This is a genomic window from Methylobacterium durans, assembly GCF_003173715.1.
Lineage (GTDB): Bacteria > Pseudomonadota > Alphaproteobacteria > Rhizobiales > Beijerinckiaceae > Methylobacterium > Methylobacterium durans.
Genome location: NZ_CP029550.1, coordinates 6718338 through 6775565, shown reverse-complemented (window position 1 = coordinate 6775565; position 57228 = coordinate 6718338). Strand labels below are relative to the sequence as shown.

Annotated in this window: 45 protein-coding genes and 5 pseudogenes (2 of these 50 running past the window's edge); 32 read left to right on the top strand and 18 right to left on the bottom strand. The window is 70.4% G+C overall.

What is annotated here, in order from left to right; translation table 11 throughout:
• Positions 1–716, top strand: a pseudogene (locus tag DK389_RS31820) (efflux RND transporter permease subunit) (it extends 2373 nt beyond the left edge of the window).
• Here the strand turns inward: DK389_RS31820 and DK389_RS31815 are convergent.
• Positions 685–1287, bottom strand: a complete 603-nt coding sequence (locus DK389_RS31815) for a MarR family winged helix-turn-helix transcriptional regulator (RefSeq protein ID WP_109886668.1) — start codon at positions 1285–1287, stop codon at positions 685–687. The pseudogene DK389_RS31820 and the gene DK389_RS31815 overlap by 32 nt on opposite strands.
• 179 nt (positions 1288–1466) lie before the next feature.
• On the opposite strand from DK389_RS31815, the pseudogene DK389_RS35845 reads away from it, so the two are divergent.
• A pseudogene (locus DK389_RS35845) lies at positions 1467–2232 on the top strand (IS1380 family transposase).
• A 184-nt stretch (positions 2233–2416) separates the two neighbouring features.
• A pseudogene (locus DK389_RS35840) lies at positions 2417–2760 on the top strand (transposase).
• Positions 2761–3059: 299 nt separating this feature from the next.
• On the opposite strand, the gene tsaA reads toward DK389_RS35840, so the two are convergent.
• The gene (gene tsaA, locus DK389_RS31805) at positions 3060–3572 is read right to left on the bottom strand and encodes a tRNA (N6-threonylcarbamoyladenosine(37)-N6)-methyltransferase TrmO (protein WP_109886666.1); all 513 of its coding nucleotides are present in this window, start codon (positions 3570–3572) and stop codon (positions 3060–3062) included.
• Positions 3573–3717: 145 nt separating this feature from the next.
• Here tsaA and DK389_RS31800 point away from each other — a divergent pair, with 145 nt between their 5' ends.
• Both DK389_RS31800 and DK389_RS31795 read left to right on the top strand, forming a co-directional pair.
• Positions 3718–5211: an AMP nucleosidase gene (locus DK389_RS31800; RefSeq protein WP_109895840.1), complete on the top strand. Its 1494-nt coding sequence runs from the start codon at positions 3718–3720 to the stop codon at positions 5209–5211.
• Between the two features lie 224 nt (positions 5212–5435).
• On the top strand, positions 5436–7124 hold the full coding sequence (locus DK389_RS31795) for a methyl-accepting chemotaxis protein (RefSeq protein ID WP_109897003.1): 1689 nt from the start codon (positions 5436–5438) through the stop codon (positions 7122–7124).
• Positions 7125–7133: 9 nt separating this feature from the next.
• Here the strand turns inward: DK389_RS31795 and DK389_RS31790 are convergent, their stop codons facing one another.
• Complete coding sequence (locus tag DK389_RS31790; protein ID WP_109895836.1) at positions 7134–9590, bottom strand: PBP1A family penicillin-binding protein; 2457 nt, start codon at positions 9588–9590, stop codon at positions 7134–7136.
• Positions 9591–9669: 79 nt separating this feature from the next.
• Positions 9670–10353, bottom strand: coding sequence for an HdeD family acid-resistance protein (locus DK389_RS31785; protein WP_109886664.1), 684 nt, complete (start codon positions 10351–10353; stop codon positions 9670–9672).
• A gap of 209 nt (positions 10354–10562) precedes the next feature.
• Between DK389_RS31785 and DK389_RS31780 the strand changes: the two genes are divergently transcribed.
• A complete protein-coding gene (locus DK389_RS31780; RefSeq protein WP_109886662.1) occupies positions 10563–11789 on the top strand; it encodes an HlyD family secretion protein in 1227 nt (408 codons plus the stop codon).
• Positions 11786–13417, top strand: a complete 1632-nt coding sequence (locus DK389_RS31775; RefSeq protein WP_109895834.1) for a DHA2 family efflux MFS transporter permease subunit — start codon at positions 11786–11788, stop codon at positions 13415–13417. The genes DK389_RS31780 and DK389_RS31775 overlap by 4 nt, the downstream gene beginning before the upstream one ends.
• A gap of 19 nt (positions 13418–13436) precedes the next feature.
• On the opposite strand, the gene DK389_RS31770 is transcribed toward DK389_RS31775, so the two are convergent.
• Positions 13437–14564 carry a transglycosylase SLT domain-containing protein gene (locus DK389_RS31770; RefSeq protein WP_194075268.1) on the bottom strand — a complete coding sequence of 376 codons (1128 nt, stop codon included), beginning with the start codon at positions 14562–14564 and terminating at the stop codon, positions 13437–13439.
• A gap of 314 nt (positions 14565–14878) precedes the next feature.
• Here DK389_RS31770 and DK389_RS31765 point away from each other — a divergent pair, with 314 nt between their 5' ends.
• From DK389_RS31765 to DK389_RS31700, 14 genes and pseudogenes are all read left to right on the top strand, one after another.
• The gene (locus tag DK389_RS31765) at positions 14879–16069 is read left to right on the top strand and encodes an inositol-3-phosphate synthase (RefSeq protein WP_109886658.1); all 1191 of its coding nucleotides are present in this window, start codon (positions 14879–14881) and stop codon (positions 16067–16069) included.
• Positions 16069–16986 (top strand): HD domain-containing protein, encoded by a 918-nt coding sequence (locus DK389_RS31760; RefSeq protein ID WP_109886656.1) that lies wholly within the window; start codon positions 16069–16071, stop codon positions 16984–16986. Before DK389_RS31765 ends, DK389_RS31760 begins: the two co-directional genes overlap by 1 nt.
• A gap of 32 nt (positions 16987–17018) precedes the next feature.
• A pseudogene (locus tag DK389_RS35375) lies at positions 17019–18214 on the top strand (class I SAM-dependent methyltransferase).
• Positions 18214–19245 (top strand): Gfo/Idh/MocA family protein, encoded by a 1032-nt coding sequence (locus tag DK389_RS31750; RefSeq protein ID WP_109886654.1) that lies wholly within the window; start codon positions 18214–18216, stop codon positions 19243–19245. The pseudogene DK389_RS35375 and the gene DK389_RS31750 overlap by 1 nt, the downstream one beginning before the upstream one ends.
• A 50-nt stretch (positions 19246–19295) precedes the next feature.
• A complete protein-coding gene (locus DK389_RS31745; RefSeq protein ID WP_109886652.1) occupies positions 19296–20885 on the top strand; it encodes a YcaO-like family protein in 1590 nt (529 codons plus the stop codon).
• On the top strand, positions 20882–21760 hold the full coding sequence (locus DK389_RS31740) for a sugar phosphate isomerase/epimerase family protein (RefSeq protein ID WP_109895830.1): 879 nt from the start codon (positions 20882–20884) through the stop codon (positions 21758–21760). Before DK389_RS31745 ends, DK389_RS31740 begins: the two co-directional genes overlap by 4 nt.
• On the top strand, positions 21757–22995 hold the full coding sequence (locus DK389_RS31735; RefSeq protein WP_109895828.1) for a glycosyltransferase family 4 protein: 1239 nt from the start codon (positions 21757–21759) through the stop codon (positions 22993–22995). The genes DK389_RS31740 and DK389_RS31735 overlap by 4 nt, the downstream gene beginning before the upstream one ends.
• Before the next feature lie 9 nt (positions 22996–23004).
• Positions 23005–23763, top strand: a complete 759-nt coding sequence (locus tag DK389_RS31730) for a PIG-L deacetylase family protein (RefSeq protein ID WP_109886651.1) — start codon at positions 23005–23007, stop codon at positions 23761–23763.
• The gene (locus DK389_RS31725) at positions 23753–24391 is read left to right on the top strand and encodes a uracil-DNA glycosylase (RefSeq protein WP_109895826.1); all 639 of its coding nucleotides are present in this window, start codon (positions 23753–23755) and stop codon (positions 24389–24391) included. Before DK389_RS31730 ends, DK389_RS31725 begins: the two co-directional genes overlap by 11 nt.
• A 191-nt stretch (positions 24392–24582) precedes the next feature.
• On the top strand, positions 24583–25650 hold the full coding sequence (locus DK389_RS31720; protein WP_109895824.1) for a lysylphosphatidylglycerol synthase domain-containing protein: 1068 nt from the start codon (positions 24583–24585) through the stop codon (positions 25648–25650).
• Between the two features lie 51 nt (positions 25651–25701).
• Positions 25702–26961, top strand: a complete 1260-nt coding sequence (locus tag DK389_RS31715; protein WP_109895822.1) for an ATP-binding protein — start codon at positions 25702–25704, stop codon at positions 26959–26961.
• A gap of 236 nt (positions 26962–27197) precedes the next feature.
• Positions 27198–29696, top strand: a complete 2499-nt coding sequence (locus DK389_RS31710; RefSeq protein ID WP_109895820.1) for a heavy metal translocating P-type ATPase — start codon at positions 27198–27200, stop codon at positions 29694–29696.
• Between the two features lie 2 nt (positions 29697–29698).
• Entirely contained in the window at positions 29699–30139 is a 441-nt protein-coding gene (gene cueR, locus DK389_RS31705) for a Cu(I)-responsive transcriptional regulator (protein WP_109897002.1), read from the top strand.
• A gap of 119 nt (positions 30140–30258) precedes the next feature.
• Positions 30259–31431 carry a M20 aminoacylase family protein gene (locus DK389_RS31700; RefSeq protein ID WP_109895818.1) on the top strand — a complete coding sequence of 391 codons (1173 nt, stop codon included), beginning with the start codon at positions 30259–30261 and terminating at the stop codon, positions 31429–31431.
• Positions 31432–31443: 12 nt separating this feature from the next.
• Here DK389_RS31700 and DK389_RS31695 read toward each other — a convergent pair whose 3' ends face one another.
• Positions 31444–32838 carry a leucyl aminopeptidase family protein gene (locus DK389_RS31695; protein ID WP_109895816.1) on the bottom strand — a complete coding sequence of 465 codons (1395 nt, stop codon included), beginning with the start codon at positions 32836–32838 and terminating at the stop codon, positions 31444–31446.
• Between the two features lie 105 nt (positions 32839–32943).
• On the opposite strand from DK389_RS31695, the gene DK389_RS31690 reads away from it, so the two are divergent.
• Positions 32944–33804 carry a tetratricopeptide repeat protein gene (locus tag DK389_RS31690; protein WP_418291988.1) on the top strand — a complete coding sequence of 287 codons (861 nt, stop codon included), beginning with the start codon at positions 32944–32946 and terminating at the stop codon, positions 33802–33804.
• Positions 33805–34046: 242 nt separating this feature from the next.
• Here DK389_RS31690 and DK389_RS31685 read toward each other — a convergent pair whose 3' ends face one another.
• The 9 genes and pseudogenes from DK389_RS31685 to DK389_RS31645 form a co-directional block, all read right to left on the bottom strand.
• Positions 34047–35009 (bottom strand): type II secretion system F family protein, encoded by a 963-nt coding sequence (locus DK389_RS31685; protein ID WP_109895814.1) that lies wholly within the window; start codon positions 35007–35009, stop codon positions 34047–34049.
• Between the two features lie 59 nt (positions 35010–35068).
• Positions 35069–36040 carry a type II secretion system F family protein gene (locus DK389_RS31680; RefSeq protein WP_109895812.1) on the bottom strand — a complete coding sequence of 324 codons (972 nt, stop codon included), beginning with the start codon at positions 36038–36040 and terminating at the stop codon, positions 35069–35071.
• The gene (locus DK389_RS31675) at positions 36040–37473 is read right to left on the bottom strand and encodes a CpaF family protein (RefSeq protein ID WP_109895810.1); all 1434 of its coding nucleotides are present in this window, start codon (positions 37471–37473) and stop codon (positions 36040–36042) included. Before DK389_RS31675 ends, DK389_RS31680 begins: the two co-directional genes overlap by 1 nt.
• Before the next feature lie 50 nt (positions 37474–37523).
• On the bottom strand, positions 37524–38780 hold the full coding sequence (locus DK389_RS31670) for a CpaE/TadZ family protein (RefSeq protein ID WP_109895808.1): 1257 nt from the start codon (positions 38778–38780) through the stop codon (positions 37524–37526).
• A gap of 157 nt (positions 38781–38937) precedes the next feature.
• A complete protein-coding gene (locus tag DK389_RS31665; RefSeq protein ID WP_109895806.1) occupies positions 38938–39675 on the bottom strand; it encodes a CpaD family pilus assembly protein in 738 nt (245 codons plus the stop codon).
• Positions 39676–39728: 53 nt separating this feature from the next.
• A pseudogene (locus DK389_RS31660) lies at positions 39729–41209 on the bottom strand (type II and III secretion system protein family protein).
• Between the two features lie 38 nt (positions 41210–41247).
• Positions 41248–42048 (bottom strand): Flp pilus assembly protein CpaB, encoded by an 801-nt coding sequence (gene cpaB, locus DK389_RS31655; protein WP_109895804.1) that lies wholly within the window; start codon positions 42046–42048, stop codon positions 41248–41250.
• 137 nt (positions 42049–42185) lie between these two features.
• Entirely contained in the window at positions 42186–42692 is a 507-nt protein-coding gene (locus DK389_RS31650; protein ID WP_109895802.1) for an A24 family peptidase, read from the bottom strand.
• Positions 42693–42839: 147 nt separating this feature from the next.
• Positions 42840–43004 (bottom strand): Flp family type IVb pilin, encoded by a 165-nt coding sequence (locus tag DK389_RS31645; RefSeq protein WP_109895800.1) that lies wholly within the window; start codon positions 43002–43004, stop codon positions 42840–42842.
• 417 nt (positions 43005–43421) lie between these two features.
• Here DK389_RS31645 and DK389_RS31640 point away from each other — a divergent pair, with 417 nt between their 5' ends.
• From DK389_RS31640 to DK389_RS31630, 3 genes are all read left to right on the top strand, one after another.
• Positions 43422–43910 (top strand): pilus assembly protein N-terminal domain-containing protein, encoded by a 489-nt coding sequence (locus DK389_RS31640; RefSeq protein ID WP_109895798.1) that lies wholly within the window; start codon positions 43422–43424, stop codon positions 43908–43910.
• Between the two features lie 162 nt (positions 43911–44072).
• Positions 44073–44714, top strand: a complete 642-nt coding sequence (locus DK389_RS31635; protein ID WP_109895796.1) for a TadE/TadG family type IV pilus assembly protein — start codon at positions 44073–44075, stop codon at positions 44712–44714.
• Positions 44708–45400: a TadE/TadG family type IV pilus assembly protein gene (locus DK389_RS31630; RefSeq protein ID WP_109895794.1), complete on the top strand. Its 693-nt coding sequence runs from the start codon at positions 44708–44710 to the stop codon at positions 45398–45400. Before DK389_RS31635 ends, DK389_RS31630 begins: the two co-directional genes overlap by 7 nt.
• A gap of 18 nt (positions 45401–45418) precedes the next feature.
• Here the strand turns inward: DK389_RS31630 and DK389_RS31625 are convergent, their stop codons facing one another.
• Both DK389_RS31625 and DK389_RS31620 read right to left on the bottom strand, forming a co-directional pair.
• Positions 45419–46921 carry a phosphomannomutase/phosphoglucomutase gene (locus DK389_RS31625; protein ID WP_109895792.1) on the bottom strand — a complete coding sequence of 501 codons (1503 nt, stop codon included), beginning with the start codon at positions 46919–46921 and terminating at the stop codon, positions 45419–45421.
• Between the two features lie 122 nt (positions 46922–47043).
• A complete protein-coding gene (locus DK389_RS31620; RefSeq protein ID WP_109895790.1) occupies positions 47044–49038 on the bottom strand; it encodes a methyl-accepting chemotaxis protein in 1995 nt (664 codons plus the stop codon).
• A gap of 369 nt (positions 49039–49407) precedes the next feature.
• On the opposite strand from DK389_RS31620, the gene DK389_RS31615 reads away from it, so the two are divergent.
• The 6 genes from DK389_RS31615 (at position 49408) to DK389_RS31590 (ending at position 53624) form a co-directional block, all read left to right on the top strand.
• Complete coding sequence (locus DK389_RS31615) at positions 49408–50097, top strand: 50S ribosomal protein L25/general stress protein Ctc (protein ID WP_109895788.1); 690 nt, start codon at positions 49408–49410, stop codon at positions 50095–50097.
• 102 nt (positions 50098–50199) lie between these two features.
• Positions 50200–50808 carry an aminoacyl-tRNA hydrolase gene (gene pth, locus DK389_RS31610; RefSeq protein WP_109895786.1) on the top strand — a complete coding sequence of 203 codons (609 nt, stop codon included), beginning with the start codon at positions 50200–50202 and terminating at the stop codon, positions 50806–50808.
• Between the two features lie 43 nt (positions 50809–50851).
• Complete coding sequence (locus DK389_RS31605; RefSeq protein WP_109895784.1) at positions 50852–51082, top strand: hypothetical protein; 231 nt, start codon at positions 50852–50854, stop codon at positions 51080–51082.
• Entirely contained in the window at positions 51072–51512 is a 441-nt protein-coding gene (locus DK389_RS31600) for a PIN domain-containing protein (RefSeq protein WP_109895782.1), read from the top strand. The genes DK389_RS31605 and DK389_RS31600 overlap by 11 nt, the downstream gene beginning before the upstream one ends.
• A gap of 17 nt (positions 51513–51529) precedes the next feature.
• Positions 51530–52627 carry a redox-regulated ATPase YchF gene (gene ychF / locus DK389_RS31595; RefSeq protein ID WP_109895780.1) on the top strand — a complete coding sequence of 366 codons (1098 nt, stop codon included), beginning with the start codon at positions 51530–51532 and terminating at the stop codon, positions 52625–52627.
• Positions 52628–52634: 7 nt separating this feature from the next.
• Positions 52635–53624, top strand: coding sequence for a MaoC family dehydratase (locus DK389_RS31590; RefSeq protein WP_109895778.1), 990 nt, complete (start codon positions 52635–52637; stop codon positions 53622–53624).
• A gap of 10 nt (positions 53625–53634) precedes the next feature.
• Here the strand turns inward: DK389_RS31590 and mtnA are convergent, their stop codons facing one another.
• Entirely contained in the window at positions 53635–54732 is a 1098-nt protein-coding gene (mtnA, locus tag DK389_RS31585) for an S-methyl-5-thioribose-1-phosphate isomerase (RefSeq protein WP_109895776.1), read from the bottom strand.
• A gap of 187 nt (positions 54733–54919) precedes the next feature.
• On the opposite strand from mtnA, the gene DK389_RS31580 reads away from it, so the two are divergent.
• Positions 54920–57228, top strand: the 5' portion of a protein-coding gene (locus tag DK389_RS31580; RefSeq protein WP_109895774.1) for a DNA translocase FtsK. The gene runs 355 nt beyond the window's last position; the window shows 2309 of its 2664 coding nt (coding positions 1–2309); the start codon lies at positions 54920–54922; the stop codon falls past the right edge of the window.

Sequence of the window (57228 nt, the reverse complement as noted above, 5' to 3'; positions counted from 1 at the left end):
TCGCCTTCGCGAAGATCGACTACGACCTCGAACAGCCGATCGTCTGGCGCCGCGACCGGGTGCCGACGCTCACCGTCAAGGCGCCGATCATCGACGCGACGCAGCCGCCGACCATCGTGGCGGATCTCCAGGCCGAGATCGATGCCTACGCGCGCGCGCTGCCCGAGGGCTACACGCTGGCGACCGGCGGCGCCGTCGAGGAGGCCGCCAAGGGCCAGGGGCCGATCGCGGCGGTGGTGCCGGTCATGCTGCTGACGATGGCGGTCTTCCTGATGATCCAGCTCCAGAGCGTGCAGAAGCTGTTCCTCGTCTCCAGCGTCGCGCCGCTGGGGATCATCGGCGTCGTCGCGGCGCTCCTCAGCTCGGGTAAGCCCATGGGATTCGTGGCGATTCTCGGGATTCTGGCCTTGATCGGGATCATCATCCGCAATGCCGTGATCCTGATCGCTCAGATCGAGGAATGCGAGGCGGAGGGGCTCGGGCCCTGGGACGCCGTGGTCGAGGCGACCCGCCACCGCATGAGGCCGATCCTGCTCACCGCGGCGGCCGCCAGCCTCGGCATGATCCCGATCGCCCGCGAGGTGTTCTGGGGCCCGATGGCCTACGCCATGATCGGCGGCATCATCGCCGCCACCTTCCTGACCCTGTTCTTCCTGCCGGCCCTCTATGTCGGCTGGTACCGGATCAAGGCGCCGCCGCGCGGGCGCGCGGCCTGACCGCGGCGGCGAGGACCTCGCCCGCCGCCTCGACCGTCGTAGCGGCGGGGACGTCCCGGGGCGGCGGGATCGCCACCGGCTTCTGGAAGGCCCGCAGGTTTCCGATCAGCTTGCGCAGGAGGTGGATGGCAGCGTCGGTCTCCTCGGTCGTCAGCGTCGCGAGGAAATTGCGCTCGCGCTCCAGCGCCACCACCGTGATCCGGTCGTGCAGGTCGTGGCCCGCGGGCGACAGGGCGACGAGGCGGCGGCGCGCGTCGGTCTCGTCGCCGCGCACCAGCACCAGCCCGCGCTTCTCCATCCAGGCGAGGCTCCGGCTCACCACGCCCTTGTCGAGCTGGGCCGCGTTGCAGATGTGGTGCGCCGTCACCCAGGGCTCGGAGGCGAGCCGGTACATGATCCGCCAGTCGGTGATGCCGACCCCGAAATGCCGCCGGTAGAAGGTCGAGGCGCTCCGCGTCAGGTTGTTCGAGAGGGTCGTCAGCAGGGCCGGCACGTAGATATCCGGATCGATCGTCTCGTGCCGGACCGCGGCGCTCCCGGCCTCGCGCAATGCCTTCGTCGTTCGACCCATCGATGCCCTCGCGGCCGCACGCCGCAGCGTCGGATTCATCCTGATCAGAACATATTAGCCCGTCTTATTCACGAGGACGGTGGATCTGGGGTGGCGAGCGTAGCATAAAGCATTGATGTAGCTTAGGGATTGGGTGCTGACGCCAAGCCTTCAGATCGCACCGAGCCTGCCACGCCGCCATGTCCGATCCTACGTGTCTCCCGTTCGCGTTTCCATCCGTTCGGGGCAAGAAGCTCACAGCCGCCTTCGATGGCGGACGCCTGACCTCGGATGGCGGCGTCCTGCTGCTCGCCCAGGCCGCCCGGCGGTTGGACATTGCCGACAAGCTCGCTGCTGTGATCCCGGACCGTCGTGACCCCAGCCGGGTTCTGCATCCGTTGCCCGAGATCCTGCTGGCGCGCATCCTGGCGATTGCCTGCGGGTATGAGGATCGGACGACCTCGACCACCTGCGCGCCGACCCCGCCTTCAAGCTCGCCTGCGGCCGCCTGCCCGAGAGCGGGCACGACCTGATGAGCCAGCCCACCGTCTCGCGGCTGGAGAACACGCCGGGTCTGCGCGACCTCATCCGGCTCGGGCGGGTGCTGTCGACCTCTACTGCGCCAGCTACCCCGTCCCGCCCGACGCCGTCACCCTGGACATCGACGACACGTGCGACGTGGTGCACGGCCAGCAGCAACTGTCGCTGTTCAACGCCCATCACGATGGCGCTGCTTTCTGCCGATCCACGTCTACGACACCGCACCAGCCGCCGGTCGCGATGATCCTGCGGCCGGGCAAGACGCCCTCGGGCCGCGAAGTGCGTGGACATCTGCGCCGCCTCGTCCGGGCGATCCGCCGCCACTGGCCCAACACCGCGATCACCATCCGGGGCGACGGCCACTACGGCCGGCCCGAGGCAATGGACTGGTGCGAGGACAACCGCGTCGCTTACGTCTTCGGTTGACCGGCACCAAAGCGCTGGCGGCCAAGGTGGAACAGACGGCCGATCACATCAGAGTTGTGCGAGCCATCGACAACGAGGATGCGGTGCGGGGCTTTGCGAGACCACGCACGCGGCAAATCCTGGCGGCAAGAGCGGCGCGTCGCCGCCCGTATCGAGGCGACCCGGCTCGGCCTCGACATCCGCTATGTCGTCACAACATCACGACCGGCACGCCGGAATGGCTCTATGCCGACCTGTACTGTGCCGCGGACAGGCCGAGAACCTGATCAAGCTTGCACAAGAGCCAGCTCGCCTCCGACCGTACCTCGTGCCGGCATCCGCCGCCAACCAGATGCGGCTCGTCCTGCACACGGCGGCCTACTGGCTGATGCTGAGCGTGCGTGAGGCCATCCGAAGGCGCACCGCCTCGCCACGGCCGAGTTCGCCACGCTCCGGCTGCGCCTCCTGAAGCTTGGCGCCCGCATCCGCGAGACCGCCAGCCGGGTTCGCCTCGCCTTCGCCGCCGCCTGTCCTGAGGCGACCTACTGAGCCATCTCGCGGACACGCTCGCCCAGCACCTGGCTAAACCAAGGGGCCGTGATGCCCACAAACCCGCTCCCGTCCCTCCAGTGCTGACAGAACGATCCAGGTCCACACGCGTCAGAACAGACGCCCGATCCCGCGCGCCATCAGCCCAAAACACGCCGCAAGCCACTGCCCGGTGAATAAGACGGGCTAGAGCACATTTTGTTCATAGCGCTGCGACATTCCGGGCACAGCGGGGGCATCCCGCAAAAAGTGTCAATTTGGGTGGCCTCGGCGGGCGGAGATTGCCGGGCCGGACGTGCTCAGCGTCCCGACCGCTCCACCGTGGCCTCGGGCCGCGAATCGGTGCTGGCGTAGTAGGGCTTGATGTCGAGGAGCGGCGTCCCGTCGAGACAGTCGAGGCCCTGCACCACAAGCGTATCCCCGTCGCGCCGGATGAGCTCGACGACAGAGAGGGCGACCGGGTTCGGCCGGGCGGGCGAGCGCAGCGAGAAAGTGCCCCGGCTTCCGTCGGCGTGGCGCGGCCGCTGCCGCACGAGGTTCCGCGCGGCCCTGTCCATCCAGTAGAGCAGGATCAGGTGGCTCGCGCCCTCGACGTTCTGGAGGGCCGGCACGAAGGCCGGGTCGACCCGCACGGTGCAGACTGCGTTCGTCTGGCGTCCGTTCTTCGGGCACTCGGAGCGGCGGGTCCAGGGCGTCGAGATCCGGCCGATGAAGTACAGGCCGGCATCGAACTCGGTCGGAAGCGCGGTCCACTCCTCGCCGGGCCGGCGCTCGAACCCGTCCTCCGCCGATGCGCCGTCCACCTCGCTCATGCCGACCGTCCCCGTTCGTGCCGATCCCCCGCTTTCGGGCAGCCCGACCTCCGGTGCAAGCGTCGACCACGGCGGGGCGTCGCGCCGGGACGCCCGGCGGTGTAGAGCCGGAGGCGGGATTCCCATCGTGTACGGAGGCCGCCGCGTGATCGACGACGAGTTGCGACCGATGGAATCGGTGCCCGACCCTTCTGCGGCGATCGACCGGCTCGTCGCGCTCCATGCCGGAGCGACCGGCGCCCTGCGGGCAGCGCTCGACCGCTTCCTCGACGGCGGAACGCCGCCGGATGCCGCCGAGCGGCTCCGCTTCCGCTACCCGGAACTGCGCGTCACCTACCGGCCGTCCGGGCCCGTGCCGCGGATCAGCCGGGCGACGGCGAAGCTCCAGGTGCCGGGTACCTACGCCACAACCGTGACCCAGCCCGACCACTTCCGCACTTACCTGATGGCGCAGCTCCAGCCGCTCGTCGAGGATTACGGCGTCAGCCTGGAGGTCGGGCTCAGCGGTCAGGAGATCCCGTACCCCTACGTCTTGGAGCCCGGAGCCGACCTGACGCGCGGCGGGATCGGGCCGGCCGAACTCGCGACCTACTTCCCCGTCCCGCTCCTCTCCGTCGTCGGCGACGAGATCGCGGACGGGACATGGCAGCAGCTCCCGGACGCGCCGCGCCCGCTCGCCCTCTTCGACGCGATCCGCGTCGACTACTCCCTGCGCCGGCTCGTGCACTACACGGGCTGCGACTGGCGCCACGTGCAGCCCTGGATCCTGCTGACAAACTACCACCGCTACGTCGACCGCTTCGTGCGCCACGGCCTGGACCGCTTGGCCGCGGGCGAGGACGGCTTGGAGCAGATGATCCTGCCGGGCGGCATCACGGTGAGCCGTGCCGAGGCGGCCGGCGCCGACCCGGCCGCGATCGTCGCCGCCTCACCCTGGCACCGCTTCCAGATGCCGGCCTACCACCTCGTCGCCCGGCGACCGGACGGGTCGATGGAGGGCACCACGCTCGTCAACATCGGGGTCGGCCCCTCGAACGCCAAGACGATCACCGACCATCTCGCGGTGCTGCGGCCCCATTGCTGGCTGATGGTTGGGCATTGCGGGGGACTGCGCCAGTCGCAACGCATCGGCGACTACGTCCTTGCCCACGGCTACCTGCGCCGCGACCGCATCCTCGATGAGCTGGTGCCCCCGGACGTGCCGGTTCCGGCGCTCGCCGAGGTGCAGCTGGCGCTTCAGGCCGCCGCCGGAAAGGTGACCGGCGAGCAGGCCGAGACGCTGAAGAGCCGCCTGCGCACCGGCACCGTCGTCACCTACGACGACCGCAATTGGGAGTTGCGCTTTTCGCAGGAGCGGCGGCGCATCAACCTGTCCCGCGCGATTGGCGTCGACATGGAGAGCGGCACCATAGCCGCCCAGGGATATCGCCTGCGCGTCCCCTACGGCACGCTGCTCTGCGTCTCCGACAAGCCGCTTCACGGCGAGATCAAGCTGCCGGGCGCCGCCAACGCCTTCTACGAGCGGGCAGTGGCCGAGCACCTGCTGATCGGCCTCGCCGCCCTCGACGCCCTCCGCGCCGACCGCGCGGGCCTGCACTCGCGAAAGCTGCGCAGCTTCGATGAGCCGCCCTTCCGCTGATCGGCTCGGGGGATTGCGCGGGACCTGGCAGGTGCTTTCCCGCGCTGTCGAGGTGTAGGTCGGCAGCAAAAATTGACCAAAACCAGCCATTTGAAAGTATAAAAGAACGAAATTTGCTCAAATATGGCGATTAAATCATCATTATTATTTTCACCTCAGTATCCCGAAGCTTTCACGCGGGGACGTTGACCAGCGACATCCCCGACAACTTTTGCGGGATCTCGATGTCGTCGCGCCTTGCCAACCTGTCCATCGCCGCCAAGATCGGAGCGACGCTTGCCGTCCTTCTCGTCGTGGGGCTGTGCATCTCCTTCGTGTCGCTGCGCAACCTCGGCACGATCGAGAACACCAACCATTGGACCGCCCACACCCATGCGGTGATCAGCCAGGTCGACGACGCGGTCGGCGCGATGATCAACCAGGAGACGGGCTTGCGCGGCTATCTCATCTCCGCCGACGAGACGTTCCTGGCTCCGTACCGCGAGGGCGTGAGCAGCTTCACGGAGGCCGCAGCGACGGCACGGCGGATGACGGCGGACAATCCCGCTCAGCAGAAGCGCCTCTCGAACCTCGAGGCTCAGGCGCAGCGCTGGCGGGAGGTCGCCGAGCGTGAGATCGCCCTGATGCGCAATTCCGAGACCCGGGACGAGGCGCGGCGGATCGAGGCGTCCGGCGCGGGCAAGTCCGCGATGGACGCTCTGCGCGCCATTGCGGGCGAGCTGATGGCGGCCGAGCGTTCCCTCCTCGGCGAGCGCAGCGCGGCGGCGCTGGCGGCCGCATCGTCCTCGCGCTTCGCGACCGGCTTCGGTCTGGCCGTGATGATCGCCGCCGCCCTGGGATCGCTCATTCTGCTGCACCTTGGGATCAGCCGGCCGATCCGCGGCATGAACGGGGCGATGGGCCGGCTCGCGGGCGGCGACCTCGCCGCCGCCGTGCCCGGCCTCGGGCGCAAGGACGAGATCGGCGCGATGGCCGACGCCGTGCAGGTGTTCAAGGACGGCCTCATCCGCGCCAGGGCCCTGGAGGATGAGGCCGCGCTCGCCCGCGCCGGTGCCGAGGCGCAGCGGCAGGCGGCGATGCGCGACCTCGCGGACGGGTTCGAGCGGGCGGTCGGCGGCATCGTGCAGGCGGTCTCGACGGCCGCGAACGATCTTCCGGGGACCGCCCACGCGATGAGCGCGAACGCGGCCTGCACCGCCGACCAGTCGACCGGTGCCGCCGCCGCCGCCGAGGAGGCCGCCGCCAACGTCTCGATGGTCGCCGCCGCGGCGGAGGAACTCGGCAGCTCCGTCCACGAGATCGGCCGTCAGGTCCAGGGCTCCGCGAGCCTGGCCGCTGCGGCCGCTGCGGAAGCGGGAACGACCGCCGGGCTGGTCGAGGCCCTGAGTGCGGGCGCAACCCGGATCGGCGACGTCGTCAACCTCATCTCCAGCATCGCGGGTCAGACCAACCTCCTGGCGCTGAACGCGACGATCGAGGCGGCTCGCGCCGGCGAGGCGGGGCGGGGCTTCGCCGTCGTGGCCGCCGAGGTGAAGGAACTTGCCTCGCAGACCGCGCGCGCCACCGACGAGATCTCGCGCCAGATCGGCGAGATCCAGGGCGCCACGGATCAGGCGGTGACGGCGATCCGCTCGATCGCCGGGCGGGTCGGCGAGATGAACGCCATGACCGGCGCCATCGCGGCGGCCGTGGAGGAGCAGAGCTCGGCGACGCAGGAGATCGTGCGCAATGTCGGGCAGGCGGCCGCCGGCACCGACGAGGTCACCCGCACCGTCACCCGCGTCGCGGGGGCGGCGGGCGAGACCGGCGAGGCGGCGGGCCGCGTGCTCGCCTCCGCCTCGGGCCTCACCGTGCAGGCCGACCATCTTGGCGCCGAGGTCCGGCGCTTCCTCAACGAGGTGCGGGCGGCCTGACCGGTTCGCTCAGCGCTCGCGCCGCCACAGGCCGACCCGCTCGGAGCGGGCCTGCTCCTCGGCGGAAAGGAGGTCGGAGGGCGCGTCGTCGCTGGCGCGAGCGCCCCCGGCCGCCAGGATCAGGGCGGCGAGGTCGTCTCCGTCGATCCGGCAGCGAAGCGCGGCGCTGCTTGGTTGTGCCTCGGCACCGGGTCCGCAGGTGACCTCGCGGCGGCGAAGATAACGGGCGAGCTGTCGGGCGAGCGCGCCGCCCTCGCCCTCGACGCCGAGAAGCCGTACCACCCGGCCCCGGAAGGCGAGGGTGCCGGTATCGATCACCTCGGGCACGCCGCGCAGCTCCGCCGCCGGAGATGCTGCGACCGGCGCCGCCGGGGCGGGCTCGGCCCGCGCCGCGGAGGGGCGCTTGGCGCGGCCCTTCGCCATCTGGGCGGCGGCGCGCTGAACGAAGTCCCGGAAGATCGCGGCCGGCATATCGCCGCCGCTGACCCGGTTCATGGCGCTGTTGTCGTCGTTGCCGACCCAGATTCCGACCACGAGATCGGGCGTCACCCCGACGAACCACGCGTCACGATATTCCTGCGTCGTGCCAGTCTTGCCGCCGACCGGGATTCCGGAGACCCGCGCCGCCTTGCCGGTGCCGCCGTCGACCACCGCCTGGAGCGAGTCGAGCATCATCGCCCGGGTGTCGCCGGGCAGCGCCGCTCCCGCCTTGGGGTCGGGATGGACGTAGAGCGGCTGGGGCGCTCCGCCCCGGATCGCGTGGACGCCGTAGGCCTCGAGCGGCATGCGGTTGGCGAGCACCCCCGCATAGGCGCGGGTCATCTCGAGGAGCGTCACCTCGGCCGAGCCGAGCGCCAGGCTCGGCACGTTCGGCAGCTCCGACGTGACCCCGAGGCTGCGGGCCGTCTCGATCACCGCCGGCACGCCGACCTCGTCGGCGAGTTGCGCCGCGATGGTGTTGATCGAGAGGGCGAAGGCCGTCGAAAGGGGCACCGCGCCGCGGAAGCGGTTGTTCGAGTTCTGCGGTTCCCAATCGCCGATCTGGACGGGGCGATCGACGAGAACGCTCTCCGGCGTGTAGCCCTTCTGGTAGGCCGTAAGGTAGACGAACAGCTTGAACAGCGAGCCCGCTTGGCGCTTGGCCTGCGTCGCGCGGTTGAACTGGCTGTCCTCGTAGTCGCGCCCGCCAACCAGAGCGAGGATCGCGCCGTCCTTCGAGAGCGCCACGAGAGCGGCCTGACCGGCCTTCTTCTTCGTGCCCTCCGCATCAAGGCGTCGGGCGACGACGCCCTCGGCGAGGCTCTGCAGGTCGAGGTTGAGCGTCGTGCGCACGGTCACGTCGCCTTGCGTGTCGGCGAGCCGCTTGGCGTCGCCCGCCACCATGTCGAGGAAGTAGTTGGTGCCGGGCGGTGTCTCGGGCGGCGTGCGAAGCGTGATCGTCTGGGCGCGGGCCTTGTCGGCGGCCTCCGCCGTGATCGCGCCGGTCTCGACCATCGTCTGCAGGACGACGTCCGCACGCTCCTTGGCGCCGCCGAAATTGCGGGTCGGGGCAAGCTGCGAGGGCGCGCGCACGAGGCCCGCCAGCATCGCCGCCTCGGGCAGCGTCAGGGCCTTGGCGGGCTTGCCGAAGTAGCGCCGGGCCGCCGCATCGACCCCATAGGCGCCGGCCCCGAAATAGGCGGTGTTGAGATAGCCGAGCAGGATCTGGTCCTTCGACATCTCGCTCTCGACGCGCAGAGCGAGGAACGCCTCCTGGACCTTGCGGCGCAGGGTCTTCTCCTGGGTCAGCGAGGTCAGTCGGACATATTGCTGGGTGATGGTCGAGCCGCCCTCGCGCACGCCGCCGCCGACGGCGTTGCGCCAGGCCGCGCGGAAGAGTCCGCGCAGGTCGACGCCCCAATGGCTGTAGAAGCGGCGGTCCTCGATGGCGATGATCGCCTGGGCGAGGTGCGGCGGCAGGTCGGGCGCGGTCAGGAGCTGCCCGCGGAAGGCGCCGCGGGTCGCGAAGACGCGCCCGTCGTCGGCCTCGACGGTGAGCGCCCGCTGCCCCGGGTCGAGGGCCGCGCCGCCGAGGGGCGGCAGGGTGAGAAAACTCGTGACGACGAGGCCCGTCAGGGCGAGGACCGGTGGCGCCACGAGAGCGAGGAGCGCCACCAGGAGGGGACTGCCGGCGATGCGCCCGCGCCAGCCGCGGCGTGGGACGCGCGTCGCCTCGCCCGCTTCGCTCGCGCCCGTCGCCAAGCGGCTGGGCCGGGGCCGGCGCAGGCGCTCCGACAGACCGCGCAGGAGCGGGCCGGTACCGGACGCGGCGGCGCGCGTCCGCGCCCCGGCGCCCCGGGCGGCGCCGGCCGCCAGGATGCCGAGTTGGCGGCCGAGGACGCGCGCCGCCGCCGCGGCCTCGCGGGCGGCGGCGCGGGTGTCCGGGGCGGGGCCGTCCTGCGGGCGGTCCGGTTCGTGAGGCGGCATCGGCTGATCGTTCACCCGGCGCGGGACGCCGGCCAGAATGTGCGGGGCCGCCCTTTTAGACCGGATGAGGCGGGCGGCGCTACGCGGCGGGGGCGGGCGGCGTCGCGCCCCCGGGCGCGCTCGGCATCGGCCGTCCGGCCTCCTCGTGCCGTCCGCGCAGGCGGAAGGCGAGGATCAGCAGCATGATGCCGAAGGCGACGGCGTAGCCGCCCATCCACCACGTCAGCACCACAGCCGACATGCCCGGATTGATGAGCAGCGCGATCCCGAACAGGATCGAGATCACGCCGCCGAGCGCCAGCCACCAGCGGCCGTAATTCAGGTGCAGCCGGAAGGAGGCGGCGAGCATCAGGCCGCCGGTGACGAGCGCCCACAGCGCCACGAGGTAGACGAAGGCCCAGACCGCGGCCGCCGGCATCAGGAAGGCGACGACGCCGACGACGATGTCGAGCAGGCCCTCGAACAGGAGCAGCCCCCAGCGTTCCTGGCGCTGCGCCGCCCGCACCGCGGCGACGATGCCGACCACGCCGTCGACCAGCATGTAGGCTGCGAAAAAGATCACGAGTGTGAGGATCGTGGCGAGCGGCGCCACGAGGCTGATCACACCGAACAGGATGGCGCAGAGTCCGCGAAGTGCCACCAGCCACCAGTTGCGCGCGAGCACCATGCTCATCGCGTCGAGGCGGGCGGCGCCGACGAGGGGCGGCACGGCCGGAGTCGCGCCCGCAATGTGGGGAGGGTTGATGGGGTTGCCGGTCGTCATGGCAGAAGCTCCTCCGAGGGGGCGGAAAGGGACCGCGAAGCCGGATCTCGGCCGCTGACCGCATCGCACGCGGCGGCGTTTCCAGCAGTCCAGCCCTGTCGAGGCCGAGCGGAACCTTGCGCGCCCGTCAGTCTTTGCAGGGACGAGGCGGGTTATCGAGGGTTTCGGGTCGTTCGCGCGGCTTCGGAACGTTTGCGGACGATGGACCGATGCTTGATGACCGGCAGGGCGCGCCGCAGGACGGCGCTCGACCCCACGATGCTGCGCGCGCAAGCGCCCGCGACGTCCTGAACCTCGACGGGGCCGGGGTGGCCCGCGAGGGATCCGACGGCGGGCAGGCCTCCGATTCCGAGGGCGACCAAGCCGGAAAACGTCACGACGATGACGAACGGGCGAAGGGGAAGCGCCCGAGCGTGATCCGCCGTCACCCGATCTGGTTCGGCCTCGGCGCGCTTGCCGTGATCGCCCTCGGCGTCGCGGGCTACCTCTACTGGCTCGTCTCCCTGCACCCCTACGAATCGACCGACGACGCCTTCGTGGATGCGCGCCAGTTCACGATCGCTCCGAAGGTCTCGGGGTACGTCGTCGACGTGCCGGTCACCGACAATCAGCACGTCGAGGCCGGCACCACGCTCTTCCAGATCGACCGGCGCGATTACGACGTGGCCGTCCGGCAGGCGCAGGCGCAGATCGCCTCGGCAGAGGCCTCGATCCAGAACGTGGACGCGCAGATCGAGGCGCAGAAGGCGCAGATCGACGTCGCGAGCGTGCAGGTGACCCAGACGCAGGCCGCCCTCGACTTCGCCAAGGCGGATGCCGCCCGCTACAAGGACCTCGCTACGCGCGGCGCCGGCACGGTTCAGCAATCGCAGCAATCGACCTCGAACTTGGAGCAGCAGGAAGCCTCGCTGCAGAGGGCGCGGGCGAGCGTCATCTCGGCGCAGAAGCAGATCGGTTCGCTGGAGGCGCAGCGGGCGAGCGCGGAGGCTAGCCTCGCCACCGCCCGCGCCCAGGCCGCACAGGCCGAACTCAACCTCGGCTACACGACGGTGATGGCCGCTCAGCCCGGCCGCATCGTCCAGCTCTCCGGCGCCAAGGGCCAGTTTGCGCAGGCCGGTCAATCGCTCTCGACCTTCGTTCCCGACGAGAAATGGGTGACGGCGAACTACAAGGAGACGCAGATCACCGACATGCGGCCGGGTCAGAGCGCCGAGATCGAGATCGACGCCTACCCGAACCGCAAGATCCACGGCCGGGTCGACTCGGTGCAGCCTGGCTCGGGGACCGCCTTCAGCCTGCTGCCGGCCCAGAACGCCACCGGCAATTACGTCAAGGTCGTCCAGCGCATCCCGGTGAAGATCGTCGTCGACGACTGGCCCCGCGACGTCTCGATCGGACCCGGCATGTCGATCGTTCCTACGGTGCGGGTGCGATGAGCGTGGGCGCCGCCGCGGCGGGCGGGGGTCGGTCGGGATCAAGATCCGGGGCGTTGCCGAAGGCGGCGGGCGGGCACAGCCCGTGGGCCATCGCCCTCGTCGTGTCGCTCGCGACCTTCATGGAGGTGCTCGACACGACGATCGCGAACGTCGCGCTCCGCTACATTTCCGGCGGCCTCGCGGTCGGCCCCGACGAGGCGGCCTGGGTGGTGACAAGCTACCTCGTGGCCAACGCCATCGTCCTCACCGCCTCGAGCTTCCTTGCCAAGCGCTACGGCCGCAAGGCGTTCTTCATGTGGAGCGTGGCGCTCTTCACCGTCGCTTCGGTTCTGTGCGGCTTCGCCTGGAACCTGCGATCACTCCTCGTCTTCCGGGTGCTGCAGGGGCTGGGCGGCGGCGGCATGGCGCCGCTGGCGCAGTCGATCCTGGCGGATTCCTTCCCGCCCCGGAAGCGGGGGCAGGCCTTCGCCCTCTACGGGCTCGCGGTGGTGGTGGCGCCCGTGGTCGGGCCGACGCTCGGCGGCTGGCTCTCGGACAACGTGTCCTGGCACTGGTGCTTCCTGATCAACGGGCCGATCGGCCTGCTCGCCCTCGGCCTGATGTACGTCCTGCTGGAGGATCCGGATTCGGCGAAGCGGGAGCGTCGCCGGCTGCGGCGCGAGGGCGTGCGCTTCGACCTGATCGGCTTCCTGCTGGTGGCGACCTTCCTCGGCTCGCTTGAGGTCGTCCTCGACGAGGGGCAGCGCAAGGACTGGTTCGGCTCGAACCTGATCGTCACCTTCGCGATCCTGAGCGTCCTCGCCTTCGTCCTGATGATTCCCTGGGAGCTGACCCGCAAGAACCCGGTCGTCGACCTGCGGCTTCTCGGCAAGCGCCAGTTCGGCGCCTGCTTCCTCGTGATGCTCGCCACCGGCGCGATCCTGATCGCGACGACGCAGTTCATCCCGCAGATCGTGCAGGATTACTTCGGCTACACGGCGACGCTCGCCGGCCTCGCGCTGGCGCCGGGCGGCCTCGTCACGGTGTTCATGATGCTCGTGATCGGGCGCGTCTCGGGCACGATACAGCCGAAATACCTGATCGCCGCGGGCGCCACGATCGTCGCCTTCGCGATGTACGACCTCACGCGCCTCTACGGCGACAGCACGTTCTGGTTCTTCGCGTGGTCGCGCATCTATATCGGCATCGGCCTGCCGATGATCTTCATCTCGATCACGGCCGCCTCGTACGAGGGCATCGACCCCTCGCAGACGGATCAGGCCTCGGCGCTGATCAACGTCGCCCGCAACGTCGGCGGCTCGATGGGCGTCTCGCTGGCGCAGAACATCCTCGCCTACCGCCAGCAATTCCACCAGAGCCGGCTCGTGGAGCACATCACGCCGACCGAGCCCGCCTACCAGGAGACGCTCGCGCGGGCCACGCGCTACTTCGCGCAGCACGGGGCGGCCGGCGTCGACGCGCAGGGGCAGGCCACCGCCTGGATCGGCCAGCAGCTCGCCCAGCAGGTCGCGTTCTTAGCCTATATCGACGTGTTCTGGGCGCTGGCCCTCGTCTCGGCGTCGGCCGTGCCCCTCGCGATGATCCTGAGCCGGGTCAAGCGCGAGGGCGAGGCGCCGGCCGGCCACTGACGGCCAGCTGGAACGAGCCTCAGCGGATCTCGGGCAGCGAGGCGTCGGTGATCTTCACGCGGCCGTCCTCACGCACATCTCTCACCAAGGTCTCGGCGAGGGCCGCGACGCCCTCGTACTGGTTGAGGCGGCGGTCGATCATGTCGTCGATCTTCTCGTAGACCTCGGCGACCGTCAGGCCGCGGCGGCCCTTGCCGGCCTTCTCCGTGAACAGGGAGCGGTTCGCCCGGGCCGCGCTGCGGAACTCCTTCGAGGCGACGATGCCCGGCTGCTCGGCGCTCAGCGCCAGGAAGCGGCCGGCGCTCGACGTGCCGAAGAAATGGGCGAGGTAGAGTTCCGATGTCTTCAGGTCGCGCCCGATCCGGGCCTCGATCCGGGCGCGATCGCGCTTGATCAGCTCGGCCGCCATCAGGCAGGCGACGTAGGGGTCGCGGCGCAGGCGCAGCACCCGCTCGCGCATGCCCTCGCCCGAGACGGTGATCGCGCCGCCCCGGCCGGTGACGGCGGCGGCCTCATCCTCGTAGCCGTAGCGGGCACCGAAGTCGCGGATCATCTCCAGCCAGGTCGCGGCGACGAACTGGAACAGGCCCTCGGCGGACGAGGTCGCGGCCTTGGCCCGGGTCGAGAAGCTCGACTCCTTGTCGGCGAGCGCCATCATGTAGACGGGGTCGACCCCGGCCTCGGCGGAGGCGCGCAGGATCGTCTCGACGATCGAGCGCGGCACGCTCATCTCGCCGAAGCGAAGGATCTCGTCCCCGGTTCCGGTGCGGGGCTGGGGCAGGGCGGCGAGATCGCTCGCGATGAGGGCCGTGGTGGCCGGCTCCTGGTCGAGCAGTGGCACGCCGCCCCAGTCGGACGGCCTCTCCGGGCCCGTCCGGCTCGCGAGATCGCGGGCCGCGAAGGCGCGCTCGTCGATGCGGTCGTGGGCGGAGGCCGGGGCCAGCGCGCTCTGCGGCAAACTGAAGCCGACGAGACCGGCTAGCATAGTCGTCAGCAGACGACGGCGAATATTGGCACGGCGTCGGCCCTGTCTTTTCGGCTCGGCCCGCAGCAGCCACGCTACGGTCTGATCTTGATCCACAGTCTCGCCAGGCACGAGACGGCTCGCGTCGTCGGCGCAATGCGCCGGCTCCGGGAAAACCCCCATCATTCTTCCTTTGTCGTGCCGCGGCTTGCTTGGGCGCGGCTTCGATCAAGTGGCGGCTATGTCGCCGCCCGCTGTGTCCACAATGGGACGACCGGGTGATCCAACCGTGGCACCCTTAAGAGTCGGTTAACTCTGCGCTTTCACGAATTTTTAACGGCTCGTTCGGGCGCGGTTCAGGGGAACGGAGGCAGAAATTTGTCCGAGCGGGGCTTGGAACGAAGCCTGGCGGAGCCAGTTACCTAGTCCCACGCGGGGCTGGCTCTCCTGGCCCGTCCGACGCCCCCGCGTCTTCACAGCAAGGAAGTTCGGTTCCGATGAGCATGCAGACCGGTCGCCGCGTCGGCGTTGCGTTCGTTGGCATGGGTGGCGCCGTCGCCACCACAGCGATCGCCGGCATCGAGATGATCAAATCGGGATCGAACAGGCTCGACGGCCTGCCGCTCGCGAACGTCCCCGTCGCCGGCATGGCCGACTACAAGGATCTCGTCTTCGGCGGCTGGGACCTCAACAGCGACGACCTCGCCTCCGCCGCGGCGGGCCACGGCGTGCTCACCAAGCAGGACATCGAGAACGGCGCCCAGGTCCTGAAGGGCATCACGCCCTGGCCGGCGGTCGGCAGCGCCAAGTTCTGCAAGAACATCGACGGTGGCAACCGCATCGTCGCCAAGGATCACCGCGAAACGGTCTCGATCATCGCCAACGACCTGCGTCGGTTCCGCCAGGAGAGCAACCTCGACGAGGTGGTCGTCGTCAACCTCGCCTCGACCGAGCGCTGGCCCGATCTCAGCGAGCCGGTGCTGAACTCCTCGGCCGCCTTCGAGAAGGGTCTCGATGCGAGCGACGAGTCGATCAGCCCGGCGATGCTCTACGCCTACGCGGCGATCAAGAGCGGCGTGCCGTACGCGAATTTCACCCCGAGCGTCGCGGCCGACGTCCCCGCTCTCCTGGAACTCGCGCGCGAGCTCAACGTCCCGGTCGCCGGCAAGGACGGCAAGACGGGCCAGACCATGATGAAGACGGTGCTGGCGCCGGCGCTGAAGGCCCGCGCCCTCCATGTCGACGGCTGGTTCTCGACGAACATCCTGGGCAACCGCGACGGCCTCGCCCTCAACGATCCGAGCTCGCTGCAATCGAAGCTCAACACCAAGGGCACGGTGCTCGACTCGATCCTCGGCTACCCGGTCGAGGACCACCTCGTGCACATCCACTATTACCGTCCCCGCGGCGACGACAAGGAAGCCTGGGACAACATCGACGTCACCGGCTTCCTTGGCCAGCGGATGCAGATCAAGGTGAACTTCCTCTGCAAGGACTCGATCCTGGCCGCGCCGCTCGTCATCGAGATCGCCCGCGTGCTGGACCTCGCCAAGAAGCGCGGCGACGGCGGCGTGCAGGAACAGCTCTCGACCTTCTTCAAGGCGCCGATGGTGAAGAACGGCCACGGGCCGGAGCACGCCTTCGGCAAGCAGGAGCAGATGCTGCTCGACTGGCTCGGCGTGCACTGATGCCGGGCCCGTTCGAGGGCGCCGCAGCACCCGTCGCGCTCCGCGAGCTTCTCGTCGAGCTGAACGACCTCAAGCGCGTCCGCTCGGCCGGACGGACGGGCTCGGTCGCGGAGCGTCTCTTCGCGCAGGGCTGGAGCGCTCTGACAGGCGGGGCCGATCCCGAGGCCGTGGCCCTGGAGATCACCGCCAAGACGCTCGCCGCCTGCCGACTCTGCGACCTCGACGACGCCTTCCTGGCGGCAGCGGGCCTCTCCGAGGCCGCGATCGGCGACGTGCTGGTCGCGGGCTTCGAAGCGGTGACGCCCGAGGTCGAGGCCGATCTGCGCGGACGGCTGCGTGAACGGCTCCGAGAGCGGGACAACTTGGTGGCCGGTCCGCTGCCGGGTTTCGTCGCGGCGCTGGCGCAGCAGCCGCGGGCGGGCGTGACCTGCCCGGGCAAGCCCCGCATCCTGTTGGAGCCGCCGGAGAATCACGCTGAGCACTGCCTGATGGTCGCGGTCTACGGCGTGGTGCTGAGCCCGTTCTACCGGGCCGACCCCACCACCGTGTTCCTGGCGGCGATGGCGCACCATTTCCACAACGCGGCGATGCCGGATGCGGGCTTCACCGGCGAGATGCTGCTCGGCGACCATCTCGGGCCGATCATGGCGCGGACCACGCAATGGGCGCTCGACGCGCTCGAGCCGCCCCTGCGCGCGACGATCGAGCGGGCGCGGGCGGTTCTGCCCGACGACGCCACCGCGGAGGGCCGCGCCTTCCACGCGGCGGATGCGATCGACCGGGTCCTCCAGATCGCCCAGCACCTGCGCGCCGCCTCGCTCACCATGGAGACCGTGCTCGGCGAGATGGAACTCGTCCATGCCGGGCCGGTGAAGGGGTTCCATGATCGGGTGCTGAAGGATATGCGCATCCCGTGATCGCAAACGCGACGGGGGCGGGTAGAGAGAGCATGATCCCCTTCACCCTGACCTCGCCCGAGACCGGCAACGCGCTCCGCTCCGACACGCCGCACTCGCTGCGCGACGCCGAGACCGGCGCGCGCTGGCCGGTGATCGACGGCATACCGTACCTGCGCATCGGCCGGGACGGCCTCATCGCCGAGGTCCTGGCGCATCTCGACGATGCGGGTGCGGAGAACGGCCGCGAGAAGGCGCTCGTGGCGCTGCTCGCCGACCAGGACGATTGGTGGAACGGCCCGCCGGCGGACCCGGCCGATCTCGCGGCCCTCGTGCACGGTCGCGAGGAGGCCAGCCTGCGGGACGCGGTCCGCCTCCTCGGCTGGGGCCGCGTCGGCGACTACTTCCTGCACCGCTGGAGCGACCCGACCTTCCTGGCCGGCCTCGCCCTGCTGGAGGCGCACTGGAACGGCCCGGCCTGCGTCTTCGAGTTCGCCTGCGGCATCGGGCATTACCTGCGCGAATTGAGGCGCCACGGCGCCAAGGTCGCGGGTGCGGACGTGGTCTTCGCCAAGCTCTGGGTCGCCCGCCACTGGGTGGTGGGGAGGGCGCGCAGCTCGTCTGCTTCGACGCGGCCTCGCCCCACTGGCCCGTCAGCGGCGCGCCGGTCGATCTCGTCGTCTGCAACGACGCCTTCTATTTCCTCGACGACAAGGCGGGTCTGCTCGAATGCCTGCGCCAGAACGCGGGCGATGACGGCTGGCTGGCCTTGAGCCACATCCACAACAGCGACCGCCCGGGCTTCTCGGCGGGCCGGGCCGTCTCGGCGGAGGAGATCGAGGAGCTGTTCCCGGACGCCCTCGTCTACGACGACGCCGAGCTGACCCAGGCCCTCGTGGAGACCCGCGCCCCCGCGCCCCGCCTGCCGGCCGAGATCCGGGGCTGCGAGGCCTTCTCGGTGGTGGCGGGTCCGGGGATGCGCCCGGCGCCGCGCGCGATCGTCGACGGCCTGACCCTGCCGCGGGAGGGCACGCATCTGCGCCTGAACCCGCTCTACGCGCCGGACGGGGCCGGCGCGTACGAGATCCGATGGCCGTCGGAGCGCTACGAGCAGGAATACGCCGCCATCGTCACCTACCCGATGCGCTCGGAGGGACCGGACGCGCTCGATTGGGTCGGGCCTCCGACCGCGCCCGAGGCCGAGCGCGTGAGGCGGCGAGAATTCGTCGACCTGCCGGAGCGCTGGTGATGGGCGACAACGTCGGCTGGGGCATCGTCGGCTACGGCTGGGTCGCCCGGGACTACATGGCGCCGGGCATCCGGGCTGCCGGGCATCGGCTCGTCGCCGTCTGCGACCCGGGCGAGGGTTCCCGCCAGGCGGCGGACGCGGAGGGCGCGCGGGCTTACGCGACACTTCCAGAGCTTCTGGCCGACCCCGAGATCGAGGCCGTCTACGTCGCCACCCCGAACCATCTGCATCGCGAGGCGGTGGTGGCGCTGTCCCGGGCCGGCAAGGCCGTGCTCTGCGAGAAGCCGATGGCGGCGCGGCTCGGCGATGCCGAGGCGATGGCCGAAGCCGTGCGCGGCAGCGGCATCTTCTACGGCACCGCCTTCGACCAGCGCCACCATCCCGGCCACCGCGCCATGCGGGCCCTGATCGAGGCAGGCCGCCTCGGCACCGTGACCGCGGTGCGCATCGTCTATGCCTGCTGGCTGGATCGGGCCTGGACCTCCGTCGAGGGCCTCGACAACTGGCGCATCGACCCCGTCCAAGCGGGAGGCGGCGCGCTGATGGACCTCGCCCCCCACGGGATCGACCTCGTCGACTTCCTCACCGGCGAATCGATCGCCGAGATCGTCGCCCTGACCCAGGCCCGGGCGCAGGATTACGCGGTCGACGACGGTGCCCTGCTGATCGGGCGCACGGGTGCGGGCGTGCTCGCCAACCTCCACGTCGCCTACAATTGCCCCGACGCGCTGCCCCGGCGCCGGCTGGAGGTGGTGGGCACCAGGGGCATGCTCACCGCGATCGATACGATGGGGCAGGTGGCCGGCGGCACGGTGACGTTCACGGACGGCGCTGGCGGCCGCTCGGAGGAGATCGCGTTCGACACGCAGGCCTCGCCCTTCCTGGAGCAGGTGCGCGCCTTCGGCTCGGCCCTGCGCCGCCCGGAGGAACGCGGCGCCTACTCGGTCGAGCGCGACCTGCACACGATGCGGCTCGTGGTGGACGCCTACGAGAGCGAGCGCCACCGGGGAGGGCCGCTGGCGGGCCGCTGAGGGCACGGCAACGGCCGTACGGCGATGCGGAACGGGGTTTATCGAGGACCATGACCGAGCTTGATCAGGACGACCGCGCCCGCCACGCCCGCCTGAAGGCGCCGCGCGCCTATCGGTTCGGGCAGAAGCGCCGGATCGACGGGCTGCCGCAATCCCTTCCGGAGCCCGTGCGGGCCTATCTCGACGTGCTGCCGGAAGGGCGCATCGTCGGCTTTCCCCTGGCGCCCCTCGACCGGACCGGGATCCCGGTCTGGTTCGTCTCGCTCTTCCTCGACGATCCCTACTTCGTCGGCGCCATGCCGAGCGGCATCGGCTACGGGGCGACCGACGACGAGGCGATTATCGGCGCGGTGGCCGAGATCGCCGAGAACCTGATGCCCTCGCTGGCGCTGATCCCGCGCAGGAAGGAGCGGGGGTCCTACAACGACCTCGTGCGGGTCCACGGCGCCCGCTCCGTCGCCGACCCGCTCACCCTCGGCCTGCCCGCGGGCTCGCCCGTGGGCCGCGACACCGTGCTCGAATGGACGGCCGCCACCCGCCACCCGACCGGCGAGACGGTGCTGATGCCCCTCGACGTGGCGGCGACGGATTATTTCGAGCTGTCCGAGGGTTACAAGCCCTTCACGAACCTGATCACGAACGGGCTCGGCGCCGGGCCGGACGTGCCCTTCGCCCTCGGCCACGGGGTGCTGGAACTGCTGCAGCGGGACGGCAACGGCCTCCTGTTCCGCGCCCTCGACCAGGGCGTGATGCTCGATCTCTCGCAAGGGCTTGGGCCCGAGACCTCAGGCATGTTGGCAAGGCTGGAATCGCTCGGCATCCGGGCCCTGCCGAAATTCGCCACCGACCAGTTCGGCCTGACGAACCTCTACGTCGTCGGCTACGACCGGAATCCCGCCGACGCGCCGACGCCGATCGCGCTCTCGGCCTGCGGCGAGGCCTGCGACCCGGACCGGGAGCGGGCCCTGCGCAAGGCGCTCCTCGAATTCCAGGCGGCGCGGGTGCGCAAGGCCTTCGGCCATGGGCCCCTCGCCTTCGCCGAGCGGGTCACGCCGCCGGGCTACGTCCACGCCTTCATCGAGAAGGCCCTGCCGAGCCTAGACCTGGAGGAGAGCCGGGCGCTGAAGGCCATGCTCGAATGGATCGTGCTGCCGCCGGAGGATCTGCACGCGGTGCTCGCCGACACCGTCTATTCCGAGCGCGCGACGAAAGCCTTCGCGGAGCTGCCGACGACGCCCGCCGCCGACGGGCACGCCCGCGGCGCGATCGCCTGCGAGCGGCTTCTGGAGGCCGGGTTCGACGTTCTCTACGTCGATTGCTCGCCGCCGCGCGGCGGGGTGGGCGTCGTCAAGGCGATCGTGCCGGGGCTCGAGGTCGAGACCATGAGCTATTACCGGATCGGCGAGCGCAACGCCCGGAAGCTCATCGAGCGCGATCACCCCCTCGTCCGCTTCGGCACGCAGAGCGAGACCCTGCGCCCGATCCGCCTGACGCCCGAGGCGATCGAGCGCTTCGGCGGTCAGCCGCTCTTCGACGTGGCGCTGGCCGAGGAGATCGTCGGCAGCCATTATCCCCTCTACCGCGAGCCGGAATCGCACCACGCGCCGTTCCGGCTGGAGCAGAGGGGACGGGCCGCATGAGTCTCCGCTTCGCCTACAACACCAACGGGGCGGCCAATCACCGCCTCGACGACGCGATCGACCTCATCGCCGGGGCCGGTTACGACGGCGTCGCGCTCACCCTCGACATCCACCACCTCGACCCCTTCGCCGAGACCTGGGCGCGGGAGGCGGAGCGGGTCGCGAGCCGCCTGGAGCGCCTTGGGCTCGGCTCGGTGATCGAGACCGGGGCCCGCTTCCTCCTCGATCCGCGGGCCAAGCACGAGCCGACCCTGGTGACGGCCGACGCGACGGGCCGCGCCCGCCGGATCGGCTTCCTGAAGCGGGCGATCGAGATCGGCGCGATCCTGAAATCCGAGGCCGTGTCCTTCTGGGCCGGTGTGCCGAAGCCCGGAATCGACCCTGCGGAGGCGCGGCACTGGCTGGTGGACGGGCTGCAGGAGGTGGTGGCCTACGCCCGCGAGAACGGCGTCGTGCCCTGCCTGGAGCCCGAGCCCGGCATGCTGGTCGAGACCCTGGACGACTTCGCCGCGCTTCAGGTGGAGGGTCTCTGCCTCGCCCTCGACACCGGCCACTGCCTCGTCACCGGCGAGCGCGAGCCCGCCGCGGCGGTCGCCGAATTCGCGCCCCGCATCGGCACCGTGGCGATCGAGGACATGGCGCGCGGCATCCACGTGCATCTGCCCTTCGGCGAGGGTGACATGGACGTGCCGGGCGTGCTCGACGCCCTCGATGCGATCCATTTCGGCAAGCTCATCTGCGTCGAGCTGTCCCGCGAGAGCCACCGGGCGGACGCGATGATTCCGGCCGCCATCGAATACCTGAAGCAATGCCGACGCCCGGGCCCGGACTTGCCGCCGCCCGACATGACCGTACGGGAAACCCCTGTCCGATGAGGATCTGCTTCGTCAGCCGGCGCTACTTCCCGGCGATATCCGGCATGAGCGTCTACGCGCAGAACCTCCTGCGCGAGCTCGTCGGCGCCGGGCATGACGTGACGATGATCAGCCAGTACCGGGGCGACGCCTTCGGCACCCGCGTCTACGGCGGCGGCCCGCCCCCGCCCGTGCCGGGCGTTCGGGTGATCGGCCTCGAGCAGCTCGGCGAGCAGGAGGGCGGCGACTTCGAGCGCGACGTCGAGGCGATGGTCGAGACGATCGCGGCCGAGCACGCGCGCGCGCCCTTCGACGTCCTGCACGCGCAGTACGGCTACCCGACCGGCTGGGCGGTCCTGCTGGCCTCCCGCCGGCTCGGCGTGCCGAACGTGGTCTCGATCCAGGGCGGAGACGGCCACTGGGTCGGCTCCTGCTGCGAGACGCACCGGCGCGCCATGTGCGCGGTTCTCGACCACGCCAACGCGCTCCTCATCGGCGGCCGCTCCTTCGTGGCTGAGGTCTGCGAGCGCCTCGGCACCGACCCGGGCCGCTTCACCATCGTGCCCGGCGCGGTCGACACGGCGCGCTTCACGCAGCCCCATGCGGACGGGCTTCCCGAGCTGCATGCCGGCCCGGTTCGTCTCCTCTATCACGGTCGCGTCGACCGGCGGAAAGGCGTGCTCGATTTCGTCGACGCGCTCGGGCGCCTGCGCGATCGCGGCATGCCGTTCGCCGCGACGATCTCGGGCATCGGCCCCGACGTCGAGGCCGCGCAGGCGCGGGCCGCCGAGCGCGACCTGCCCGAGGAGCGGCTTCGCTTCACGGGCTACGCCGACTACGCCACCGTGCCGGACCTCTACCGGCAGGCCGATGTCTTCGTCTCGCCGACCTACGCCGAGGGCTTCTCGAACACGATCCTGGAGGCGATGGCGGCCGGGCTCGCCGTGGTCTCGACCCACTCGGTCGGCGTCTCCGATTGCCTGCGCGACGGGGAGAACGGGCTCCTGACCGAGCCCGGCGACGTCGCCGCCCTCACGGACGCGCTCGCCCGCGTGATCGAAGACGCGGCGCTGCGCCGCCGCATCGCCGGTGGGGGGCTGGAGGAGTGCCGCCGGGTCTATTCCTGGGAGACGGTCGGCCGCCAGATCATGGGGATCTACGCCGAGATCGCGGGTGCACATCCGGACACGCGCTTCTCGCCGGACCTGCCCGTCGATCCGTCCTGTCGGTTCCGGGCGGAGCCGCACCTCCTCTAGGCCGGCACCATGCCCATTGCGCTCGCCCTCTCGCCCCATCTCGACGATGCCGCCTTCTCCTGCGGCGGCACGCTGGCGATGCTGGCTGAAGGCGGCTGGCAGGTCGTCATGGCGACCCTGTTCACGGGCAGCGTGCCCGAGCCGCAGGGCTTCGCGCTCGCCTGCCAGCTCGACAAGGGTCTGCCGGCGGAGGTCGATTACATGGCGCTTCGCCGCGACGAGGACCGGGCGGCGGCGGCGGCCCTCGGCATCGCCGCGCCGACCCACCTGCCGTTCCGGGAGGCGCCGCACCGCGGCTACGGCTCGGCACCCGAGCTGTTCGAGGAGACGCGGGACGACGATGCCATCGTCCCGGATCTCGCTCGGGCCCTGGCCGATCTCGTCGCGGCCGTGCGGCCCGATCTTCTCCTGAGCCCTCAGGCGATCGGTGGCCATGTCGATCACGTCCAGATGGTCCGGGCGCTCGACGCCGTCGGATCGAGGCTGCCGGTCCTGTGGTGGCGCGACTTCCCCTACACGGTGCGCAAAGCCGCCCCGAAGGAGCCGCTGCGCGCCCGCTTCACGGATCTCGGGGAGCGGGAGATCCGGCTGACGCCGGCGGCCGAGGTCCGCAAGGCGGCCGCCTGCGCGGCCTACGGGACGCAGATCGGCTTCCAGTTCGGCGGGCGCGAGGGCCTGTCCCGCCGGCTCTCCGAGGAGGGTGGGGTCGAGCGCTTCCGCGTCTCCGGCACCCTGCCGGCGGGCGTCCCGGGGCACGATGGCGACTGAACCCGACGCGCCGAAGAGCCTCGCCGATCCGGCGATCCTCGCCGCGCGGCGCGCCCTCGTCGGATCGCCCCATCTCGCGCCCCTGCGGGATCTGGCCCGCACCATCGCGGCGGAGCGGCAGGCGCCGGTGCCCGATCCCGACCCACTCGACGGCGGCATCGGCGCGCGGCTGCTGCTGCTCCTCGAGACGCCGGGCCCGGCGATCTTCCGAACCGGCTTCGTCTCCCGCGACAACGCGACGGGGACCTCCGCCAACCTGTTCCGCTTCCTCCGTGAGGCCGGCATCGCGCGCCGGGACACCCTGATCTGGAACGCGGTGCCCTGGGTGATCCACGCGGAGGGCGCCCTGAACCGGGCACCGCGCCGGGTGGAAGCGAAGGCGGCGGCCGCCTATCTGGCGCCGCTCCTCGACCTGTTGCCGCACCTCGCCGTGGCGGTCCTGGCCGGGCGCTTCGCCGGCGAGGCGCGGCCGGCGATCGCGGCGCTCCGGCCGGATCTGCCCGTCGTCGCCATCCCGCATCCGAGCCCGACCTACGTCTGCACATCGCCGAGCGTGGCCGAACGCATCCGCACGGGCCTGTCCGAAGCCGCGGCTCACCTCGCGGGCCTGCGCTTCATGCAACGGTGATCCGCGCCGCACCGCCGAATCACCGGGTCCGGCCGGGACGAGACCGCCGGATCGGAGCCGCCTCGCTGGCCTTTGCCCGCCATTGCCCCTAAATGCCTCGCCAACGGACCGCGGTCCGGCACAGGCTCGGGGAATGATCCACCGCCCGCTTTTCCCGGGCGGCGCACCCGGCGGAGGCGAACGCCGAATTCATGAATTTTGTCGGACAGCATCAGAAGGCGCTCGACGACGCCGAGGCGATCGAGGCCGATCGGACGGCGGAAGCCGCCGGCGTGCCGCAGGTCGCCCGGTCCTCGGGGATGCGGAGCCGCTACGCCTGGATCGGCACCGCCGCGAGCGTGATCCTGTTCGCGGTGTCGATCGGCGTCCTGTGGAAGCTCGTCCAGACCGTCACGTGGTCGGAGCTGCACGCGGCCTTCACGGCGGCGACTTCGAAGCAGCTCGGCCTCGCCTTCCTGTTCGTCTGCGTGAGCTACCTGTTCCTCACCGGCTACGACGCGCTGGCGCTGCGCCAGCTCAAGGTGAAGGTCCGTTACCGCATCACGGCGCTCGCCTCGTTCACGAGCTACGCGGTGAGCTTCACCCTAGGCTTCCCGCTCTTCACGGCGGGAACGATCCGCTACTGGATCTACTCCCGGGAAGGGCTGTCAGCCCCGAAGATCGCCGCGCTCACAGTGATCGCGGGCTTCACCTTCTGGCTCGGCATGGGCGTCGTGCTGGGCCTCAGCCTCATCGTCGAGGCGGGCCAGCTCGCGGGACTGACCTTCACGTCGATCCGGCTGAACCAGGGGGTCGGCCTCGCCGCCCTCGTCGCGGTGCTCGGCTATCTCGCCTGGGTCTCGCTCAAGCGGCGCAGCGTGAAGGTGAAGGGCTGGCGGCTGGAACTGCCCGGCGCCTCGGTCTCCTTCAGCCAGATGCTCGTCGGCATCGGCGACGTCTGCGCCGCCGCGGCCGTGCTCTACGTGCTGCTGCCGCCGGGCCTGACGATCGGCTTCACCACATTCCTCGCCGTCTACGTGCTCGCCGCCATGCTCGGCATCGCGAGCCACGCGCCGGGCGGCCTCGGGGTGTTCGAGGCGACGATCCTTCTCGCCCTGTCCAGCCTGCCGCGGGACCAGGTGCTCGGCTCGCTGCTGCTGTTCCGGGTCTGCTACTACCTCGTGCCCTTCATCCTCGCCCTCGCGATGCTCGGGGCCTACGAGATCTTCAAGCGGGCGCAGCAGGTGCGCCGCGGCGCCGATCCGGACGGGCGGCCGTGACGCCTCCTGCCCGTCGCTGAGGGCGCCTCTCTCGATGGTCGCGATCCGCTGATGGAAGAGGGCGCACGCCGGGCCGCCTGGACGGGGGCGAGCGTGGCGGCAGCCTTCCTGCTCGCCGTCGCCTGGCTCGACGGAAGCCTCGATCTCGCCCTCGTTGCCGCTTCCCTCGCCGCCGCCGGCCTCGGAGGGGCGATCGGCGGACGCCAACGTGTCCCCGTCGCCGCGCCGCTGGAGGCCGCGAGCCCGGCCCGCCACGCCATCGCCGAGGCGCTGCTCGCCAACATCCCCGATCCCGTCATCCTGATCGATCGCCGCTCCGTCGTCATCGAGGCAAACCCCGCCGCCCGAGCACTCTTCCCGAACCTGAAGCTGCGCCACCCGCTCTCCTTCGCCCTGCGGGCGCCGGAGATCCTCGACGGCATCGAGGCGGTCCTGCGGACCGGCCAGCCCCTGAAGACCGGCTACGCCACACGCGTGCCGACCGAGCGAAGCTTCGAGGTGCAGATCGGCGCCCTGCCGATGCCGCAGGCGGGGGGTCAGCCGAACGTGGTGCTGTTCCTGCGCGACCTCACCTCGGCCCAGCGGCTTGAGGCGATGCGGGTCGATTTCGTGGCCAATGCCAGCCACGAGCTGCGGACACCGCTCGCCTCGCTCCTCGGCTTCATCGAGACGCTGCAGGGCCCCGCCCGCAACGACGTCGCTGCGCGCGAGCGCTTCCTCGCCATCATGCGCACGCAGGCGCAGCGGATGACGCGGCTCATCGACGATCTGCTCTCCCTGTCGCGGATCGAGTTGCGCGAGCACGTCGCGCCGACCGAGACGGTCGATCTCGGGCAGATCGCCCGCCAGATGGTGGACGCGCAGGGCCCGCTCGCGGCGGAGCGCGGCGTTTCCGTGACGCTGCGGGCGGAGGAGGGGGATTATCCCGTCCTCGGCAGCCGCGACGAGCTTCTGCGCGTGGTGGAGAACCTGATCGAGAACGCGGTGAAGTATGGCGGCGCCCACGTGACGGTCTCGCTTGCCCGCGACCCGCTCGGGCGGCTCGGCGAGCCCGAGATCGAACTCGCCGTCACGAATGATGGTGCCGGCATCGCGCCCGAGCACATCCCCCGCCTCACCGAGCGGTTCTACCGGGTCGACGTGACGTCGAGCCGCCAGCAGGGCGGGACGGGCCTCGGCCTCGCGATCGTCAAGCACACCCTGAACCGCCACCGCGGGCGGTTGACGATCGAGAGCGAGATCGGTCGCGGAACCGTCGTTCGCGTCCGGTTGCCCGAGCGGGAGCCGGGCAGGACAGGGGCCGCCTCCTGAGCCGTCTCGCCCCGGGCGTCCCAGGAGCCCGAACGATCGGGCGGTGAAGGCCTGCCGCGACGGGGGCCCGCCAGGCGCCCTGCCGACGGCGGCCGCAGCTTGGCGGGCGGCCGCAGCTTGGCGGGCGGCCGCAGCTTGGCGGCGCATGTCCGGGCATGCGACCGAGCGGCCCTTGACCTTCCCATCATGGGAAGCCCCACATGGGGTGCATGGATGAACAGGCCCGATCCGCTCCCATGTCCGATGCCCCGTTTCGCACCCTGAGCTTTCCTGTCTCCGGCCTGTCCTGCGCGTCCTGCGTCGGCCGCGTCGAGCGGGCACTCGCCGCGCTTCGCGGCGCCCGCGACGTGTCCGTGAATCTCGCGAACGGCCGCGCGAGCCTCGTTCTCGGAGCGTCGTCATCGCCGGGCGAGGTCGCGAAGGCCGTGGCGGCGTCTGGCTACGCGATCCCCGAGGCGGAGACGGTGCTGCAGGTCGAGGGACTTTCCTGCGCGTCCTGCGTCACCCGCGTCGAGGCCGCTCTGGCCGCGGTGCCGGGCGTCTCCGCGGCGAGCGTCAACCTCGCGACCGCCGAGGCGCGGGTGCGCAACCCCGACGGTCTCGTCGCGATCGACGAGCTGATCGCCGCGGTAGAGGCCGCCGGCTACAGGGCGCGGGCGGACGGCGCCGCTCTCGCGCCGGCAGACCGCAATGCCGCGGAGGCGCAACGGCTTCGGCGCGACCTCACCGTCGCGGCCCTGCTTTCGCTCCCGATCGTCGTCATCGACATGGGTGGCCATCTCGTGCCCGGCTTCCACCACGCGATGCTCGGCCTCGCCGGGGCGCAGGCGCCGGCCTTCCTGCAGGCTGCACTCGCGACGCTGGTGCTTGCGGGCCCCGGGCGGCGCTTCTTCGCCCTCGGCGTGCCGGGGTTGCTGCGCGGACACCCGGACATGAACGCCCTCGTCGCGCTGGGCGCCGGCGCGGCCTACTTCTACTCCCTCGCCTCGACCCTCGTGCCCGGCTGGCTCCCGGCGGACAGCGCGCATCTCTACTTCGAGGCTGCCGTCCTCATCGTCACCCTGATCCTGCTCGGGCGCTTCCTCGAAGCGCGCGCCAAGGGCCGCACGGGCGCTGCCATCGCCCGCCTCGTCGGGCTGGCGCCGAAGACCGCCCACGTCATCCGCGACGGCGCGGAGACCGAAATCGGCCTCGACGGCCTCCGGGTCGGCGACATCGTCCGGGTGCGGCCCGGCGAGCGGGTCGCGGCCGATGGCACCGTCGTGTCGGGGGCGAGCTACGTCGATGAGAGCATGGTCACGGGCGAGCCCGTGCCCGTCCGAAAGGAAGCGGGCGCCGCGACGGTCGGCGGCACGCTCAACGGCCAGGGCGGGTTCGATCTCAGGGTCGAGCGGGTCGGCGCCGACACGGTGCTCGCGCAGATCGTCAGGATGGTCCAGGCGGCGCAGGGCGCCAAGCTTCCGATCCAGGCGCTGGTCGACCGGGTGACCGGCCGCTTCGTGCCGGCCGTGATGGCGATCGCCGTCGCCACTTTCCTGGTCTGGCTCGCCCTCGGCCCCGCGCCGGCGCTCGGCCCCGCCCTCGTCAACGCCATCGCGGTGCTGATCATCGCCTGCCCCTGCGCGATGGGTCTCGCGACGCCGACCTCGATCATGGTCGGAACCGGACGCGCGGCCGAGCGCGGGGTGCTGTTCCGCAATGGCGCCGCCCTGCAGGCCCTGCGCGGCGTCCGCGTCGTCGCCCTGGACAAGACGGGCACGCTGACCGAGGGGCGCCCGCGTCTGACCGATCTGATCTGTGTGCCGGGCGCCGCCGAGGCCGAGGTGCTGGCCCTCGCGGCGAGCGTCGAGGCGCGCTCGGAACACCCGATCGCCGGGGCGGTCGCCGCGGCCGCGCGCGAGCGGGGGCTCGCCCTCGGCGCGGTGGAGGACTTCGAGGCCGTGCCCGGCTACGGCGTCACGGGCCGCGTCGGTGGCCGTCCCGTCGCGATCGGCGCCCGCCGCTACATGGAGCGCCTCGGGGTTGGCACGGAGGCGCTGGCCGCGGAGGCGCAACGCCTTGCCGCCGCCGGACGCTCTCCGCTCTACGCGGCGATCGACGGACGGCTCGCGGCCCTCGTCGCGGTGGCCGACCCGATCAAGGCGGGCGCTATCGACGCGGTGGCGGCTTTGCGCGCGCGCGGGCTCGCCGTGGCAATGGTGACGGGGGACGACCGGGCGACCGCCGAGGGCGTCGCCCGCACCCTCGGCATCGCCGAGGTCGCGGCCGAGGTGCTGCCGGCGGGCAAGGTCGAGGCGGTGCGCGCCTACCGCTCCGCGCACGGCCCCGTGGCCTTCGTCGGAGACGGCATCAACGACGCGCCCGCCCTTGCCGAGGCCGATGTCGGCATCGCGATCGGCAGCGGCACGGACATCGCGGTCGAGAGCGCGGACGTGGTTCTGATGTCGGGCGCCCTCGACGGCCTCGTCACGGCGCTCGACCTGTCGCGGGCGGTGATGCGCAACATCCGCCAGAACCTGTTCTGGGCGTTTGCCTACAATGCCGCCCTGATCCCGGTGGCGGCGGGTGCGCTGACGCTGTTTGGCGGACCCGCCCTCTCGCCGGTGCTCGCGGCCGGGGCGATGGCCCTGTCGAGCGTCTTCGTCGTCGGCAATGCCCTGCGCCTGCGCCGGGCCGGCGGCCGCCCCGCGGCGAAGGAGCGGGATGGCGGGACTCTGGTGGAGCGGCCGGCATGAGCGTGCGGGCGCCGGAGCGGGTCACGATCGGGGAGGCGGCGCGGCTGAGCGGCGTCTCGGCCAAGATGATCCGCTACTACGAGTCGATCGGCCTGCTGCCGGCGCCGGTCCGAGCGGAGAGCGGCTACCGGACCTACGGTCCCGCCGACCTGCACAGCCTTCGCTTCGTGCGCCGGGCCCGCGACCTCGGCTTCTCGATGGACGCGATCGGCGATCTGCTCGCCCTGTGGCGGGACCGGACCCGGTCGAGCGCGCAGGTGAAGGCCATCGCCCTCGACCATGTCGCGGCGCTCCGGCGCCGGATCGCGGAGCTCGAAGGCATGGCCGGGACGCTCGCGGACCTCGCGGAGCGCTGCTGCGGCGACGACAGGCCCGATTGCCCGATCCTCGACGACCTCGCGGAGCGAACGCCCGAGAGGGTCCCGGCGCCGCACCGCGCCTGACCGTTGACCCCGGGGTTGGCCTCCTGTTTGCTGGTGGCAAGTCCGGCGAGCCCGGCGAGAGGGCTTGGCCGGCCGGACGATCCGCCTCACCCTCCGCTCTGACAGACCTTTCGAGAGCCATGCCCCTCGTCGACCGCATCGGCGCCTTCGCGGACGAGATCACCGCGTGGCGCCACGACCTGCACGCCCATCCGGAGCTGCTCTACGACGTCGAGCGGACGGCGGGCTTCGTGGCCGAGAAGCTGACCGGTTTCGGATGCGATGCCGTCGTCACCGGCATCGGCCGCACCGGCGTCGTCGGCGTCATCCGCGGGCGCGGCGCCGCCTCGAACCGGGCGATCGGCCTGCGGGCCGACATGGACGCCCTGCCGATCCAGGAGGTGCGGGACCTGCCCTACCGCTCGGTCGTGCCGGGCAGGATGCACGCCTGCGGGCATGACGGGCACACGGCGATGCTGCTCGGCGCCGCCCGCTACCTCGCCGAGACCCGAAGCTTCGACGGAACCGCCGTGATAATCTTCCAGCCCGCCGAGGAGGGCGGCGGCGGCGGCGAGGCGATGGTGCATGACGGGCTGATGGAGCGCTTCGGCATCGAGGCGGTCTACGGCCTGCACAACATCCCGAACCTGCCGGTCGGGCGGTTCGCGATCCGCCCCGGCCCGATCATGGCCTCGACCGACCGCTTCACCATCACGATCCGCGGCCGCGGCGGCCACGCCGCCCTGCCGCAGCACGCGGTCGACAGCGTGCTGGTGGCGAGCCACGTCATCGTCGCCCTGCAATCGATCGCCGCCCGCTCGGTCGATCCGCTGCACTCGGCCGTGGTCTCGGTCTGCGCACTCGAAGCCGGCGAGGCGTTCAACGTGCTGCCCGACTGCGTCACCCTGAGGGGCACCCTGCGCGCCCTCTCGCAAGAGGTGCGGGACACGATCAAGGACAGGGTGCGGGAGATCGTCCGAAACGTCTCGGCGGCCTTCGGCGCCGCGGGCGAGATCGATTTCAGCGGCAGCTATCCGGTGACGGAGAACCACCCGGCCGAGACCCGGTTCATGGCCGACGTCGCGGCGCAGATCGTGGGCGAGGCGCAGGTCGACCGGGCCGTCGCGCCGCTGATGGCGGCCGAGGATTTCTCCTACATGCTCGAGCACCGGCCCGGCGCCTACATCTTCATGGGCAACGGGCCGAGCGCGGGGCTGCACCACCCCGAATACGATTTCTGCGACGAAGCCGCCCCCTACGGCGCCTCGCTCTGGGCCCGGCTCATCGAGACGGGGCTGCCGCTGACGAGATGAGGGCGCCCCCCGTCAGCGTCCGTAGCGGCTCTTGAGCAGCCCGTAGACGAGCCGCGCCGTCTGCACCTCGCCGCCCTCGGGTCGGCCCGGCTTCGTGGACGGATTCCACCCGTAGAGGTCGAAATGCACGTGCGCCCGCGTCTTCGGCGCGAAGCGGCGCAGGAACAGGGCCGCCGTGATCGCGCCCGCGAAGGGACCGCCCGAGACGTTGTTGAGATCGGCGACCTTCGAGTCGAGGAGGCTCGCGTAGGGCGCGTGGAGCGGCAGGCGCCAGACTGGATCGGCCGCCTCCGCTCCCGCCTCCGCGACGGCGCGGGCGAGGTCGTCGTCCTCCGTGAAGAAGGCCGGCAGGTCCGGCCCGAGCGCCACCCGCGCCGCGCCGGTCAGGGTCGCGAAGTCGATCAGGAGCTCCGGCTCCTCCGCGTCTGCGAGGGCGAGCGCGTCCGCGAGGATCAGGCGCCCTTCCGCGTCGGTGTTGCCGATCTCGACCTTGAGACCCGCGCGGCTCGCCAGCACGTCGCCGGGCCGGAAGGCCGCGCCCGAGACCGCGTTCTCGACGGCGGGGATGACGAGGCGCAGCCGCAGGTTCAGCCCGCCCCCCATCACCATGTCGGCGACGGCGAGCGCGGCGGCGGCCCCGCCCATGTCCTTCTTCATCAGGAGCATGCCGGCGGAGGGCTTGATGTCGAGGCCGCCCGTGTCGAAGGCCACGCCCTTGCCGACGAGGGTGACGCGCGGCGCGTCCGGCGCCCCCCAGGTCAGGTCGATCAGCCGGGGTGCCCGCACGGAGGCCGCGCCGACCGCGTGCACGAGCGGAAAGTCGCGCGCCAGCGGCTCGCCTGCGATGATCGCGATCAACGCGCCGTGGTGCCGCGAGAGATCGCGCGCGGCCGTTTCGATCTCGGCCGGACCGAGATCGTTCGCCGGTGTGTTGACGAGGTCGCGGCCCATCGCGACGGCGGCCGCGATCCGCTCGATCTCCGCAGAATCGACGCCGTCCGGCGCGACGAGACGCGGCCGCTCGCCCTTCGCCTCCCGGTAGCGCCCGAAACGGTAGCTGCCGAGAAGCCACGCGAGCGCCGCCTCGGCCGGATCGATTCCCGCCGGCTCGAAACGGTAGCTGCCCGGCGGCAGCAGGGACGGAAGCTTGCCGGCGGCGAGCCGGTCGCGGGCCGGGCCCTCGGCGTCGCCGAGCCCGAACAGGATCCGGGCGAGAGACCCGTCGTCGCCTGGCAGCATCGCCAGACGCCCGACCTTGGGCGCGAAGTCGGTGGCCTTGAGGAAGGCTCTCTGAAACGGCGATAGGGTGGCTTCGACCTCGGGCCAAAGGGCTGATCCGACACAGCAAATCGGGATGCCGGCGCCGCCGGCGGGCAGGAGTTCGTGCGAGGATGGGATCGTCGTCATGCGCGGGGAATGCGGCCCAAGCCTTAACCGGAGATTAGGGTTAACGGTCTATCACCCGGAGGGCGGGCGCGTGAAGCGCGGCCGTCAGCCTGTCCGGAGCGTAGCATGACCACGGCGCGATCGACTGCAGGAGAGGTCTCGGCAGTGACGGGCGGGCCGGCGGGCCCGACGCGTCGGATGCCGCTCGCCGCAGCCATCCTCGTCGGCCTCCTGGCAGCCGGCTGCCAGGCGAGATCGCCGGAGACCACAGGCTCCATCGGCGGGGGCCTCTCCAGCCTCGGCCTCGGCGCGAGCCCACGGGCGGAGCGGACGATCTCCCGCCGCGAGGTCGAGGCGCTCGGCGAATCCTACGCCTCGAGCCCCAACGATCTCGGCAACGCCATGCGCTATGCACAGGCGCTGCGCGCCGTCGGTCAGCGCACGCAGGCCGTCGCGGTCCTGCAGCAGGCGGCGCTGCGCAATCCGAAGAACGTCGCGGTGCTGGCCGCCTACGGCAAGACACTCGCCGAAGTCGGGCGCTTCGAGGAGGCGGCCGAGGTCCTGCAGAACGCTCATACGCCGGCCCAGCCCGATTGGCGGGTCCTCTCCGCGCAGGGCTCCGTCGCCGACCAGCTCGGCGACCATGCCCGGGCACAATCCTTCTACGAGGCCGCTCTGAAGATCCGCCCGAACGAGCCGGCCGTGCTGTCGAATCTCGGGCTCTCCTACGCGCTCTCGCGTCAGCTCGATCGGGCTGAGACGGCCCTCCGGCTCGCGGCCGAGCAGCCCGGAGCCGACGCCCGCGTGCGTCAGAATCTCGCTCTCGTGCTCGGCCTGAAAGGCCGCATCCCCGATGCGGAGGCCGCGATGCGCCGCGATCTCACCCCGGACGAGGCGGCGTCCAATGCGCAGGCTCTGCGCACCCTCGTGGCGCCGCCCGGCGCGAAGGCGGCGCAGGTCGCCCGCAAGCCCGCCACGCGGGGCTGAAGCGGCCGCATGACGCGTCGGGCTGGCGGACTGACAGCGCTCCGGAGGCCCCCCGACGCCGAGAACGTCGAGCGCGGGCTCCCTCCTCTTCGCGCGAAGGACCGGGTGACGGATCGAGGTCCGGCCCGAGCGGATGCCGGGCATCATCCCACGTCCGGACACCGCGTATCCCCTCGGTCAGAAAGCTCGCCTTGAGCGCCGGCGCGTGTGGCGTCGGCTGCATGGGGCCCCGCGTCACCGTCTCAGCGAAACACCTGGATCAGCGCCGGCGTCAGGATCACGACGAACAGCACCGGCAGGAAGAACAGGATCATCGGCACGGTGAGCTTCGGGGGAAGGGCGGCCGCCTTCTTCTCCGCCTCGTTCATCCGCTGGTCGCGGCTCTCCTGGGAGAGGACGCGCAGCGCCTGACCCACCGGCGTGCCGTAGCGCTCGGCCTGGATCAGGGCGGTGCAGATCGATTTCACCGCCTCGATCCCGACGCGGGCAGCGAGGTTCTCGTAAGCCGAGCGCCTGTCCGGCAGGTAGGAGAGCTCGGCCGTCATCAGCGCGAGTTCCTCGGCGAGCACCACCGATTGCGCCGCGATCTCCGTGCTGACGCGCCGGAAGGCGTTCTCGACCGCCATGCCGGATTCCACGCAGATCAGGGTAAGGTCGAGGGCGTCGGGCCAGGCGAGACGGATCTCCGCCTGGCGCTTCTTGGCCTTGTTCATCAGGTAGAGTTCGGGCGCCTTCATGCCGAGAAGGGCGGCCAGGATGACGATGCCGAGTTGCACGAGGACAGGCTGGTCGAGAACTTCCAGAACGAACAGGTAGAAGGCCGTCCCGAGACCCAGCGCGATCGGAGTCACGAGGCGGAAGAACAGGAAGCCCGTCTCGGCTCCGACACCGCGGTAGCCGGCCATCATCAGCTTGCGCTTGGCGCTCTCCGTGCCGAGCCAGCGATGCAGGTCGAACTGCTCAACGACCCGCTTCATGTAGGCTTTGGGCTCGACCCGCAGGGTCGCCTTCGTCGAGAGCCTCTCCCGCTCGCGCTTGCGCATCAGCTCGCGCTCGTCGCTGACGAGTTTCATCCGCTTCGCCAGGACGTCCGGCTCCAGGAACGGCTGGAGCACGGCGAAGGCGGTGGCGGCCACCGCGACGCCGGTGAGGGCCACCCCGATGAAGCGGGGATCCGTCAGCTTGCCGACGATGTTCTCGACCATGTCCGGCCCTTTCCCCGCGGCCTCGTTTTCCTCGGCGCCGAGGCGCGCACCGGCTGACGTCAGAAGTCGAAGTGGATCATCTTCTTCATGGTGAAGACGCCCATCGACATCCACAGGGCGCAGCCGCCGAGCGCCATCTTGCCGATATCCGTCGTCCAGAGGAGCGAGATGTAGTCGGGGCTCGTGATGTAGGTGATGCCGGCGACGAGGAACGGCAGGCAGGCGATGATGCCGCCGGACGCCTTCGCCTCGGTGCTCATGGCCTGAACCTTCGCCGCCATCTTGCGGCGCTCGCGCAGCACCCGCGACAGGTTGGTCAGGGCCTCCGAGAGGTTGCCGCCCGATTGCTGCTGGATGTTGATCACGATGGCGAAGAAGTTCACCTCGGGAACCGGCACGCGGTCGAAGAGCCGCGATACCGATTCACTGAGCGAGAGGCCCATCGTCTGCGCCTCGATGATCTGCTTGAACTCTCCGCGCACCGGCTCCTCGGATTCTCGCGAGACGATGCGGAAACAGTCATTGACCGGGATGCCGGTCTTGATGCCGCGCACCACCACGTCGACGGCGTTGGGCAGCTCCAGGATGAATTTGTTGATGCGCCGTTTGCGCAGGTACTTGAGGAGCCAGAGTGGCAGCCCGATGCCGCCCGCGAACGCGGCGCCGAGGCCTGCGATCGGGTTCTCGGTCATCGTCAGGAGCGCGAAGCCGAGGACGAGGCCCAGCAACGCCGAGACCAGGTAATATGTCCGCTTGGACCAGGTCAGGCCCGCCCGGGCGATCTTCAACTCGAGCGTCACCTTGGTGCCGCGGCTCTTTGCCTCGATGTCGTTGAGGGTCTTGGCGACCTGCTCGCGGCGGTTGACGGCAACGCCTCGGGACGCCGAGGCCGAGACCGAGGCGCTGACCGCCTTCAGGCGCTGAGCGGCCCGGCGCTCGGTGCTGAACAACGGCAGGATGACCGCGTAGGCGACGGCGCCCGCAGCGAGCGCGGCGAGTCCGGCGGCGACCGGAAGATTGACGGCACTCATCAGGTCGCGGGTCCGGCCTGCTCCGCCGCGGCGTCGAGAGCGGCCGCCAGAGCGCGCTCCTCGCCGTAATAGCGGGCCCGATCCCAGAATTTCGGACGGCCGACCCCGGTCGAGCGGTGCCGCCCGATCAGCTTGCCGTTCGCGTCCTCGCCGAGGATCTCATAGAGGAAGAGGTCCTGCGTCGTGATGACCTCGCCTTCCATCCCGAGCACCTCGGTGATGTGGGTGATGCGACGGGAACCGTCGCGCAGGCGGGTGGCCTGGACGATGATGTCGACCGAGCCGCAGATCATCTCGCGCAACGTTCGCGAGGGCAGCGTGAATCCGCCCATCGTGATCATCGACTCGATGCGCGAGAGGCACTCGCGCGGGGAGTTGGCGTGCAGCGTCCCCATCGAGCCGTCATGACCCGTGTTCATGGCCTGGAGGAGGTCGAACGCCTCCGGTCCGCGCACCTCGCCGACGATGATCCGCTCCGGCCGCATGCGCAGGCAATTCTTGACGAGGTCGCGCATCGTGATCTGGCCCTGGCCCTCCATGTTCGCGGGCCGCGTCTCCAGGCGCACGACATGGGGCTGCTGCAATTGCAGCTCCGCCGCGTCCTCGCAGGTGATCACGCGCTCGTCGTGCTCGATGAAGGCGGTGAGGCAGTTCAGCAGCGTCGTCTTGCCGGAGCCGGTGCCGCCCGAGATCACGATGTTGCAGCGGACCTTGCCGATGATCTTCAGGATCTGGGCACCTTCGGGCGAGATCGCACCGAAGCGCACGAGCTGGTCGAGGGTGAGCTTGTCCTTCTTGAACTTGCGGATCGTGAGCGCCGGCCCGTCGATCGAGAGCGGGGGGGCGATCACGTTGACGCGCGAGCCGTCGGGCAGGCGCGCGTCGCAGATGGGGGAGGCCTCGTCCACGCGCCGGCCGACCTGGCTCACGATGCGCTGGCAGATGTTCATCAGTTGCTGGTTGTCGCGGAAGCGGACGTTCGTCTGCTGGATCTTGCCGCTGACCTCGATGAAGGTCCGGTTCGCGCCGTTGACCATGATGTCGGCGATGTCGTCGCGGGCGAGCAGCGGCTCCAGCGGCCCGTAACCGAGGACGTCGTTGCAGATGTCGTCGAGCAGTTCCTCCTGCTCGGCGATCGACAGGACGATGTTCTTGAGCCCGATGATCTCCGAGACGATGTCGCGGATCTCCTCGCGGGCCGTCTCCGTGTCGAGGCGGGCGAGCTGAGCGAGGTCGATCGCCTCGATCAGCGCGCCGAAGATCATGCTCTTCGTGCGGTAATAATCCTCGGAGCGCGTCGTCTCGGCGGGCGGCGGCGGTGGCGGATCGGCCCGGCGCGGCGCTGCGGGCTCCGAGACCTGGAGCGGGGCCACCTTGGTCTGCGGCAGCGCGGCGGCCGGCGCAGCAGCGGCGCTGTGCCGTCTACCGAACATGGGACACGTTCCCGTCTGCGCTGGAGGCGTTCCGGCTCATGGGGCGGCCCTCAGGACGCCTTCCGGCGCGCGAGCTTGGCACGGATCGGCACGAGCAGGGGCTCGAACAGGTTGGGCCGCCCGCGACGCACCTCGGGCCGGCCGAGGATGGAAGCGGAGAGATCGGCGAAGATCTCGGCGGCCTTCGAGCCCGGCTGCACCTCGGCGATCATCTGGCCGTTGTTGGCGGCCGCGCCGAACAGGGCCGGCTCGAACGGGATGCTCGCGAAGAGCGCCGTCTCGAGGGCCTTGGCGAATTCCGGTGCGCCGATCTCCGGCCGCTTCGGCATGCCGACGCCGTTGAGCACGATGCGGGGAGGGCGGTCGTTCGGCCGGCCGTGCTGAAGGCTCGCGACGAGGTTCTTGGCATTGCGCAACGAGGCGAGGTCGGGTCCGGCCACGATCAGGATCTCGTCGGCCGCCACGAGCATCCGGCGCGACCATGCGGACCAGAGATGGGGCACGTCGAGGACGATGCAGGGCACGGCGGCGCGCAGGTGATCGATCAGCCCGTCGAAGGCGGTCTCGGCGAGGTCGATCGTCCTGTCGAGGCTCGCGGGCGCGGAGAGCAGGGAGAGGTTGTCGCTGCACTTCGAGAGGAGGCGTTCGACGAGGGCCGCATCCAGGCGCTCGGGCGCGAAGACGGCCTCGGCGATGCCCTGGGGCGGATCCTGGTTGAAGTTGAGGCTCGCGGTGCCGTGGGCGATGTCGAGATCGGCGATGACGGTCTGCGTGCCCTGGCCGCGGGCGATCGACCACGCGAGGTTGTGCGCCACCGTGGAGGCGCCGATGCCGCCCTTGGCGCCGAAGACCGCGATGGTGCGCCCGACCGGCTTGACGCCCGGCGCCGTGAACAGGTCCGACACCGCGGCGATCAGCGAGAGCGGATCGACCGGCGCCATCAGGTAGTCGCTGACGCCGCGCTGGATGAACTGGCGGTAGAGCAGCACGTCGTTCACGTGACCGACGACGAGGACCTTCGTACCCGGGTCGCAGACCTCGGCGAGGGCGTCGAGGCATTCCAGCGGCTTCGACTTGGAGCCTTGCGTCTCGATGAGGATCACGTTCGGGGTCGGCGCCTGACGGTACGCCTCGACCGCGGCCGGCCCGCCGCCCATCTGGACCTTCACATGGGCCTTCTGCATGCGCCGATCACCACCGACGCTCTCGATGAGCGCGGCGGTCTCGGCCGTCTCGCAGAAGGCCTGGATCGTGATCCGCGGCACCGGGGCGATGATGCGCTCTGGCGTCTCGGCATGGTCCGACATGGCGGGGTTCCGGCTCCGGATTCCTGTTGCGATCAGTTCTGTCGAGGCCGGCGCTCGCGCCGTCCCGCGCGGCGGGCTCAGTGTCCCCCGCGCCCCCCGCCACGCCGCGGCCGGAGGAGGGGGCGCTCCCGCGTGCCGGAAGCGCTGCGAGGAGCACTCAGTTGCCGAGCTGCGTCTTCACGCTGGCCTGCCCATCCTGCCGCCATGTGGTTGACGGATCCTTGCCGTCGCGCAGGTCGGTGATGCCTTTGACGCGGCGCACCGTGTCGATGCGGCCCTCAGTCCGCCCACGCACGAGGTCGACCGGGTCGGCCACCTGCGAGGCGACGTTCGATTGCGTCGCGCAGCCGAGATTCCAGCTCGGCTCGTTGCTGAGGCTGTAGGCGGGGTCGCTCACCCCGAGGTCGCGCGGCCAGAGCCCGCACTGGCTCGTCACCTTGGCCTCCATCCGCTGGAAGCTGAGGCGGATCGGCGCGGCGAGACGCGGGGCAGCGACCGCGTAGCCGGTCATCACGACGGCCTCCGGCGGGACGCCGCCCTCGGCACCGAGACGCCGGATCGACGCGACCGTCCGCTCGACCGACGCCCCGGCGGCGGGCGAGACGCCGCGCGGCACATCGACGACGAGGCGGCCCCGCCCGTAGCGCCGGAACTCGAGCAGGAAGGCATCGACATCGGCCGACTGGCGCGGATCGAGATGGCCCATCCCGGTCGGGAAGACGTCGAGGCTGCGGGTCCCGTCGGTCAGGGCGATCGGGTGGCGCGCCCGGTAATCGACCGGCGCGAGAGAGCCGGTCGTGGCCACGCGTTCGGCGCGGCAGGCGCCGAGCAGGGCGGCGAGCACCGTCACCGCGGCGAGGGCGAGCGGCGTGCGGGGGAGGGCGGGCAGCGTCATCGTTCGCGCGAGTCCTGTGGTCGTGAGCCGCGAGCTTTCCGGAAGGCGGGCGGTCAGTCGGTGATGAAGCCGACGCGGCCGCGATAGGCGGACCCGAGCGGCGCGGCGCCGGCGACGCCGTAGAGCCGGTTGATCCGGCCGAGGAGGACCGCCTGCCCGTCCTGCGCGTCGACGAAGCCGTCGTCGGGACGCGTCGTCTGGCGCGGCTCCATCGCCTTGGCGATGTAGGGGGTGACCATGATCATCAGCTCCGTCTCCTGGCGCTGGTAATCGCGGGAGCGGAACAGGGCGCCGAGGATCGGCAGGTTGATGAGGCCGGGCAGGCCGCTGATCGCCGCCTTGTTCTTCTGCTGGATCAGGCCGGCGGTCATCATGGTGGCGCCGGAGGCGAGTTCCACTGTCGTCTCCGAGTTGCGCACGGTGAGGCCGGGGACGGCCGTCGTGGAGTTGCCGCTCGTGAAGGTGTAGGAGTTCTGCGGGTCGATCTCGCTGACCTCGGTCCCGACGCGGATCGAGATGCGGTTCTCGGCCAGCACCACCGGCGTGAAGTTGAGGCTGACGCCGTACTTCTTGAACGCGATGCCGACGACGCAGGTGGGCTGCCCCCCACGATCGTGCTCGGCGTGCAGCTCTGGCTCGACGGCACCGGGATCTCGCCGCCCGCCGTGAACTTGGCCGCCTCGCCCGAGATCGCGGTCAGCGTCGGCTCGGCGAGAACCCGGGACACGCCCGCCTGCTCGAAAGCGCGCAACGTCGCCGTGAGGCTCGCGCCGCCGCTGCCGTTGATGGTCGCCGAGGCGAGGTTGCCCGAGGGAAACTGGCCGCCCGAGAGGGAGAGCGGCGTCGCGTTGACGAGGTTGAGGTTCGACCACGAGCCGTTGAGGTTGATGCCGAACTGCTTGAGCACGGTGCGAGCCACCTCGACCACGGTGACGCGCAGCATCACCTGATCCTTGTTGCGGATCGTCAGATTGTTGATGACGGTGCCGCGGCTCGTGCCAGCCCCGGTGCCGGCGACGCCCACGAAGGCGTTGGCGATGTCGATCGCCTGCGCCGCCTCGGCGGCCGAGCCCACCGTGCCCGAGAGCAGCACTGAATCGCCGTTCGAGCGGATGTCGAAACGGCCGCCCGGGATGCTCTGGTTGAGCGTCTGGCGCAGGATGCTGAGGTTGAGGTCGCGCGCCACCGTGACGTCGAGGGCGGCGATCTGCCCTCCCGTCCCGTCGAGGATGAAGATCGACGTGGTGCCGTTCTCCATGCCGATGACGAAGACCTTTCGGGTCGAGCGCACGACCGCGTTGGCGACCTTGGGATTGGCCACAAACACTTCCTTGGCGTCGCGCGGCAGGTCGACGATCACGGAGCGGCCGGCCGTCAACTCGAGCTTGCGGGAGGCCGAGGCCTCGGCGGCTCCCACCGTGAGGATCGGCGCGGCGCCGAGGCCGGGTTCGGATCGGCCCTGCGCGCTCGCGCCGGAGGCGGCCAGAAGGCCGAGGAGAACGAGGGCCGTCCGGAGGCCACGGGTCGGTGTCATCGCGAGAGCCTTCGTTCGGCCAGAACGCCACATCGTCATCACCGGCTCTGCTGCCGGGAGATGCCGAAGCGCACGACGGTGAGCCCGGCATCCGCCTGAGGTTTCGCCTCGGTCTCGGGGCCGCGCCCGGAATCCACGAGGCTGCGCAGGGCGAGCGACAGGGCGCCGACCTTCTGGGCGAGGGTGATGGTCTCGGCCTGGGCGGGCGTCAGCGCGAGGGTCGCGGTCTCGCCCGTGACGACGTTGGCGCCGTTCTTCTCCTGGATGAGCTGGCCCACCGCCAGCACCCGCACGTCCTGCAGGATGATCTCGGAGCGCTGCACCTCGCCGCCGCCGGCGCGCGAGGCCTCCTCGTCCCGGAAAGTTCGAATCACGTCCACATGGTCGTTGGGCAGGATGAAGCCCCCGGCCGAGTTCGAGCCGCGGGTATCGGTGACGATCGCCACCGCCCGCATGCCCGCGGGCAGGATCGAGGACATGAAACCGCTGCCGGCCTTGGCGAGCTTCTGCTGGCGGATCGGCTCGCCGGGCAGGAAGCCGCCTCGCAGGACCGAGCCGGCGGTTTCCTCGATGCCCTTCGGCGAGGCGCTGCGCGTGATGTAGCCGGCGGCGACCGCGTCCTGGGGCCATTTCTGCCAGCGCAGATCGGCGGCCTGGAGCGTCTGGCCCAGCGGCAGCTCGACCGCCGCGACCAGCACCTCGGCGACGGGCACCGGCGGAGGGGTCGGCTCGGCCTGGGCGACGGGCGGCGGGGGCGGCTCGTCTCCGCTCATCAGGTACGCGGCCCCGCCGCCCGCAACGAGGGCGATGGCGAGGACGGCGAGACGGGCTGGTTTCATCGTCGGGCCGGAACCGAGGCGACGGCACGATCACCGTCTGTCCCGAGAGACTGGACCCGAAATCGTCAAATTACGGTTAAGGAGACGTGACCGATCGTTCGCCTGCACAGGCTGGAATCGGCACAGGCGTCCTGGTGTCAGCCGGCGAGGGCCCGGGCCCAGAGCAGCGTGTCCGGCACGACGATCAGCGCCGCGAAGGCGAGCGCGATGCCGTAGGGGATGCCCGTCTTGGCGTCGTGGAGATGCAGCGCGAAGGGCAGCCGGGCGACCGGGTAGGGCAGGGGATGAGAGCGCGCGAAGAGGAGCCCGAGCGTGAGGGCGCCTCCGGCGAGGGCCGCCACGAGGGCGTAATCGACGAGTTGGTCGAAGCCGAGCCAGAGGGCGGTCGCCGCCGCGAGCTTGGCGTCGCCGCCGCCGATCTTGCCCAGCGCGAAGAGCGTGAAGGTGATGGAGAGGACGAGGAGGCCGGCGCCCACATGCATGCCGAGTTCGGACCAGCTCAGGATGCCGGTGGCGGCCACGACGGCAAACCCGGCCACGAGCCCCAGCGAGATCCGGTTCGGGATCAGCATGGTCAGGAGGTCGTTGGCCGCGGCGTAGGCCATGAAGAACGGGAAGACGACGAGGAGGCCGAGGGTTGCCATCTGGTTTGCCTTGCCGTGGAGGCCGAATTCGTGTCGCCCCCCTCGCGCAAGGGGCAGCGAACGTCGGAGCATCCGGAGACGCGGGCGGCCGGAAGCAACGGGCGCGTCGCGTCCCGCCGCTTCCGGCCGATGCGCCGAAGCTCTCGATTACTGGAGCTGGTTCGAGATATTGGTGAAGGCGGTGTTGAGCTTGGTGCCGATGATCTTCAGCGTGCCGATGATGACCACGGCGATGAGGGCGGCGATCATGCCGTACTCGATCGCGGTGGCGCCGGACTCGTCGGCGGCGAAGCGATTGAAGACGTTCTTCATGGTCAGTGATCCTCAGATTCAACGACTGATCGGTGAGCCGTCGAAGATCTCTTCTCTCGATCGGCGGCAGAACGGAGCATCGCGGATACGCCTTGCGATTGCGTTAAATCCGGCCGAGAAACCGGGGCGCCGCGAGACACGTTCTGTCGTGGTGAAGAAATCGTGACCGCAGTCGAGACGGGCCGATCAATTGAGTTTGCATCGACACAATCTGAAATTGATTTGGGAAAGCTTCGAGCATCTCATGTCCACGGCGCTCCATGCCGCGGCGGCGAGGAAGGGAGGCAGCAAGAGCAGGCGGCCTTTAGGGGTTCCTTCACCATTCCGATGTCTGGTGGACGCCTATCGCGGTTCCGCCTGCTCGTCCGTCCGACGGGGATGATCCGCGCGTCAGCCCCCGCCTCGAGGCACCGTCCGATGCGCCGCCGAACCAGTCCATCGCCGAAGCGGACCGCGCTTCCCGGCGCGATCGCGCTGACGCTCCTCGCTCTCGCCCTGCCGGCGCGGGCCGAGACCGACGCCGCAGTGGTCACCGTCCTCGTCGACAATGCCAAGGTGATGCGGCTTCCGGAGCGGACCCAGACCGTGGTCGTCGGCAATCCGATCATCGCCGACGTGACGCTCCAGAAGAACGGCGTCCTGGTGCTGACCGGCAAGAGCTTCGGCACGACGAACCTCATCGCCCTCGACGGCACGGGCGCCATGCTCGCCGAGTCGCAGATCCGCGTCGAGGCACCCCAGGCGGCCGTCATCACCGTGCAGCGCGGCCTTGAACGGGAATCCTATTCCTGCACGCCGAACTGCCAGCCGGCGGTGCAGCTCGGGGATTCCGTCAAGTATTTCGGCGATGTCGCGCAACAGGCCGAGAATCGGCGCAAGCTCGCGATCGGCACGACCGAACGCTGATCGGGCGGTCAATGACCCTCTCGTGAGCGATCGGGTCACGCGCTGGGGTCAAGCCAACCGCTCCGCACGCTCCACGCGAACATTGCAACGCTTCAGCAATTCTTGGTCGATAGCCTCGCTCGCATCTGAGGTGTTCCGCTTCCGCGCGAACCGGATCGAGCCATGACAATTCCCGCCGCGTCGCCCTATCCGCGCCGCCCGCCCGTCCGATTGCCGTCCCTCTTGGCGCGCCACCTGGCGAGCTTCGGGTCAGCGCAGGGCGGCACCTCCGCCGTCGAGTTCGCCCTGATCGGCATTCCGTTTCTCGGCCTCCTGTTCGCGATCTTCGAGGTCGGACTGACGTTCCTGGTCAGTCAGAACCTGAACACGCAGCTCGCGAATGCGAGCCGGCTGATCTACACGGGCGAGTTCCAGAACACGGCCGGCAACAAGACGGGCGACGCGGCGACGATCCTCAAGAATCTGAGGACGGCCCTGTGCCAGAACGGCGGCAAGACGGCGTCGACCTTCTTCGACTGCACCGCGGTCAAGGTGAACGTGCTCTCGGTCTCGAGCTTCGCGAGCGCGGCCGCCAGTCCGACCACCATCGATCCCGGCAGCAAGAAGCTCGTCTGGAATCCGACCTTCGGCAAGCAGTATTCCTGCGGGCGCGGCAACGAGATCATGGTGGTCCAGGCCGCCGTCGAATACCCCGTCTTCCTCTCGCAGCTCTATGCACCCGCAACCCTTCTCGCGAATGGGCGGCGCGTCATCCAGGCGGCGACCGCGTTCCGGATCGAGCCCTTGAACAACGATCCATGCTGACGACACGCGTTCCCCATCGCTCTCGCGACCGCAGCGAGCAGGGGCCAGGACTCGAGATCCGGCGCCGTTGCCGCGCCCTGGCGAAGGCCCGCGAGGGCGCGACGGCGGTGGAGTTCGCGCTGCTCCTGCCCCTGATGCTCCTCGTCTATCTGGGGCTCGCCGAGCTCGGCCGAGGCATCCAGGCGAAGCGCAGCCTCGCGCAATACGCCCGCACCATCGCGGACCTGACGGGGCGCGGCACGCCTTCGGACATGAAGCCGATCTACGAGGCCGCCAATCTCGTGGCCCGCCCCTTCGACAGCGCAACCATCGACGCGCAGATCAGCACCGTCGGCGTCTACAAGAAGGGTGGCGTCTACTCGGCCATCGTGTGCTCGACCTCGCGCAACAAGGGCACGAGCGTGCGCAAGGTCGGCTCCGCCGTCGCGTCGGACAAGAGCCACGGGAACACCTTCCCGGACACGTTCAAGGAGAAGATGACGCTGGCGAACGAGGCCCTCGAGAACCGTTACATCCTGGCGGAGGTGACCGGGACATTCACGCCGATGCTCGGCTCGACGCTCCTGCGCGTCACCGGTCTGTCGATGTCGAGCACCCTGCAGGAGGTCATCGCATGGCCGCAGCGCACGGACGACGAGGTCGTCCTGCCGCAGGGCGTGGCCTGCCCGACCGTGGCGCCGACCTGAGGGCCGGCGCCGGGTCGATTACAGGGACTGGTTGTAAGCCCCGACCTCCGGATTCTCCCGCAGCACGCCGTCGACTGCCTTGAACATGGCGCGAAGGCGTTCTTCGGAGACCGGGCTCTCCACGACCACGACGAGTTCGGGCTTGTTCGAGGAGGCGCGCACCAAGCCCCAGGTGCCGTCCTCGGTCGAGACGCGCACCCCGTTGACCGTCACGAGGTCGGTGATCCGGGCGTCCGCGACCGTCTCGCCAGCCTCCTTCATCGCCTTGAAGCGCGCCGTCACCTTGTCGACGATGCCGTACTTCACCTCGTCGTCGCAGTGGGGCGACATGGTCGGCGAGCCCCAGGTCTTCGGCAGGGCCCGGTAGAGCTCGGCCATCGTCGTCCCGGGATTGCGGTCGAGCATCTCCAGCACGGCGATGGCGGTCAGCAGCCCATCGTCGTAGCCGCGGCCGATCGGCTCGTTGAAGAAGAAGTGTCCGGACTTCTCGAAGCCCGCGAGCGCCCCGAGCTCGTTCACGCGGCGCTTGATGTAGGAATGGCCGGTCTTCCAGTAATCGGCCTTGACGGCCTGGGCCTGCAGTTCCGGGTCGGTGTTGTAGAGGCCGGTCGACTTCACGTCGACGACGAAGGTCGCGCCCGGATGCAGCTTCGAGAGGTCTCGGGCCAGCATGACGCCGATCTTGTCGGCGAAGATCTCCTCGCCCTCGTTGTCGACCACGCCGCACCGGTCGCCATCGCCGTCGAAACCGAGGCCGACATCGGCGCCCGTCTCCTTCACCTTGGCGGCGATCGCGTGGAGCATCTCCAGGTCTTCGGGGTTCGGGTTGTAGCGCGGGAAGGTGTAGTCCGGCTCGATATCGAGGGGCACGACCTCGACGCCGAGGCTCTCCAGGAGCTTCGGCGCGAAGGCACCGGCGGTGCCGTTGCCGCAGGCGGCCACCACCTTGAGCTTGCGCGAGATCGGCTTGGCGCGGGACTTCAGGTCCGCGAGGTAGGTCTCCGCGAAGCCCTCGATGAACTCGTAATTGCCGCCGTCCCGGTATCGGTAGGTCCCGCCGAGCACGATCTCCTTCAGCCGGCCCATCTCCTCGGGGCCGAAGGTCATCGGGCGGTTGGCGCCCATCTTCACCCCGGTCCAGCCGTTGTCGTTGTGGGATGCCGTGACCATCGCGACGCAGGGGCAGTCGAGGGCGAACTGCCCGAAATAGGCCATCGGCGAGAGGGCGAGGCCGACATCCTTAACGCGCAGGCCCGCCGCCATCATGCCGGCGATCAGCGCGAGCTTGATCGAGGAGGAATAGGAGCGGAAATCGTGCCCCGTCACGATGTCGGGGCGCACGCCCATCTCGTGCACCAGCGTGCCGATGCCGAGGCCGAGCGCCTGCACGCCCATCAGGTTGATCTCTTTGGGAAAGAGCCAGCGCGCGTCGTATTCCCGGAAGCCGGTCGGCTTGACGAGGGGCAGCTGCTCGAACGCGAAGGTGTTGGGCGTGAGCGAAGCGTGCGGCTTGGGAAACATCGCGGGCCCTCGACGGCGATGGAAGGGATCGAGAGCGGCATAGCCGAAGGGCAGGGAAAGGAAAAGCTTCGCCGCGGAGGGCCGGGGCTGCCCGCGGCGAAGCCTGAGCCTGCGTGCCGGGTTCAGGCCGCGCGGATCTGGGCTAGGAAACTGTCGACCTGCTGCTTGAGCGCGAGCGACTGGGTCGAGAGGTCCTGAGCGGAACCGAGTACCTGTGCGGCGGCGCTGCCCGTCTCGCTCGCCGAGGCCGAGACCTGGGCGATGTTGTTGGAGACGTCCACGGTGCCGCGGGCGGCCTCGCCGACGTTGCGGGCGATCTCGTTCGTCGTCGCCGTCTGCTCGACGATGGTCGCCGCGATCACGCTGGAGATCTCGTTGACCGAGACGATGGTCCGGCCGATCTGGCGGATCGCCGTAGCGGCGCTGCCTGACGCCGCCTGGATCGCCGCGATCTTCGAGGCGATCTCGTCCGTTGCGCGGGCGGTCTGGCTCGCGAGTTCCTTGACCTCGCTCGCCACGACCGCGAAGCCGCGCCCCGCCTCGCCGGCGCGCGCCGCCTCGATCGTTGCGTTCAGCGCCAGCAGGTTCGTCTGCGCGGCGATTGCCGAGATCATGGTGACGGCGGTGCCGATCTCCTCGGCGGCGCGGGTCAGCGCGTCCATGGAGCCGCTCGTCGCCTCGGCCTCGCGGAGCGCCGCGCCCGCGACCTCGGCCGAGCGGGCGACGCTGCGCTCGATCTCGCCGAGCGAGGCCACCATCTCCTCGGTCGCCGCAGCGACGGTCTGGACGTTCGAGGAGGTCTGCTCGGCGGCCGCACTCGAGGCGACGGCGCGCTGATTGGTGTCCTGCGCGACACCGGTCATCGAGTGCGCGGTTGCGTCGAGTTCGTTGGCCGCGGAGGTCACGATCTGGAGCGAGCCAGTGACCCCCCGCTCGAATTCCTGCAGCAGGTGGTCGCGCCGCGCGAGGCGTTGCTCGCGGGCGGATTGATCCGCGGCGGACCGGGCCTCCATCTCGGCGCGGATGACCGCGTTCTCGCGAAAGACCTCGACGGCCTTGGCCATCTCGCCCATCTCGTCGACGGCGTCCCGGGAAGGCACGTCGACGTGCAGGTCTCCGGCCGCGAGCCGGCTCATCGCAGCCGTCATGCCGCGGATCGGCCGGATGATCCCGCGCGCGATCAGGGCGGCGAAGGCTGTGCCAAGCACCACGACGAGCCCGACCAGGCCGAGCAGCGTGAGCTGGAAGGCGCTTGTCGTGGCAGCCGTCTCCTCGTCGATCGTGGCGACGGAGCCCTCGATGGATTTCTGCGCGCGGGCGCCGCTCTCGATGATGGCCTGAAGCTTGGGCGTGAACCCTTGCTGGAACAGGTCGGCACTCTGGGTCATGGCCTCGGCAGTGGCCTGGAAGTTGTCCCGGTAGGCGCCGAGCGCCTCACGCGCCGCCGCCAGCGCCTTCGCGTGGCCATCGCCGACCCGCTCGGCCAGCGCCCCGAGGGCAGCCTCGGCCTTCCCGATATTGGTTGTGAAGGTCGCCGGTCCTTTCGCGTCCTGCACCGCGAGATAGCGCCAGTTGGCAACGCGAACGAGCAGGATCGCGCTCTCGGCGGCGCCCGCGCGGCTCACCGCGTCCGCTGAACCACCCGCGCGAACCTCTGCGACGAGGGCGTTCGTTGCCTTCGTCAGAGTGTCGCCGCCGGTGAACAGTTTCGCCTTGCTCGTGCGGATCGCGTCACCGAGGGCACCGAGGCGGGAGATGTCACCCTTGATGTCGCCCGCGATGCGCACGACCGCGCCGTAGAGCACGCGCCGCTCATCGGACTTCGTCACGGCAGCGAGCTTTCCGGCGATGGTCGCCATGTTGACCGCGCCGTCGTTCATCGCGGCGATGTTCTCGGCCTTCTGCGAGGTCCGGAACTCATCGGCGAGACCGCTGAGACGATCCGCCGAGCGGTTGATCGCCAGGAGATCGCGCGCATTCGACTCGATGCGGACCAACTCCTTGTGCTGACCGATGAGATTGCCGGTCTGATAGTATGTTATGCCACCAAGCGACGCTCCGAGCGCGATGAGGGCACCGAAGCCGGAGTAGAGCCGCGACCGGATCCCGATTTTCATGAGCAACAACCCCCTCTTGATGCTGAAGGACAAAATTTGTCCTTCAGAATTCCAATGAGCTTATTGTGTTTATTAACATAAGATAACGAAAAAACTCTTAATCTCTGTTGCGGAATGAGGATTGCGCGCCAAGCCGAAGATTGCGCGCCAAGCCATTGTGAGGCGGCATCCGCCGAGCACCCTAAACCGCTCACGCGGCGGCAGGACTGATCCGGGCTCGCAGGTTTGCATCGGGGCGCCCGAGCCTGTATGGAGGCGCCGCGCCCGCCGGACACCCTTGGAGGCACGGGCGCGTGGGATCGGTTCGAGGCCGTCCGTTTCGGGCGGCCTTCGGCGTTTCTCACCTCATCACATCGAAAGGATCACGCCATGAGCGCCGTTAAGCCGCTTGAGGCCGTGGCACGCGACCGGGTCGGCAAGGGGGCCGCCCGGGCCGTTCGTCGCCAGGGCCAGATTCCCGCCGTCATCTACGGCGGAGGCCAGGCCCCGCAGGCCATCGCCATCGACCTCATCCGCGCCCGCACCCTGATCTACGCCGGCGGGTTCAAGACCACCGTGTTCGAGGTCACGACCGGCGGCCGCAAGACCCGCGTGATCCCGCGCGACTTCCAGCTCGACCCGGTCACCGGCGTGCCGCTGCACGTCGATTTCCTGCGCGTCGTGGCCGGCCAGACCGTCACCGTCGCGGTGCCCGTGCACTTCCTCAACGATGAGAAGGCGCCGGGCATCAAGCAGAAGGGCGGCACGCTCAACATCGTGCTGCACACGCTGGCCCTGGACGTCGCCCCCGACCAGATCCCGGACGCGATCGAGATCGACCTGAGCGGCCGCGACATCGGTGACGTGATCCACATCACCGACGTGAAGCTGCCCGCCGGCGTCACCTACACCGGCGAGCCGACCGACACCGTGGCCAACATCGTGCCGCCGACGGTGCTCGGCGCCGAGGTCGAGGCCGAGGAGGCCGCGATCGCCGAGGCGCAGTCGGCCGAGGCGGCCGACGAGAAGGCCGAGGGCGAGGCCGAAGAGGCCGAGGGCGAGAAGAAGACCGAGGCGTGAGGCTCCGGGCGCGAGCCCGTCCTTCAGCCTCTCGCGGATGCCCCGGCCGGAAGGCCGGGGCGTTCGCATATCTGGGCCCCAGCACATCCGGAGTCTTCAGCGATGCGCCTGATCGTCGGCCTCGGCAATCCGGGACCGCGCTACGCGCGAAACCGCCACAACATCGGCTTCCTCGCCCTCGACGAGATCGCCCGCGTGCACCGCGCCAGCCCGTTCCGGCGGAAGTTCCAGGGCGAGGTGGCGGAGGCGGTGCTGGGCTCCGAGCGCGCCGTGCTCCTCAAGCCGCAGACCTTCATGAACGAATCGGGCCGGGCGGTGTCGGAGGCGCAGCGCTTCTACAAGATCGCACTCTCCGACGTGATCGTGCTGCACGACGAGCTCGACCTCGCGCCCGCCAAGCTCCGCGTGAAGCTCGGCGGCGGCAATGCCGGCCACAACGGCCTGCGCTCGATCACGGCGCAGTGCGGGAACGAGTACCGGCGCGTGCGCCTCGGCATCGGCCACCCGGGCGACAAGGCCCTCGTGCACGCCTACGTACTCAACGACTTCGCCAGGGCCGAGGAGCCCTGGGTGGAGGATCTCTGCCGGGCGGTGGCCGACCACGCGGCTCTCCTCGCCGCGGGCGAGGATGCGAGCTTCCAGAACAAGGTCCATCTCGCCATGGACGGCCGCGGCTGGGGCGACGTGAAGACCCTCGGAGCCCGGAATTGACACGAAAACACGAGGACACGATATCGGTCGCCGGAGACCGCCAGTGAAGAACGTGACCGTGACGATGGACGAGGCGCTGCTGCAGCGCGCCCGCGTGGCGGCCGCCCGCGACGGCAAGAGTCTGTCGAAGTTCGTGGCCGAGGCGGTGGAACAGCGGGTCGGCCGGCCGCTGACACAGATCGAGGCGTTGGAGCAGTTCCTGGCCGGGCCGCCGATGCGCCTGCTCGACGAGAGCGGAAAGGCGCCCAGCCGCGACCAGATCTATGATGGGTGATCGCGTCTTCGTCGACACGAACGTGTTCCTCTACGCACGCGACGACCGATTTCCGGAGAAGCAGGCCACCGCGCAGCTCTGGCTCGCGGCGCTCGCCGCGCGCGAGGCGGCCGTCGTGAGCCCGCAGGTTCTGGGCGAGATCCACAGCGTGGCCCTGCGCGGTCGCCTGCCCATCGCTTCCGACGAGGCGCGCCGGACGACCCGCGCGCTGGAGCCCTGGTCATCCGGGGCGACCGACGTGGAACTGATCGCTGCCGCGTGGTCGTTGCGCGGCAGGACCGGCTTCCAGTGGTGGGATTGCGTGATCCTCGCCGCAGCCATCCGCGCCGGGTGCCGGTTCCTGCTGTCGGACGACTATCAGCACGGTCGCGAGGTCGAAGGCCTCACGATCGTGAACCCGTTTCGGGCCGGCCCCGAAACTCTCCTATGAAATCACTAGGACCGATCATGGGCTTCAAATGCGGCATCGTCGGCCTGCCGAACGTCGGCAAGTCGACCCTCTTCAACGCGCTGACGCAGACCGCGGCCGCGCAGGCGGCGAACTACCCGTTCTGCACGATCGAGCCGAATGTCGGCGAGGTGGCGGTGCCGGACGAGCGCCTCGACGCCCTTGCGGCGATCGCGAGCTCCAAGGAGATCATTCCGACGCGGCTGACTTTCGTGGACATCGCGGGGCTCGTGCGCGGCGCCTCGAAGGGGGAGGGGCTCGGCAACCAGTTCCTGGCCAACATCCGCGAGGTCGACGCCATCGCCCACGTGGTGCGCTGCTTCGAGGACGGCGACGTCACCCACGTCGAGGGCAAGGTCGATCCGGCCGCCGACATCGAGACGATCGAGACCGAGCTGATGCTCGCCGACCTGGAGAGCCTGGAGAAGCGCGTCGTGGCGCTGGAGAAGAAGGCCAAGGGCTCCGACAAGGAGGCCAAGGAATTCCTCGACCTCGTCAACCGCGCGCTGCCGCTCCTGCGCGACGGCAAGCCGGCGCGCCTCGTCGAGCGGAAGGCCGAGGAGGAGCGCCTGTTCCAGCAGCTCGGCCTGATGACGGCCAAGCCCGTGCTCTACGTCTGCAACGTGGATGAGGGCGACGCCGACAAGGGCAACGCCCATTCGGACGCCGTGATGGCCCGGGCCAAGGCGGAGGGCGCGGTCGCGGTGGTGGTCTCGGCCAAGATCGAGAGCGAGATCGCGGTGATGGCTCAGGCCGATCAGGCGGAGTTCCTGGAGGCGGTGGGGCTCGCGGAGCCCGGCCTCAACCGGGTGATCCGGGCAGGCTACGACCTCCTCGGCCTCATCACCTACTTCACGGTCGGACCGAAGGAAGCCCGGGCCTGGACCATCACGAAGGGCACCCGGGCGCCGGCGGCGGCCGGCGTGATCCACTCGGATTTCGAGAAGGGCTTCATCCGATCCGAGACCATCGCCTATCCCGATTACACGGCGCTGAAGGGCGAGGCGGGCGCCCGGGACGCCGGCAAGCTCCGGCTCGAGGGCAAGGACTACGTGGTGCAGGACGGCGACGTGCTGCATTTCCGCTTCGCCAACTGAGGCGGCGATGGCCGAAATCCATTTCGAGGACTTCGCGCCGGGGCAGGTCATCGAGAGTCCGGCCCTCACGGTCGACCGCGACGAGATCGTCGCCTTCGCCCGCGCGTTCGACCCGCAGCCCTTCCACGTGGACGAGGCGGCGGCCAAGCGCAGCTTCGTCGGCACGCTGATCGCGTCCGGCTGGCACTCGGCCGGCCTCGGGATGCGGCTCCTGCAGGCCCATGTCTTCCGTGGCGCCACCTCGATGGGCTCGCCCGGCATCACGGAACTCGGCTGGGTGAAGCCCGTCCTGCCGGGCGACGCCGTCCGGATCGTCGTGACGGTGGCGGATTGCCGGCGCTCCGGCTCGCGGCCGGACCGGGGCTTCGTGCGCTTCGCCCTGCACATGCTGAACCAGCGCGACGAGACCGTGATGACGCAGAGCTTCACGGTAATCTTCGCCCGGCGAGGCGCGGAGCTGCTGCCGTCCCGCGCCGTCGTCCTCGCCGAGCCGAGACCGGCCGCCGAGCCTGAGGACGCGGAGATCCTGCCCTTCCTGCGCGATGCCGAACTCGGCGCGACCCGGGCGCTCGGCCGCCACGTCTTCACGGCGGACGCCATCACGGACTTCGCCCGCGCCTACGACCCGCAGGCCTTCCACCTCGACGCTCAGGCCGCGCGGAACACCCATTTCGGCGCGCTCTGCGCTTCGGGCTGGCACACGGCGGCGGTGTGGATGCGGCGCACGATCGCCACCCGCGCCCGCGACGCCGCCTACACGGCGGAGCGCGGCCCCGTGCCGATGGCAGGCCCCTCGCCGGGCTTCCGCGACCTGCGCTGGCTTGCCCCCGTCTACGCAGGCGACACGCTCTCCTACGCGACGACGCTCATCGACAAGCGCGCCTCCGAGAGCCGCCCCGGCTGGGGCCTCGCCACGATGCGCAGCAGCGCCCGTAACCAGCATGGGGTGGAGGTCTTTGCCTTCACCGGGATGGTGTTCTGGCAGTGGGCGCCGTGAGGCGCCCGTCTCACGCCGCCCGGCGCCGCTCCGGGTAGAGGGCGAGCAGGCCCGCGGCGCTCGGCTCCGCCACGCCACGCTCGGTGATGATGCCGGTGACGAGGCGGGCAGGGGTCACGTCGAAGGCCGGATTCGCCACGGGGCTGCCGGGGGAGACCACCTCGATCGTGGCGAAGCCGCCATCGGGCAGGCGGCCGGTGAGGTGGCTGACCTCGCGCCCGTCGCGCTCCTCGATCGGGATCTCGGCGACGCCGTCGGCGAGCGTCCAGTCGATCGTCGAGAAGGGGAGCGCCGCGTAGAAGGGCACGCGGTTGTCGTGGGCCGCCAGCGCCTTCAGGTAGGTGCCGATCTTGTTGCAGACGTCGCCCGTGGCCGTAGTCCGGTCCGAGCCGACGATGCAGACGTCGATGCCGCCATGCTGCATCAGGTGGCCGCCCGCGTTGTCGGCGATGACGGTGTGAGGCACGCCGTGCGCGTTGAGCTCGAAGGCGGTCAGCGCCGCGCCCTGGTTCCGGGGACGCGTCTCGTCCACGTAAACGTGGAGCGGCACGCCCTGGTCGTGCGCCACGTAGATCGGCGCGAGCGCCGTGCCCCAGTCTACGGTGGCGAGCCAGCCCGCGTTGCAATGGGTGAGCACGTTGATCGGCCGTCCCTTCGCGGCTGCAAGGTCGGCGAGGATGCGGGCCCCGTGGTTGCCGATGGCGTGGCAGCTCGCGACATCCTCCTCGGCGATCCGCCCGGCCTCGGCGAAGGCGTGGGCGAAGCGCTCGGGCGCCTGGACCTGCCGCAGGTTCGCCGAGACCCGGTCGAGGGCCCAGCGCAGGTTGATCGCGGTGGGACGCGTCGCGGCGAGCGCCGCCACCGCCCGGTCGAGGCCGTCGTTCGAGGCATCCTCGCGCATGGCGAGGGCGAGGCCGTAGGCCGCCGTGACGCCGATCAGGGGCGCGCCCCGCACCACCATGACGCGAATCGCCTCCGCGGCCTCCGCGAGGGACGCGAGGCGCCGCACCTCGAAGGCGAAGGGCAGGCGGGTCTGGTCGATCACCGCGACGCTGACGCCGTCCGGGGCGGGCCAGATGGTGCGATAGGGCTTGCCGTCAATCTTCATGGGCCACGGTCTCGCATATCCGGCGCGCGAATGCACCCGTCCCGGAGGACGGTGGCGGGGCCGGACGCCGGAGGAACCGGCATAAGCCCTTGAACCGGCACATGGTCAGGCTTCTTCAACCTTAAATGGCCGTTAACGGAATGGCCGTAGCGTCGGGGCAGCGTTCCCTCTCTGTGCCCGGTCCCGCATGCGCTCGCTTCGCCGCTCCGCATCGCCCTACGACACCTTCGTCGACACGCTTCGGCCGTTCCTGGCCCGGCGGATGACGGAGCTCGGAGGCTTCCTGCTGTTCGGGGCGGCCATCGCCCTCACTGTGGCACTGGCCACGTGGTCGATCGACGATCCGAGCCTGAACCACGCCACCGACGAGCGGGCTCACAACGTGCTGGGGGCGCCCGGTGCCGTCGTCTCGGACCTCGCCATGCAGCTCCTCGGCCTCGGGGCGCTCGCCTTCGCGCTGCCGCCGGCCCTCTGGGGCCTGCGGCTGATGCGCAGCCGCGACCTGCCGAAGGGCGGGCTGCGCATCGCTCTCTGGATCATCGGCTTCTGCGCGGCGAGCGCAATGGCGAGCGCCCTGCCGCCCACTGCCCGCTGGCCACTGCCGACGGGCCTCGGCGGCGTCACGGGCGATGCGCTGATGTCGGCCGCGCGCACCATCGTCGGCGCGATCTCCGGTCCCGGTGCGGCCCTGGTCGGCTTCGTCTACGCGGGCATCGCCATCCTCAGCCTCACGGGCGCCTGCCGGGCCGGTGGCAGTGCCGACGAGGACGACGAGGACGCACTTCCCTACATGGCCGCCCGCGAGCCCGCCCGCCGCGCGCTCCCCGGCCGAGCGGACATGCGCCACGACACGGACGAGCCGAGCCTCGGCATCGTCTCCCTCGGCGCCGTGGCGCAGGCCGTCATGCAGGGCCGGGCGGCGCTGGGCGCCCGCCTCGACGCCTGGCGGAACGGGCGGGAAGCCGCGGACGGGCTCGCCTACGCGGGCGCCTCGCCGAACCTCGCCGCCCGCCGCGCCTTCGAGGCGGAGGAGGCCCCCTGGGCCGCCCACGCGCCCGCGGCTCCCCCGGCCGCCCGGCGCGAGCCCGTCTTCGACGACGAGCCGCGCCCGGCAAGGCGTCCCGCGCCGCCGAGCGAGCCCCTGCACGACGATCTCGACGAGGAGGCCGACGACCGGCCGGCGGCGCGCGCCGCCGTCGCGCCGGAGGAGCCCCAGCGCTCGCGCGTGTCGGCGCCCGTCGCGGCCCCGGTTCCGGCCCGGCGACCGCCCCCGCCGCCGGCGATGGACCCGGAGGATTACGACCACCCCGCCCTCGAACTCCTCGCCGAGCCGCGCGGGCCCTCGCCGGCGAGCCTCGTCTCGGCCGACGCGCTGGAGCAGAACGCCACGCTGCTCGAAGCCACGCTCAGTGATTTCGGGGTGCGTGGCGACATCCTGGCCGTGCGGCCGGGCCCCGTCGTCACCCTCTACGAACTCGAGCCCGCCCCCGGCACCAAGTCGAGCCGCGTGATCTCGCTCGCCGACGACATCGCCCGCTCGATGTCGGCCGTCTCCGCCCGCGTCGCGGTGGTGCCCGGCCGCAACGCCATCGGCATCGAGTTGCCGAACGCCAAGCGCGAGACGGTCTACCTGCGCGAGCTGCTCGCCTCCGCGGATTTCGCCGAGACGAAACACAAGCTCGCCCTGTGCCTGGGCAAGAACATCGGCGGCGAGCCGATCATCGCGGACCTCGCCCGCATGCCCCACCTCTTGGTCGCCGGCACCACCGGCTCGGGCAAGTCGGTGGCCATCAACACCATGATCCTCAGCCTGCTCTACCGGCTCAAGCCCGAGGAGTGCCGCCTGATCATGGTCGACCCGAAGATGCTGGAACTGTCCGTCTACGACGGCATCCCGCACCTGCTCTCCCCCGTCGTCATCGACCCGAAGAAGGCGGTCATCGCCCTCAAATGGGCCGTGCGCGAGATGGAGGAGCGCTACAAGAAGATGTCCAAGATCGGCGTGCGCAACATCGACGGGTTCAATGCCCGGCTCGACGAGGCGCGGGCCCGCGGCGAGATCCTGACCCGCACCGTGCAGACGGGCTTCGACCGGGAGACGGGCGAGGCGGTGTACGAGCAGGAGGAGATGGACCTGTCGGCGCTGCCCTACATCGTGATCGTGGTCGACGAGATGGCCGACCTGATGATGGTGGCGGGCAAGGAGATCGAGGGCGCGATCCAGCGGCTCGCCCAGATGGCGCGGGCGGCGGGCATCCACCTGATCATGGCCACGCAACGTCCGAGCGTGGACGTGATCACGGGCACGATCAAGGCGAACTTCCCGACCCGGATCTCCTTCCAGGTGACGAGCAAGATCGACTCGCGCACGATCCTGGGCGAGATGGGCGCCGAGCAGCTGCTGGGTCAGGGCGACATGCTGTTCATGGCCGGCGGCGGGCGCACGACGCGGGTGCACGGGCCGTTCTGCTCGGACTCGGAGGTGGAGAGCGTGGT

What these genes read in the sequence shown, in the direction of transcription:
- DK389_RS31780 (WP_109886662.1), top strand. Translation starts at nt 10,563, where the DNA reads ATGCTTGATGACCGGCAGGGCGCGCCGCAGGACGGCGCTCGACCCCAC.
- DK389_RS31785 (WP_109886664.1), bottom strand. Translation starts at nt 10,353, where the DNA reads ATGACGACCGGCAACCCCATCAACCCTCCCCACATTGCGGGCGCGACT.
- DK389_RS31680 (WP_109895812.1), bottom strand. Translation starts at nt 36,040, where the DNA reads ATGAGTGCCGTCAATCTTCCGGTCGCCGCCGGACTCGCCGCGCTCGCT.
- tsaA (WP_109886666.1), bottom strand. Translation starts at nt 3,572, where the DNA reads ATGAGCGAGGTGGACGGCGCATCGGCGGAGGACGGGTTCGAGCGCCGG.
- DK389_RS31700 (WP_109895818.1), top strand. Translation starts at nt 30,259, where the DNA reads ATGCCCCTCGTCGACCGCATCGGCGCCTTCGCGGACGAGATCACCGCG.
- mtnA (WP_109895776.1), bottom strand. Translation starts at nt 54,732, where the DNA reads ATGAAGATTGACGGCAAGCCCTATCGCACCATCTGGCCCGCCCCGGAC.
- DK389_RS31640 (WP_109895798.1), top strand. Translation starts at nt 43,422, where the DNA reads ATGCGCCGCCGAACCAGTCCATCGCCGAAGCGGACCGCGCTTCCCGGC.
- DK389_RS31715 (WP_109895822.1), top strand. Translation starts at nt 25,702, where the DNA reads ATGGAAGAGGGCGCACGCCGGGCCGCCTGGACGGGGGCGAGCGTGGCG.
- DK389_RS31710 (WP_109895820.1), top strand. Translation starts at nt 27,198, where the DNA reads ATGTCCGATGCCCCGTTTCGCACCCTGAGCTTTCCTGTCTCCGGCCTG.
- DK389_RS31635 (WP_109895796.1), top strand. Translation starts at nt 44,073, where the DNA reads ATGACAATTCCCGCCGCGTCGCCCTATCCGCGCCGCCCGCCCGTCCGA.
- DK389_RS31615 (WP_109895788.1), top strand. Translation starts at nt 49,408, where the DNA reads ATGAGCGCCGTTAAGCCGCTTGAGGCCGTGGCACGCGACCGGGTCGGC.
- DK389_RS31625 (WP_109895792.1), bottom strand. Translation starts at nt 46,921, where the DNA reads ATGTTTCCCAAGCCGCACGCTTCGCTCACGCCCAACACCTTCGCGTTC.
- DK389_RS31695 (WP_109895816.1), bottom strand. Translation starts at nt 32,838, where the DNA reads ATGACGACGATCCCATCCTCGCACGAACTCCTGCCCGCCGGCGGCGCC.
- DK389_RS31675 (WP_109895810.1), bottom strand. Translation starts at nt 37,473, where the DNA reads ATGTTCGGTAGACGGCACAGCGCCGCTGCTGCGCCGGCCGCCGCGCTG.
- DK389_RS31815 (WP_109886668.1), bottom strand. Translation starts at nt 1,287, where the DNA reads ATGGGTCGAACGACGAAGGCATTGCGCGAGGCCGGGAGCGCCGCGGTC.
- DK389_RS31795 (WP_109897003.1), top strand. Translation starts at nt 5,436, where the DNA reads ATGTCGTCGCGCCTTGCCAACCTGTCCATCGCCGCCAAGATCGGAGCG.
- DK389_RS31600 (WP_109895782.1), top strand. Translation starts at nt 51,072, where the DNA reads ATGATGGGTGATCGCGTCTTCGTCGACACGAACGTGTTCCTCTACGCA.
- DK389_RS31770 (WP_194075268.1), bottom strand. Translation starts at nt 14,564, where the DNA reads ATGGGGGTTTTCCCGGAGCCGGCGCATTGCGCCGACGACGCGAGCCGT.
- DK389_RS31720 (WP_109895824.1), top strand. Translation starts at nt 24,583, where the DNA reads ATGAATTTTGTCGGACAGCATCAGAAGGCGCTCGACGACGCCGAGGCG.
- DK389_RS31690 (WP_418291988.1), top strand. Translation starts at nt 32,944, where the DNA reads ATGACCACGGCGCGATCGACTGCAGGAGAGGTCTCGGCAGTGACGGGC.
- DK389_RS31650 (WP_109895802.1), bottom strand. Translation starts at nt 42,692, where the DNA reads ATGGCAACCCTCGGCCTCCTCGTCGTCTTCCCGTTCTTCATGGCCTAC.
- cpaB (WP_109895804.1), bottom strand. Translation starts at nt 42,048, where the DNA reads ATGAAACCAGCCCGTCTCGCCGTCCTCGCCATCGCCCTCGTTGCGGGC.
- DK389_RS31685 (WP_109895814.1), bottom strand. Translation starts at nt 35,009, where the DNA reads ATGGTCGAGAACATCGTCGGCAAGCTGACGGATCCCCGCTTCATCGGG.
- DK389_RS31765 (WP_109886658.1), top strand. Translation starts at nt 14,879, where the DNA reads ATGAGCATGCAGACCGGTCGCCGCGTCGGCGTTGCGTTCGTTGGCATG.
- DK389_RS31670 (WP_109895808.1), bottom strand. Translation starts at nt 38,780, where the DNA reads ATGTCGGACCATGCCGAGACGCCAGAGCGCATCATCGCCCCGGTGCCG.
- DK389_RS31730 (WP_109886651.1), top strand. Translation starts at nt 23,005, where the DNA reads ATGCCCATTGCGCTCGCCCTCTCGCCCCATCTCGACGATGCCGCCTTC.
- ychF (WP_109895780.1), top strand. Translation starts at nt 51,530, where the DNA reads ATGGGCTTCAAATGCGGCATCGTCGGCCTGCCGAACGTCGGCAAGTCG.
- DK389_RS31740 (WP_109895830.1), top strand. Translation starts at nt 20,882, where the DNA reads ATGAGTCTCCGCTTCGCCTACAACACCAACGGGGCGGCCAATCACCGC.
- DK389_RS31750 (WP_109886654.1), top strand. Translation starts at nt 18,214, where the DNA reads ATGGGCGACAACGTCGGCTGGGGCATCGTCGGCTACGGCTGGGTCGCC.
- DK389_RS31725 (WP_109895826.1), top strand. Translation starts at nt 23,753, where the DNA reads ATGGCGACTGAACCCGACGCGCCGAAGAGCCTCGCCGATCCGGCGATC.
- DK389_RS31665 (WP_109895806.1), bottom strand. Translation starts at nt 39,675, where the DNA reads ATGACGCTGCCCGCCCTCCCCCGCACGCCGCTCGCCCTCGCCGCGGTG.
- pth (WP_109895786.1), top strand. Translation starts at nt 50,200, where the DNA reads ATGCGCCTGATCGTCGGCCTCGGCAATCCGGGACCGCGCTACGCGCGA.
- DK389_RS31630 (WP_109895794.1), top strand. Translation starts at nt 44,708, where the DNA reads ATGCTGACGACACGCGTTCCCCATCGCTCTCGCGACCGCAGCGAGCAG.
- DK389_RS31620 (WP_109895790.1), bottom strand. Translation starts at nt 49,038, where the DNA reads ATGAAAATCGGGATCCGGTCGCGGCTCTACTCCGGCTTCGGTGCCCTC.
- DK389_RS31735 (WP_109895828.1), top strand. Translation starts at nt 21,757, where the DNA reads ATGAGGATCTGCTTCGTCAGCCGGCGCTACTTCCCGGCGATATCCGGC.
- DK389_RS31790 (WP_109895836.1), bottom strand. Translation starts at nt 9,590, where the DNA reads ATGCCGCCTCACGAACCGGACCGCCCGCAGGACGGCCCCGCCCCGGAC.
- DK389_RS31590 (WP_109895778.1), top strand. Translation starts at nt 52,635, where the DNA reads ATGGCCGAAATCCATTTCGAGGACTTCGCGCCGGGGCAGGTCATCGAG.
- DK389_RS31760 (WP_109886656.1), top strand. Translation starts at nt 16,069, where the DNA reads ATGCCGGGCCCGTTCGAGGGCGCCGCAGCACCCGTCGCGCTCCGCGAG.
- DK389_RS31745 (WP_109886652.1), top strand. Translation starts at nt 19,296, where the DNA reads ATGACCGAGCTTGATCAGGACGACCGCGCCCGCCACGCCCGCCTGAAG.
- DK389_RS31645 (WP_109895800.1), bottom strand. Translation starts at nt 43,004, where the DNA reads ATGAAGAACGTCTTCAATCGCTTCGCCGCCGACGAGTCCGGCGCCACC.
- DK389_RS31775 (WP_109895834.1), top strand. Translation starts at nt 11,786, where the DNA reads ATGAGCGTGGGCGCCGCCGCGGCGGGCGGGGGTCGGTCGGGATCAAGA.